This window comes from Planctellipticum variicoloris, assembly GCF_030622045.1.
GTDB lineage: Bacteria > Planctomycetota > Planctomycetia > Planctomycetales > Planctomycetaceae > Planctellipticum > Planctellipticum variicoloris.
In genome coordinates this window covers 2,249,190-2,306,860 of sequence record NZ_CP130886.1, presented here as the reverse complement: position 1 = coordinate 2,306,860, position 57,671 = coordinate 2,249,190, and the positions used below count along the sequence as shown (strand labels likewise).

Annotated in this window: 43 protein-coding genes and 1 rRNA gene (2 of these 44 cut by a window edge); 14 read left to right on the top strand and 30 right to left on the bottom strand. The window is 63.2% G+C overall.

The features are described 5' to 3' along the window. Both SH412_RS09015 and SH412_RS09010 read left to right on the top strand, forming a co-directional pair. Positions 1 to 15, top strand: partial view of a hypothetical protein gene (locus SH412_RS09015; protein ID WP_336523178.1) — the end only. 1,488 nt of this gene lie to the left of the window's left edge; the window shows 15 of its 1,503 coding nt (coding positions 1,489–1,503); its start codon lies off the left edge, out of view; the stop codon is at positions 13 to 15. 36 nt (positions 16 to 51) lie between these two features. Next, entirely contained in the window at positions 52 to 1,275 is a 1,224-nt protein-coding gene (locus tag SH412_RS09010) for a DUF1444 family protein (RefSeq protein ID WP_336523177.1), read from the top strand. Between the two features lie 85 nt (positions 1,276 to 1,360). Here the strand turns inward: SH412_RS09010 and SH412_RS09005 are convergent, their stop codons facing one another. Beyond that, complete coding sequence (locus tag SH412_RS09005; protein ID WP_336523176.1) at positions 1,361 to 2,542, bottom strand: type III PLP-dependent enzyme; 1,182 nt, start codon at positions 2,540 to 2,542, stop codon at positions 1,361 to 1,363. Positions 2,543 to 3,265: 723 nt separating this feature from the next. After that, positions 3,266 to 4,330: a DUF1570 domain-containing protein gene (locus SH412_RS09000; protein ID WP_336523175.1), complete on the bottom strand. Its 1,065-nt coding sequence runs from the start codon at positions 4,328 to 4,330 to the stop codon at positions 3,266 to 3,268. A gap of 125 nt (positions 4,331 to 4,455) precedes the next feature. Here SH412_RS09000 and SH412_RS08995 point away from each other — a divergent pair, with 125 nt between their 5' ends. Then, positions 4,456 to 5,748: a hypothetical protein gene (locus tag SH412_RS08995; RefSeq protein WP_336523174.1), complete on the top strand. Its 1,293-nt coding sequence runs from the start codon at positions 4,456 to 4,458 to the stop codon at positions 5,746 to 5,748. 195 nt (positions 5,749 to 5,943) lie between these two features. Here SH412_RS08995 and SH412_RS08990 read toward each other — a convergent pair. The 6 genes from SH412_RS08990 to SH412_RS08965 all read right to left on the bottom strand — a co-directional run bounded on the left by SH412_RS08990 (position 5,944) and on the right by SH412_RS08965 (position 13,352). Further along, a 16S ribosomal RNA gene (locus SH412_RS08990) occupies positions 5,944 to 7,480 on the bottom strand. Between the two features lie 519 nt (positions 7,481 to 7,999). Further along, positions 8,000 to 8,848, bottom strand: coding sequence for a radical SAM protein (locus SH412_RS08985; RefSeq protein WP_336523173.1), 849 nt, complete (start codon positions 8,846 to 8,848; stop codon positions 8,000 to 8,002). A gap of 83 nt (positions 8,849 to 8,931) precedes the next feature. Beyond that, the gene (ilvC, locus tag SH412_RS08980; RefSeq protein WP_336523172.1) at positions 8,932 to 9,936 is read right to left on the bottom strand and encodes a ketol-acid reductoisomerase; all 1,005 of its coding nucleotides are present in this window, start codon (positions 9,934 to 9,936) and stop codon (positions 8,932 to 8,934) included. A 113-nt stretch (positions 9,937 to 10,049) separates the two neighbouring features. Continuing rightward, positions 10,050 to 10,589, bottom strand: coding sequence for an acetolactate synthase small subunit (gene ilvN, locus SH412_RS08975; RefSeq protein ID WP_336523171.1), 540 nt, complete (start codon positions 10,587 to 10,589; stop codon positions 10,050 to 10,052). A gap of 249 nt (positions 10,590 to 10,838) precedes the next feature. Then, a complete protein-coding gene (locus SH412_RS08970; protein ID WP_336523170.1) occupies positions 10,839 to 11,183 on the bottom strand; it encodes a hypothetical protein in 345 nt (114 codons plus the stop codon). A 162-nt stretch (positions 11,184 to 11,345) separates the two neighbouring features. Beyond that, entirely contained in the window at positions 11,346 to 13,352 is a 2,007-nt protein-coding gene (locus SH412_RS08965) for a serine hydrolase (RefSeq protein WP_336523169.1), read from the bottom strand. Between the two features lie 365 nt (positions 13,353 to 13,717). Here SH412_RS08965 and SH412_RS08960 point away from each other — a divergent pair, with 365 nt between their 5' ends. Next, a complete protein-coding gene (locus tag SH412_RS08960; RefSeq protein ID WP_336523168.1) occupies positions 13,718 to 15,109 on the top strand; it encodes a DUF1501 domain-containing protein in 1,392 nt (463 codons plus the stop codon). A gap of 317 nt (positions 15,110 to 15,426) precedes the next feature. Here the strand turns inward: SH412_RS08960 and SH412_RS08955 are convergent, their stop codons facing one another. The 7 genes from SH412_RS08955 to SH412_RS08925 form a co-directional block, all read right to left on the bottom strand. Continuing rightward, on the bottom strand, positions 15,427 to 18,591 hold the full coding sequence (locus SH412_RS08955) for an efflux RND transporter permease subunit (RefSeq protein WP_336523167.1): 3,165 nt from the start codon (positions 18,589 to 18,591) through the stop codon (positions 15,427 to 15,429). Positions 18,592 to 18,890: 299 nt separating this feature from the next. Further along, positions 18,891 to 20,297 carry an efflux RND transporter periplasmic adaptor subunit gene (locus SH412_RS08950; RefSeq protein WP_336523166.1) on the bottom strand — a complete coding sequence of 469 codons (1,407 nt, stop codon included), beginning with the start codon at positions 20,295 to 20,297 and terminating at the stop codon, positions 18,891 to 18,893. A 40-nt stretch (positions 20,298 to 20,337) separates the two neighbouring features. Then, positions 20,338 to 20,817, bottom strand: a complete 480-nt coding sequence (locus SH412_RS08945) for a hypothetical protein (protein ID WP_336523165.1) — start codon at positions 20,815 to 20,817, stop codon at positions 20,338 to 20,340. 172 nt (positions 20,818 to 20,989) lie between these two features. Then, positions 20,990 to 21,403 carry a hypothetical protein gene (locus SH412_RS08940; protein ID WP_336523164.1) on the bottom strand — a complete coding sequence of 138 codons (414 nt, stop codon included), beginning with the start codon at positions 21,401 to 21,403 and terminating at the stop codon, positions 20,990 to 20,992. A 147-nt stretch (positions 21,404 to 21,550) separates the two neighbouring features. After that, positions 21,551 to 22,930 (bottom strand): hypothetical protein, encoded by a 1,380-nt coding sequence (locus SH412_RS08935; protein WP_336523163.1) that lies wholly within the window; start codon positions 22,928 to 22,930, stop codon positions 21,551 to 21,553. Positions 22,931 to 23,135: 205 nt separating this feature from the next. Next, complete coding sequence (locus SH412_RS08930; RefSeq protein ID WP_336523162.1) at positions 23,136 to 24,449, bottom strand: Gfo/Idh/MocA family oxidoreductase; 1,314 nt, start codon at positions 24,447 to 24,449, stop codon at positions 23,136 to 23,138. Positions 24,450 to 24,514: 65 nt separating this feature from the next. Beyond that, on the bottom strand, positions 24,515 to 25,573 hold the full coding sequence (locus tag SH412_RS08925) for a formylglycine-generating enzyme family protein (RefSeq protein WP_336523161.1): 1,059 nt from the start codon (positions 25,571 to 25,573) through the stop codon (positions 24,515 to 24,517). A 36-nt stretch (positions 25,574 to 25,609) separates the two neighbouring features. Here SH412_RS08925 and SH412_RS08920 point away from each other — a divergent pair, with 36 nt between their 5' ends. Further along, positions 25,610 to 26,698, top strand: coding sequence for an FAD:protein FMN transferase (locus SH412_RS08920; protein ID WP_336523160.1), 1,089 nt, complete (start codon positions 25,610 to 25,612; stop codon positions 26,696 to 26,698). On the opposite strand, the gene SH412_RS08915 is transcribed toward SH412_RS08920, so the two are convergent. The 3 genes from SH412_RS08915 to SH412_RS08905 all read right to left on the bottom strand — a co-directional run bounded on the left by SH412_RS08915 (position 26,634) and on the right by SH412_RS08905 (position 30,379). Further along, complete coding sequence (locus tag SH412_RS08915; protein ID WP_336524158.1) at positions 26,634 to 27,290, bottom strand: phosphatase PAP2 family protein; 657 nt, start codon at positions 27,288 to 27,290, stop codon at positions 26,634 to 26,636. The two genes, SH412_RS08920 and SH412_RS08915, sit on opposite strands and share 65 nt — an antisense overlap. A gap of 358 nt (positions 27,291 to 27,648) precedes the next feature. Continuing rightward, positions 27,649 to 29,235, bottom strand: a complete 1,587-nt coding sequence (locus SH412_RS08910; protein WP_336523159.1) for an ArnT family glycosyltransferase — start codon at positions 29,233 to 29,235, stop codon at positions 27,649 to 27,651. Between the two features lie 25 nt (positions 29,236 to 29,260). Further along, entirely contained in the window at positions 29,261 to 30,379 is a 1,119-nt protein-coding gene (locus tag SH412_RS08905) for an LptF/LptG family permease (protein WP_336523158.1), read from the bottom strand. Positions 30,380 to 30,734: 355 nt separating this feature from the next. Here SH412_RS08905 and SH412_RS08900 point away from each other — a divergent pair, with 355 nt between their 5' ends. Beyond that, a complete protein-coding gene (locus tag SH412_RS08900; protein WP_336523157.1) occupies positions 30,735 to 30,959 on the top strand; it encodes a winged helix-turn-helix domain-containing protein in 225 nt (74 codons plus the stop codon). A 60-nt stretch (positions 30,960 to 31,019) separates the two neighbouring features. After that, on the top strand, positions 31,020 to 31,967 hold the full coding sequence (locus tag SH412_RS08895; RefSeq protein ID WP_336523156.1) for a tetratricopeptide repeat protein: 948 nt from the start codon (positions 31,020 to 31,022) through the stop codon (positions 31,965 to 31,967). On the opposite strand, the gene SH412_RS08890 is transcribed toward SH412_RS08895, so the two are convergent. The 5 genes from SH412_RS08890 to SH412_RS08870 form a co-directional block, all read right to left on the bottom strand. Further along, positions 31,939 to 34,425, bottom strand: coding sequence for a ComEC/Rec2 family competence protein (locus SH412_RS08890; RefSeq protein WP_336523155.1), 2,487 nt, complete (start codon positions 34,423 to 34,425; stop codon positions 31,939 to 31,941). The genes SH412_RS08895 and SH412_RS08890 overlap by 29 nt on opposite strands. Positions 34,426 to 34,489: 64 nt before the next feature. Then, positions 34,490 to 35,422: an aminotransferase class IV gene (locus SH412_RS08885; RefSeq protein ID WP_336523154.1), complete on the bottom strand. Its 933-nt coding sequence runs from the start codon at positions 35,420 to 35,422 to the stop codon at positions 34,490 to 34,492. An 89-nt stretch (positions 35,423 to 35,511) separates the two neighbouring features. Further along, positions 35,512 to 36,021, bottom strand: a complete 510-nt coding sequence (locus SH412_RS08880; protein ID WP_336523153.1) for a hypothetical protein — start codon at positions 36,019 to 36,021, stop codon at positions 35,512 to 35,514. Then, positions 36,018 to 36,365, bottom strand: a complete 348-nt coding sequence (locus SH412_RS08875) for a hypothetical protein (RefSeq protein ID WP_336523152.1) — start codon at positions 36,363 to 36,365, stop codon at positions 36,018 to 36,020. Before SH412_RS08875 ends, SH412_RS08880 begins: the two co-directional genes overlap by 4 nt. A gap of 111 nt (positions 36,366 to 36,476) precedes the next feature. Beyond that, a complete protein-coding gene (locus tag SH412_RS08870; protein ID WP_419555796.1) occupies positions 36,477 to 37,685 on the bottom strand; it encodes a 2,3-bisphosphoglycerate-independent phosphoglycerate mutase in 1,209 nt (402 codons plus the stop codon). Between the two features lie 256 nt (positions 37,686 to 37,941). Here SH412_RS08870 and SH412_RS08865 point away from each other — a divergent pair, with 256 nt between their 5' ends. Beyond that, on the top strand, positions 37,942 to 39,309 hold the full coding sequence (locus SH412_RS08865; RefSeq protein WP_336523150.1) for a hypothetical protein: 1,368 nt from the start codon (positions 37,942 to 37,944) through the stop codon (positions 39,307 to 39,309). Positions 39,310 to 39,357: 48 nt separating this feature from the next. Next, on the top strand, positions 39,358 to 41,118 hold the full coding sequence (gene ggt, locus SH412_RS08860; protein ID WP_336523149.1) for a gamma-glutamyltransferase: 1,761 nt from the start codon (positions 39,358 to 39,360) through the stop codon (positions 41,116 to 41,118). Between the two features lie 183 nt (positions 41,119 to 41,301). On the opposite strand, the gene SH412_RS08855 is transcribed toward ggt, so the two are convergent. Beyond that, complete coding sequence (locus SH412_RS08855) at positions 41,302 to 42,090, bottom strand: CPBP family glutamic-type intramembrane protease (protein WP_336523148.1); 789 nt, start codon at positions 42,088 to 42,090, stop codon at positions 41,302 to 41,304. Next, complete coding sequence (locus SH412_RS08850; protein ID WP_336523147.1) at positions 42,087 to 43,478, bottom strand: HD domain-containing phosphohydrolase; 1,392 nt, start codon at positions 43,476 to 43,478, stop codon at positions 42,087 to 42,089. Before SH412_RS08850 ends, SH412_RS08855 begins: the two co-directional genes overlap by 4 nt. Positions 43,479 to 43,870: 392 nt before the next feature. On the opposite strand from SH412_RS08850, the gene SH412_RS08845 reads away from it, so the two are divergent. Both SH412_RS08845 and SH412_RS08840 read left to right on the top strand, forming a co-directional pair. Then, on the top strand, positions 43,871 to 44,806 hold the full coding sequence (locus tag SH412_RS08845) for a serine O-acetyltransferase (protein ID WP_336523146.1): 936 nt from the start codon (positions 43,871 to 43,873) through the stop codon (positions 44,804 to 44,806). Beyond that, positions 44,803 to 45,837: a bile acid:sodium symporter family protein gene (locus SH412_RS08840; protein ID WP_336523145.1), complete on the top strand. Its 1,035-nt coding sequence runs from the start codon at positions 44,803 to 44,805 to the stop codon at positions 45,835 to 45,837. Before SH412_RS08845 ends, SH412_RS08840 begins: the two co-directional genes overlap by 4 nt. Before the next feature lie 22 nt (positions 45,838 to 45,859). Here the strand turns inward: SH412_RS08840 and SH412_RS08835 are convergent, their stop codons facing one another. Together SH412_RS08835 and SH412_RS08830 are read right to left on the bottom strand one after the other, a co-directional pair. After that, positions 45,860 to 47,743: a vWA domain-containing protein gene (locus tag SH412_RS08835; protein WP_336523144.1), complete on the bottom strand. Its 1,884-nt coding sequence runs from the start codon at positions 47,741 to 47,743 to the stop codon at positions 45,860 to 45,862. A gap of 159 nt (positions 47,744 to 47,902) precedes the next feature. After that, complete coding sequence (locus SH412_RS08830) at positions 47,903 to 49,813, bottom strand: vWA domain-containing protein (protein WP_336523143.1); 1,911 nt, start codon at positions 49,811 to 49,813, stop codon at positions 47,903 to 47,905. A 414-nt stretch (positions 49,814 to 50,227) separates the two neighbouring features. Here SH412_RS08830 and SH412_RS08825 point away from each other — a divergent pair, with 414 nt between their 5' ends. After that, positions 50,228 to 51,085 (top strand): alpha/beta fold hydrolase, encoded by an 858-nt coding sequence (locus SH412_RS08825; protein ID WP_336523142.1) that lies wholly within the window; start codon positions 50,228 to 50,230, stop codon positions 51,083 to 51,085. On the opposite strand, the gene SH412_RS08820 is transcribed toward SH412_RS08825, so the two are convergent. Together SH412_RS08820 and SH412_RS08815 are read right to left on the bottom strand one after the other, a co-directional pair. Next, complete coding sequence (locus tag SH412_RS08820) at positions 51,065 to 51,808, bottom strand: class I SAM-dependent methyltransferase (protein WP_336523141.1); 744 nt, start codon at positions 51,806 to 51,808, stop codon at positions 51,065 to 51,067. The two genes, SH412_RS08825 and SH412_RS08820, sit on opposite strands and share 21 nt — an antisense overlap. Next, positions 51,796 to 52,473, bottom strand: a complete 678-nt coding sequence (locus SH412_RS08815) for a phosphoribosylanthranilate isomerase (protein ID WP_336523140.1) — start codon at positions 52,471 to 52,473, stop codon at positions 51,796 to 51,798. Before SH412_RS08815 ends, SH412_RS08820 begins: the two co-directional genes overlap by 13 nt. A 117-nt stretch (positions 52,474 to 52,590) precedes the next feature. Here SH412_RS08815 and SH412_RS08810 point away from each other — a divergent pair, with 117 nt between their 5' ends. After that, positions 52,591 to 53,202, top strand: coding sequence for an LOG family protein (locus SH412_RS08810; RefSeq protein ID WP_336523139.1), 612 nt, complete (start codon positions 52,591 to 52,593; stop codon positions 53,200 to 53,202). A 59-nt stretch (positions 53,203 to 53,261) separates the two neighbouring features. On the opposite strand, the gene SH412_RS08805 is transcribed toward SH412_RS08810, so the two are convergent. Continuing rightward, positions 53,262 to 54,545, bottom strand: a complete 1,284-nt coding sequence (locus SH412_RS08805; protein ID WP_336523138.1) for a glucose-1-phosphate adenylyltransferase — start codon at positions 54,543 to 54,545, stop codon at positions 53,262 to 53,264. Positions 54,546 to 54,926: 381 nt separating this feature from the next. Here SH412_RS08805 and SH412_RS08800 point away from each other — a divergent pair, with 381 nt between their 5' ends. Then, a protein-coding gene (locus SH412_RS08800) for a PVC-type heme-binding CxxCH protein (protein ID WP_336523137.1) crosses the window boundary here: on the top strand, positions 54,927 to 57,671 show its 5' portion. It continues 279 nt past the right edge of the window; the window shows 2,745 of its 3,024 coding nt (coding positions 1–2,745); its start codon is at positions 54,927 to 54,929; the stop codon falls past the right edge of the window.

Below are 57,671 nucleotides of genomic sequence, written 5' to 3'. Positions count from 1 at the left end.
GCTGTGGGCCGGTGACGCAGCAGACAATCGACGCAGCACGGGAATCGCCAGATGGGCTGGCTCGACTTTCTCTTCCGGTCGCCGTCTCGAGATGGTTTCGCCCGCCAGGTGTTGCGCGGGTTGCGGCGAGCCGGCGACAGGCGGCGGGCCGAGTACCAGCCCGACGAGTTTCGCATCCAGTTCTTTGACGACGACGGCAAACCCGGCGGCGCGTGCAACCTGCACAACGTCTTCGCCGAACACTGCGAGCTGCCGCGCTCCTTGCGCCGGAAGCATCTGCAGAACGTGATCCGGGGCTCGCTCTCCTACCTGAAGGAACTGCCGGAGGACTTTGACTCGGCAAGGCACGACCTGCGCCCCGTCGTGCGCCCCAGGAGTTTCTACGAACTGACGCTGCGCCAACTGCAAAGCCGGGCGGAAACGCCCACAACCGCCGCCTACCACCTGCTCGGCGACCACCTCGCCGCAGGACTGGTCTACGATCTGCCGGAGAGTATGCGGACGCTGTCCCGGGAAGACCTGGAAAGCTGGGGCGTCACGGAATTCGAAGCCTTCGAAGCCGCGGTCGATAATCTGCGCGAAGCCGGCATGACCGGTTACGCAAAGATCGGCAATGGGACTTACAGCCTGCTGGCCGGGGACTGCTACAACGCGGCCCGTCTGCTGCTCCTGGATTTCATTCGCGAGCTGGAGGTCTCGGGAAATCCCGTGGTGATTGCATCGCACCGCGACTCGCTGCACATCACGGGCTCAGACGACGCCGACGGGCTGGCGGTGATTGCGAAACTGGCTCTCAAGGACCTGGATTCCGCCCGGCCGCTGTCGGGCATTCCGCTCTGCCTGATCGGCGAGAACTGGGAGACCTGGTTGCCGCCGGACGACCACCCCGCGGCAGCCGACTTCACCCTGCTGGAAATTCGCTCGCTCGCCGAGGAGTACGGCTGCCAGAAGGAGATCCTGGAACGCGACAACGAGCAGGAGGGGAACGACATTTTCGTCGCGTCCTACGAAGGAATCCGGAAGTCCGACTCGGGAGAGGTCATCAGCTACTGTCTGTGGATCGAAGGGATCGACTCCCTGCTGCCGCGAACGCGTCAGGTCGTGCTGATGTCAAACGACGGCCAGACCGCCTTCGGGGCGACGGACTGGGATCGGCTGCAGACGCTGGCCGGCGACCTTCTGGAAGGCGTCGAGGACGCGTACCCGCCGCGCTGGCGGACTCTGGGTTTCCCCGATGCCGAAACGCGGGCTGCCCTGGAGTTGCGCCCGCTGTGACCCGGCTGATTGGATGCCCTTCCCAATGCAGACGGCCCGGCCATTCTGGCCGGACCGCACTGAATTCCGACAGGGCGCACGGCGACTATTCGACGCTGATCTGCCTGGCCAGATCGAGGCCATTGAAGGTCGACGCGCTGGCGTTGGTGTAGGCCCCCATCGTTGGCACCAGCAGCAGTTCGCCGATATCCAGGTCCGGCAGGTCCTGATCACGGCAGACGATATCCGTCGAATCGCACGTCGGGCCCGCGACTACGCAGGGATAGGTCGGACGGACCATCGCGTCCTCCGCGAGGATCGGGAAGTCGGTGTGATCGAACACCTTGCCCGAGAACGATCCGTAGAGGCCGTCGTCGATAATGTACTGCGTCGAACCGTTCGGACGGACCGACTTGCCGATCACCTGCGTCACCAGCGTGGCGGAGTTCGCCGAGATCACGCGTCCCGGCTCGGCAATGATTCGAACCGGCAGGTCGCCGAAGTGCGATTCGAGCGACTGCTGAACCACGTCGCAATAGGCTTCGAGCGTCAGGACCGACTCTCTGTACGGGGCCGGCATACCGCCGCCGATGTCGAGTACCTCCAGTTCGATGCCGCGCTCGGCCGCCTGGTCGAAAATGCTGCGGGCGATCCGCAGAGCCGTGTCGTAGTCGTCGGGTGACGTGGTCTGCGATCCGACGTGGAATGAGATGCCGTTGACCCGCATTCCCAGTCGACGAGCCTCTTCGAGCAGCCGGACCGCCTCGGCGGGAGCGCAGCCGAACTTCGCCGACAGGTTAATCAGACTCGAGGCGCTCGTCATCGCGATCCGCAGCAGCAGCGTCACGTCCGGCGTCTGTTCGTGCATCTTGCGGAGTTCGGTCGAGTTGTCGTAGACGAACCACCGGAGTCCGGCGTCGTAACAGGTCTTCAAATTCGTCAGGGTCTTGCAGGGATGCGTGTGAAGCATTTGCGAGGGAGTAAAACCGGCCGCCAGCGCGGCCTGCAATTCGCCCACCGAGCAGACGTCGATGGAGCACCCGGCCTCGCGGAGCGTCGTCAGGATCGTCGCGTTCGGATTCGACTTCGCCGCGTAGAAAAACTCGACGCCGGGCAGCCCCCGGCAGAGGAGATCGTAGTTCTGACCGACGACGGAGCGGGAGAAGCAGAGTAGCGGCGTTCCATGTTCGGCTGCGAGGTCCTTCGCCTGTGCGAAGCCCACGACCGGTCGGGCAGAACGATAAATTGAGACTTCGCGATCGACCGCAGATTCCAGAATAGTCGCCATGGAGAGACTGACTCCGTCAGAAGCCCGTGGGGGGATTCAGTGAAAGTGAAGAGATTCGGCGCGTTCATTCGCGCACAAATCGTCGCCCAGCGTGGAAAGTGATCACGTCCAGTCGGATCACCGGAGACGGCCCGCCGGTTACGGGCACTGGCATCACCGCATGAGATGAGGCGTTCTCGCTGTCGAGCGGAGCCATTCTTGGGCCAGAGCGGAATAAAAGCTCGCGGCCAGTGCGACATCGCGAGCGAGACCGGTGAAGGTGCTCAGCAGGCTGCGGCATTCGGTAAAAAGCAGCGGAAGTGATGCTGCGGGTAGACGGGAGAACGGCAGCAACACCAGGCGCGACGACGTCATTCGCAGCCAGAAACGGCGAAGCGGAACGAAAACGCCCCTCTCCCGGTCGTTCATCGCCCAGTTCCAGCACGGCGAATGTCGAGTGTCGTCAGCCATAACGGTGCATGATTCCTCCCGGACCGCCTCGCCCGCACGCCACGCCAGAGTTGGCGGGATTCTAGGATCGTGCGGAACACACGCCAAGAGCCGATCCCAAGAAAATGCGAGCTATCGAACGGATCAGGAGGCGTCGATCCACGCCCGTTTCGACTCTGTTCCTGGAAACGACTCCCGCGCAGTTCGGAAGTTCTGGCCGCCCTGCGGCATGCCCGGACAGTCGTTAAAATCGGCGCAAACTGCCGCGCAACTTGAGCCAGCTTGCCCCGTCGACTAGCGGCCGAGCTGGTCGATAAACCGGCGAAACTCGGCGTCCAGCACGCCGGTCGGCGTCGAGAAGACCGCTCGAAAGTCCTTAAGTCGGTCCTCGCCGGAGTAGTCGGCCGTCGGGTCGCGGGCCGCGATTCGCCGCAGATACTCCGAGTAGCGGGCCGCGCGCGTCTCTGCCAGAAAGAACGATAGCGCCCAGGCTTCGCTGTAGGCGTCCAGGGGCGATGCGCGGAAGGGCGCGTCCGACCGCACCAGCTCTTCCAACGCATTGTCCGGGCGTTTCGGCAGGTACGTCACGCTGAAGTGCCGCAGCCGGGAAAGATTGGCTCGATCACGGGTGCGATCGCCCTGCTGACGGCGGCGGAACGACGCATTCTCGAAAACTTCCGCCAACCCTTCGACGACCCAGCGCGGGCTGACCCCGATGCGAGAATGGACGCCCAGATTGAATGCGAGCTGATGGGTGGCTTCGTGAATCACTGTTGCATCGATGTCGGATGCGACCGGCTGCTCGTACAGCGCCACCCGGTTCGACGCGCTGAGGTAGACGCCCACGACCGGACCGGCGAGTCGTACCTGCTCCTCTCGGCAGTACTCCAGAAATTCTTCCCGAGTGGCAAAGCAGATCGCCGCCAGCGGAAACTCCGGTTCGCCCAGCTTGAATCCGCGAGTGCTGAAATACAGGCGAAAATCTCGATACAGCTCGTCAAAAATCGTGGCGTAGCGTTCGGCCATCCCGGCGCGGCCGGCAACGACGTATGGGCCGGACCAGGCGACTCGATAGCGGTCCCCGAATTCGCGGGTCAGCGCGGATTTGGTCTCCGCCGCCGATGCCGGCCGAAAACTTGCTCCCAACTCGCGGTAGTCGGAAACCCAGTCGACGGGAAATTGCTCCAGCCTCCCGTCACGGCCCTGGAACCAGACGCGTGAGGAGTTGCTGGCGACCACTCGCCCGGTGTACTCGCGGCCGCGCACGGAGATCTGAAGTGCAGGATCGTCGGCCGTTGCGGTCGACGGAACCACGCAACTCAATAGCAGACCCGGCAGGACGCGCCAAAATGTTCCCATGACACAAGCCTAGCTCGTCGCGGCCGACTGGCAGGCCGACGGCGAAAACAACCAGTCGCCGTGGAACGTTACGACCGCTACACTGAGACTGAAGGCTCGCAATTCACGCAGTGAAGGGCAAAATCATGGCTCGCCTGGTCCGGAGTTGGCTTGCGGCGATGCTGGCGGGATTGGCCGCTCCGGCGCTCGGAGGACCAACGCCAGAACTGCAGGAGCAGGTCAGGGTTGCGATCGCGGGACTGGCATCGCCCCGACTGGCCGAGCGTCAGTCCGCCGAACAGCAACTGACGGACCTCGGACCGCCGGCGCTCCCCTATCTTCCGCCGCTCGACCTGGTCGAGTCGGTCCCGGCCCGCGAAGCTCTCCGGCGGACGCGCATCCACCTGGAGAAGCAGTCCGCCAAAGACTCTCTCAGGCCGCTCCTGATTACGTTTCAGGGACATCAGACGGTTGATGGATTTACCCGGGAACTGGAACAGCAGTCCCGCGTCAAAATTCGGCTTTCTGAAAAGCTCTCAACCGCACCCGCCACGCAGCCGTTCAGCAACAAACCCCAGCCATTCTGGCGGGCGCTGGATTCGGTGGCGACTCTGGCCGAGGGACGCTGGCGGTTCGCCGACGAAGAGGAGGTTCTCCAGATCGACCCCGCAGGGAAGGATCTGGCGTCAATTCCCGCACCGGAGAGCTGGAAGACGTCTCCTGAGTCCTTCATCGTCCGCTTGGTCGAATTCGAGAGCAAGAAGCTGGAGTCCAGTCAGCTCCTGCGATTCCAATTGGGAATTGCCGCCGAGCCCCGACTGCGCCCCCTGCTCTTTACGCACGCCGCAAGCGATCTTATTGCGACCACCGCCGACAACGAGCAGCTTCACGCCTGGAACCCCGCAGCCCGCTATGAAACGGCGGCGGGGGTTGCGAGCCGGGAGTGGCCGATTACGACAGAGTTTCTGTTGCCGGAAAGCCGCCGCACGACGGCCATCAGCCTTCAGGGCGAGATCGCCGCCCTGGTGGCCACCGGCCGGGAAACAATCGTGTTCGACAATTGGTGGAACGGCCAGCGAAGCTGGTTGCGGCGAGGCGGAGCGACGGCGGCGCTGGGCCGGGTCCGGATCACCCGCACTCCCGCTGGCACCGACGATGCGGAGGTTGAAATCACACTCGTCTACGACACTGACGCCCCGCCGCTGGAGTCCCACCAGCGCTGGGTCCTGCATCAGGCGGCCAGCCTTCGCACGGATGATGGCAAGTTGATTCCGTTTGCCCGCTCCGAGGTCTCCGAGGAGCAAGGGGGCGGAATGACTGTCCGGTACACGTTCGAGGGGATCCCCGACAGCCGGACGACCTCGCTGATCTATCAACCTGCGACGGCGCTGCTGAGCGTCCCGATTCGCTTTCAAATCGCGGGCATCCCCCTGCCGTAAATACGGCCCCCTGCCTCCAGGCCTAGAAACACCAACAGCCCCGAAGAGCGAACTCTTCGGGGCTGCGGTTATTCAAGATGGCGGATGGTTCTGAGTGCTGCCGTTTTATGCGGCGAAAGTTATCTGTCAGATGGATTCTCCCATGCCTCGTGAGGGGCACAGGTCCATCCCGGCTGGTCGAGCCGAATCCTTTAGAAAGGAGGTGATCCAGCCGCAGGTTCCCCTACGGCTACCTTGTTACGACTTAGTCCCAATCACGAGTTTCGCCTTGGACGCCGTCCTCCTTGCGGTTAGACGAGCGGCTTTAGGCGCCCCCCGCTTTCGTGGCTTGACGGGCGGTGTGTACAAGGCTCAGGAACACATTCACCGCCGTATTGCTGACCGGCGATTACTAGCGATTCCGGCTTCATGCAGGCGAGTTGCAGCCTGCAATCCGAACTGGGGCACGCTTTTTGGGATTTGCTTGGCCTCGCGGCTTAGCGTCCCTCTGTACGCACCATTGTAGCACGTGTGCAGCCCTGGACATAAAGGCCATGAGGACTTGACGTCATCCCCGCCTTCCTCCGGCTTGACGCCGGCGGTCTCCTTAGAGTCCCCACCATAACGTGCTGGCAACTAAGGATAGGGGTTACGCTCGTTTAGCGACTTAACGCGACATCTCACGACACGAGCTGACGACAGCCATGCAGCACCTGTGCACGTTCCACCCGAAGGCGTGGCTCTCCTTTCAGAGAGTTAATCCGCACATGTCAAATCCAGGATAAGGTTCTTCGCGTTGCCTCGAATTAAGCCACATGCTCCACCGCTTGTGTGAGCCCCCGTCAATTTCTTTGAGTTTCAGCCTTGCGACCATACTCCCCAGGCGGAGCACTTAACGCTTTCGCTGCGAGCGGAAAGGCCGAAACCCCTCCGCTCCAGTGCTCAGTGTTTACGGCTAGGACTACCGGGGTATCTAATCCCGTTCGCTACCCTAGCTTTCGTGCCTCAGCGTCAGACAAGGCCCAGTGCACCGCTTTCGCCGCCGGCGTTCCTTCCGATATCTACACATTTCACCGCTCCACCGGAAGTTCCATGCACCCCTACCTCACTCAAGCACTGCAGTTTCAAGCGCCATTCCCCGGTTGAGCCGGGGGATTTCACACCTGACTTACAGCGCCGCCTACGCACCCTTTAAGCCCAGTGATTCCGAATAACGTTCGCACAGTTCGTATTACCGCGGCTGCTGGCACGAACTTAGCCCGTGCTTCCTCCGGAGCTCTGTCAAACACAGGGGATAGCCCCCGTGCACTTCATCCCTCCCGACAGCGGTTTACAACCCGAAGGCCTTCGTCCCGCACGCGGCGTCGCTCGGTCAGGCTTTCGCCCATTGCCGAAGATTCTCGACTGCAGCCACCCGTAGGTGTCTGGGCAGTATCTCAGTCCCAGTGGTGGGGGCCATGCTCTCACACCCCCTAGATATCGCAGCCTTGGTGAGCCGTTACCTCGCCAACAAGCTAATATCGCGTAAGCCGCTCCTCAGGTGGAATCTCACCTTTGCTGATCCGATAATTAAACCAGACCAGATCATCGGGTATTACCCACAGTTTCCCGTGGCTATCCCCGTCCTGAGGGTACGTTACCTACGTATTCCTACCCCGTTCGCCGGTGTCCCCCTTGCGGGTTCTCCCTCGACTTGCATGCCTAATCCACGCCGCCAACGTTCATTCTGAGCCAGAATCAAACTCTTTGAGAATTGTTTCCGAAACGCCTTGGCCGAAGCCGCGACGATCATGACAACCTGAGTTTGTCTGCCGGCCGTACGTTGGTCGCAACAAAAGTTGCGATTTGGTCTTTGCAGACGGTTTGTACGGCCAGCAACCGCATAATACGACAGCTGAATACTCAGAACCGATCCACCAAATTGTCAAAGAACAAGAACACCTGCCAGTGACGCGTGCGTCGCGGCGGGCGTTTCACCGTCGTGCGGTGAGAAAGAGATAATACCCGCTCAGAACGGGGCGTCAATGCACTGGCGATTCTTTTTTGAATTTGATCCGGTTCAAGCGTCCGAATCGCGGCCCGCCCGCCAGAACGCACGTGATCGCCGACGGCGGCAATGGGCGTCCGGTCAACGACTTACAACGCCGGACCGACCCCGAATCGAACAAAGCCACGGCCGATCCAAGGGCCGGACGTTCTCCCTGAGATCCAGCCTTCCAGAGACACTTGGTTTTCAGGACTTTCGACAACCCCAGTCGGATTGTTCCGACTGTTACGGAAAAACGGCGACCTTGAGCGAGGTCCGCTCTCTGACAACGGCGGCAATCTGCTCCAGCTCCGCCGCCGTCAGCGCAGTCACCGCCGCCTCCGCCGGACGCCGCGCCACCGTATAGATCTGCACCAGGGCGAGCCTCCCCCCGGCGGACAGGATCGCGTCCAGCCGGCCGGCATACGCCGCAACTTCTTCTGGAGAAGGCGGTTGGCCATTCAGCCTCAGGAACAGACTCTGAATCACCAGGGGCCATTCGCAGGCGACGTTGGTGATGTTGTCGAGGATCTGCTGAAACGGGATTACGGTCCGTTCGACCTGGCGGAAGTATCCCTCGGTTCCGGCGTCGAGCTTCGCCCAGATCTCTCCGTTGTTTTCGGCCAGGACTCGGAGCGCCCGCAAGCAGCCGGGACGGTGGAACATCGAAGCGTTCGTGATCAGGACCAGTTTGACGTCATCGAGGCGGCGGCGACGCTTGATCCCGGCGACTTCCGTCGCAATTAGATCGAAATTTCGGAACGTCGTCGGCTCCCCGTCTCCCGAGAACGCAATATCATTCAGCCGGCGCAGCTCAGCGGGCACCTGGCGGAACTTCTCGTCCGCGTATACGGCGCCCGACTCAATCAGCTCCAGCGTCGACTCCAGTTCCGCGAGAAGCTGTTCCGTGGCGACGAATTGTGTCTCAGATTCGCTGCGACGATCGACCTGGCAGTAGACGCAGCCGAAGTTACAGACTTTGTCCGGATTCAGATTGATTCCGACCGAGAGGCCGCCGCTTCGCCGCGAGAGGACGGGGTACACAAAGCGGCTTTCGCGCCAGGTCCGGGCGTGATCGGCATGCAGCGGCAGCATCGAACCTTCCCCCGTACTGACAAGCAGGCCCGGAGAGCGAACTCCCCGGGCCTGCAAATGATCCATTCTCGACTCGCCGCGGCTTAGAATTCCTTGGCGTTGATCCACTTCATCATCCGGCGGAGCTCTTTGCCCACCGTTTCAACCTGATGTTCGCGTTCGCGACGACGAATGGCCTTGAAGGAAGCCTGGTTGGCCTTGTTCTCCAGGAGCCACTCCAGCGCGAACTTGCCGGTCTGAATCTCATTCAGGATCCGCTTCATCTCCTTCTTGGTTTCGTCGGTGACGATCCGCGGGCCGCGGGTGTAGTCGCCGTACTCTGCCGTGTTGGAGACGCTGTAGCGCATGTAGTTGAGGCCGCCCTGGTAGAACAGGTCGACGATCAGTTTCAGCTCGTGCATACACTCAAAATACGCCATTTCCGGCTGGTAGCCGGCTTCGACGAGAGTCTCGAAGGCGGCCTTGATCAAGGCGCTCACGCCGCCGCAGAGGACGACCTGCTCGCCGAACAAGTCCGTTTCAGTTTCCTCGGCGAACGTGGTTTCGATGACGCCGCCCCGCGTGCCGCCGACACCTTTGGCATACGCCAGCGCCAGCTTGCGGGACGTTTCCGACGCCCCCGGCGACAGAGCGATCAGACAGGGGACGCCGCCCCCTTTTTCGTATTCGCTGCGGACGAGGTGCCCCGGTCCCTTGGGGGCGACCAGCGCTGCATCGTGCCCTTCGGGCGGCACGACCTGGCTGAAGTGGATGTTGAAGCCGTGGGAGCACATCAGCAGCGCGCCGGGTTTCAAGTTCGGCTTGATCTCGGTGCGATAAATGTCGCCCTGGACTTCGTCCGGCAGCAGGATATTGACCAGATCCGCCTGCTTCACCGCCTCGACAACCGAGAGGGGCTTGAAGTTGTGGCTGACGGCCAAGTCGTAGTTCTTGCTGCCGGGACGCTGACCGATGATGACCGTGCAACCGCTGTCCCGCAGGTTCTGGGCCTGGGCGTGGCCCTGGCTGCCGTAACCCAGGATTGCGATCGTCTTGCCCTTGAGCAGCGACAGATCGGCGTCGTCATCGTAATACACTTTCGCGGCCATCACGGTTCTTTCGTCAACAGGAACGGTTCAGACAATTGTGTCAGAGCGACAGGATCCACGACGAACCCGCGCCAGCAGCACTCGGGCATTTTCCGGCTGGAAAACCCCAAAATCTACGACGCAGCGACGGCCTCGTCATAGACGGGAGGCGGTTGCAGGGCCTGATCGACCGACAGCGACGTATGGCGGGCCAAGGCGATTCGCCCGGTGCGGACCATCTCGATAATGCCGAACGGCCGCATCATGTCGATGAAGGCGTTAATCTTCGATTCCTGGCCCGAGATTTCGATCATCAGATGCGCGAGATCCACATCGACAATCTTGCCGCGGAAGATTTCCGTCAGCTCATGCACCTCGGTCCGCGCCCCCTTGCCGGCGGAGACCTTGATCAGCATCAGATCCCGTTCGACGATGTCCTCATTCTGGAAGTCCGCCACCTTGACGACGGTCACGATCTTTTCGAGCTGCTTGCGAACCTGATCGAGCACCTTGTCGTCACCGGTCACGACGAACGTAATCCGGGAGAACTGGGCGTCTTCGGTCTCACCGACCGCAAGACTCTCGATGTTAAAGGCGCGCGAGGCCAGCATGCCGGAAATGTGCGCGAGCACCCCCGGCTGATTCATAACCATCGCGGACAGAACATGCTTCATGGCGACAATACTTCCCGGACGCCGGTCGAAGGAGCGACCCGACCCGGAACCGGGCGCTGGCAATCCGCCAGCGCCGCCCCTGGATTCCGCGGGCCGACCCGACGTTCAAACGGCGAGTCAAAGTGATGCGTGAGTCTAGTGACGGGGGCTGAGGGACACAAGCGCCCGCCGGCTGGAGACAAAGACTCGCGGAGGGTGGTTCGCGCCCGGCGAACAAACCGGGACTGATCTTGCATCACCCCAAGGCGTTCAGGCCGAATGAGTTGCAACGGGAACATCCGTCTCAACCGGCTGCGCCGCCAGCGCCTGATCCAAGTTCGGAAAACGGTCCCGATGCAGCCAGCGCTCCCACCAGCGAGCCGGGCGAAGGCGGGGATCGTCCACGGTCACCGTGTGGCGTTTTCCGCGGCGAGTGAGCAACAGCAGCTTGCCGTCGTCCAGAATCTCGCCGACCAGCCAGAATTTATCGACCTGGTAATGGTAGGTTTCCCCGTAGGGCGCGGGGTGAATATCGTGAGCGCGCGGCCCCGGTTCAGTGCTGAACTTGGTCACACTGAAAACGACCGGATCACCCAGTTTGTACGAGTTCCGCATCCCTGCCCTCCCCTTTCTTCAATACCGACCAGGAACAGGATTCGCTCACGACATCCTTAACAATACCCCACGTGGCCACGCTCGACAAGTTGTGTTTTGCATGAAGACCTGATGCCGGAAGAGGTTAGGCGACCGTCATCTGTCGCACAATTGCTGTTAACCCTATGGCGATGGAACTTGCGTCCACGCCCAGCGAAACAAGTTGCGAGTCTCAGCGTAACGGGCTTCGCTGGCGGCGGCGCCCAGAACGACAACGATCAGCTCGCGACCATTTCGCTCGCCGACCGAGACGAGACAAGCTCCAGCGGCATTGGTCGTTCCCGTCTTGACTCCCAGATAGCCATCCGTCCCCAGCAGACGGTTCGTGTTCTCCCATTTGACGTTACGGCGATACCCGCCCTTCCCCTCCACCCGGCACCCGTACTGGCGGCACTGGATAATCTGGCGAAATCGATCATCCTGCAGTGCACGACTTGTCAGCTTCAGCAAATCGGCCGCAGTCGACAAATGGGAATCTTCGGTCAGGCCGTGCGTATTGCTGTAAACCGTCGAGGTCATCCCCAGCCGGCCGGCTTCGCGGTTCATTTCTGCAATGAATCTCCCCAGAGGATCGTCCGGATCGGCGGCTCCCTCGGCCGGCGCAGAGCGCCCTCCGAGTGCTTCCCCCAGCGCCACTGAAGCGTCGTTTCCCGACGGCAGCATCAAACCGTACAGCAGATCGCGGACCGGCAGCTTCTCACCGGCCCTCACGCGCGCCGAACTGCCGATTGTCTGGTCGGCGCGGGCCGAGAAAGTCACTTCCTGATCGAGGAGAGTCGGATCTTCGGCCACCGTTTTCAGTGTCAGCCAGGCTGTCATGACTTTGGTCGTACTGGCAATGTGCAAGCGATCCGTTTCGCACTTGCCAAACAGGACGCCTCCGGTCGCAGCGTCCCCCACGCACCAGGCTTTGCAGGTCACAAAGGGAGGCCCGGCCGCCGGATCCGCCGGTTCCCTGGGCAGTTTTTCGCTGTTGATCACTTCCGGATCGGAAACCGGCGCGTCTTCCAGGAGCAACGAACCCAAGGCAGCCCACGACTCCGGGCCGACAACCCCCGTCTCCGGGAGGCCGGCCTGCTTCTGAAACGCCACAACCGCCTGCCGGGTGACGGCCCCGAAGTCGCCATCGATATTCAGATTCGGAGACGGCTGCAATCGGGCATTCAGCGTCCGCTGCAGCGCTTCGACCATCTCCCCCTGAGTGCCAAGCACCAGTTCTCCCGTGAATCCCGGGTCCGACAGGGGAGTCAGCGGCTGAAATCGCTGCCAGGCCTGTCGGGAAATCTCCGCCATCAGCACCACGGCGGCATTGTCGGCAGTCCAGCGCTTGTCCTGGTTCTCGGTCGTCAGGACGCAGATCGCAATCGCCCCGGCCGGAGAATCGATAATTCCGGCAACCGTTCGCGCATTGTTGACCGAGCCGGTTTTCATGGCGATCTTCGTCCCGGCCGGCAAATGCCGGGAGAGACGGTCTTTATCGTCGCAGGCGCGGAGATGTTCGAGCATCTCCCGACTCGCCTCCGGACTGACAACCTCCCCCTTCTGCAGTCTTTCCAGCAGGCTGATCATGTCGAGCGCCGTCGTGCTCCCCAGCCCGAACTGCTTGCTCCTTTCGGGCGCAATGGAAGTGTCGCCTCGAAAGACCTTGGCATGCAGACGGGTCTCCGGGAATCCCAGACTGGCCATCAGATTGGCCGTTGCTGGCAAGCCAATCTGATCGACGACCAGATTCGTGGCGGTGTTGTCCGAATACGCAATCATCAGCCGGATGGCGTCGCGCACGGAGAGCTTTGCTCCGGGCGAAAAATGGGGAGTCAGAACTCCGGAGCCGGGCGCCTTGTCCTCCGCCCGCAGCGTCAGTTCCTTCGCCAGATCGAGCTGGCCGTCGGCAGCGGCCTGATATGCGGCAATCATGACGGGGAGTTTGATCAAACTGGCTGTCGGCAACGGCTCCGCCGCGCGGTATTCGAAGCTGGCTCCGTTCTCGAGATGTCGCACGGCAACGGCGACCCGTCCCTGATGGGCGTCAATCAATGGGAGCAGTCGTTCCGAGAGACCGGGGTCATTGGCGGCTGAAGCGGTCGCGGCAAAAATCCACGCGATCGCGACGAACAAAGTTCCCAGTTTCACAGCGGTCGGCCCTCTATAAGCACCGGCGGCGCGAGGATTGCATTCGTTGCTGATGGAACGTATCGATCCTCGATCTCAAAACCGATCCAAGTCTAGCAGTTCCGTACGCAGAAGACACCGAATTCCAGGCCTGTGGGCTGACCCATGACTCACGCCCGAATCTCTGACGTCGCTCAAAAACCCGGCACGACTTGCCGTCGGAATGATCATTGCTCGATCTGCATCGCAGGCGTTTTCACGGTATGCAAATCTGTCGCCGACACGCAAAAGCTCCTGCGGCATTTGTGTGATTCCCCTTCCCACGCCAATCTCATGCACGTATTCTGATGCGTCGCGTACGTGCTGATTTCCCGAAGGAAGCGTCAATGACCTCGACCGCCCCGCGTCACGACCACCCGCACGCATTCATGAACTTCAACGCCCGCGAGCGCGAAGGGGTGCAGGTCTTTGGCCGACGGAGCGTTCTCAAAGCCAGTCTCGCCGGACTGGCGGGGCTCAGCCTGCCGAAGCTGCTCTCCGCCCGCGAAGCGACCCCTTCGACGTCCCGGCAGAAGAGCGTGATTTTGATCTGGATGACCGGCGGCCCCAGCCATATCGATACTTGGGACCCGAAACCGTTGGCGCCAAAGGAAATCCGCGGCCCCTTCGGAGTGATCCCCACCGCTCTGCCCGGCGTCCAGATGTGCGAATTTCTGCCGAAGCAGGCGGCCATGCTGGATCGCATGACGCTGATCCGCTCCGTCGACTGCCGGCACTCGAATCACGAACCGAACATGGTCATGCAGACCGCGAACCTTGCTGCCGAGCCGCGGGAGAACCGGGAGGCGGAAAAATTTCCGGCGCTCGCGTCACTGATCGCGAAGCAACGGGCCGCCCAGTCGCGCGAGCTGCCGCCTTACGTCGTGTTGAACATGAAATCTCGCTCCCATCTGGCGTGGGGGGGCTATCTCGGCAAGTCCTACGACCCGTTTGTGGCCAACGACGTCGGCAGCCTGTTTGCGCTCCCGTCTGGTCTGACGACCGAACGGCTGGAGACCCGGCAGTCGCTCTATTCCGACTTGGATCGGTTGCGACGGGATCTAGACCTCTCCGGTTCGATGGATGCCGTCGACCGGTTCACCCGGCAGGCCACGGACATCGTCCTCGGCCAGGCGGCGCGGAATGCGTTCGACGTTTCTCAAGAGTCGGAAGCGACTCGCCAGAAATACGGCAGCCACGAATGGTGCAAACAGGTGCTGCTGGCCCGACGGCTCGTCGAATCCGGCGTGAGCTTCGTGACCATCGATCTGAGCAACCACGGGGCCTCCGGCACGTGGGACACGCACGGCGACAATATTCCTCCCTACGGCGGCATCTGGAACGGCCTCCGTCCGCTGTTGCCGGTCTTCGACCACTTGATCACGACCCTGGTCGAGGACCTGGGCGAGCGTGGGCTGCTGGATGACGTTCTGGTCCTGGCGATGGGAGAATTCGGCCGGACGCCGCAGATCGGGACCCAGGGGAGCTCCGACGGTCGCAATCACTGGCCCGTGGTCATGTCGATGACCGTCGCCGGCGGCGGCCTGCGGCACGGTCAGGTGATCGGGGCCACCGAGCGAGACGGAGGAAACATCCTCGAACGCCCCGTCACTCCGGGCGATCTGGCCGCAACGATTTTCCGGCACATGGGCGTGCCGCAGGATCTGAGCTATCTCGACAATCGCGGCCGGCCGCGGCCCGTGATTGAGAACGGGGCGCCGATCGCCGAGCTGGGATAACGACTCACACCGGCGCTTCGCCGGACGAAGAGAAGACATCTCACCGAGACGCGGAGAAAACCGTGAGAAAGTCGAACACACTGGTTCCCAGGCTCTGCCTCGGAACCGGCTGATTGCGAGGCTCTGCCTCGCTCTTTGCCATCTTACGGGCCCGAAGGGAAAAGGACGCGGAGCGCCCGCTGAGGCTGGCGACTTGTTTGCAGTCCGATGTCAGACGAGGCGGAGCCTCGCAAGAGGGCGTTCCCAGGCGGGAGCCTGGGAACGAGGAGCATCTTCCTTGACGAAGAACACAGCCGCTCCGCGGTAAAAAGTCTTCTTCATGCCTCTTGATTCTCAAGCGTCTGGTTCGTGCGCTGCCCCATCGCAGCCGCGGACTTGCCGCTGAAGCGGTAAAACAGGCCTGGGTGGACGAGGTACTCGCAGAGGGTGGACGTGATCAGTCCGCCCAGAATCACGGTCGCCACCGGGTAAAGAATCTCCTTCCCCGGCTGATGGCCGCCGAGGACCAGCGGCAGCAGGCCGATTCCCGCGGTCAACGCGGTCATCAGCACCGGCGCGAGGCGCTCCAGGCTGCCGCGGACGACCATTTCCGCCGAAAAACCCTCTCCCTCCTCCTGCATCAGATGCCGGTAGTGCGCGACGAGCAGAATGCCGTTGCGGGCGGCGATGCCTCCCAGCGAGATGAATCCCACCAGGGCTGCAATGCTGAGCGACTGGTGCGTCAGCCACAAGGCGATGACTCCGCCCACAAACGCGGTAGGCAAGGCGAACATGATCTGCAGGACGATCCGGGTCGATGGGAAGAGCGTGTAGAGCACCAGGAACACGCCTGCCAGCGAGACCAGGCTCAGCAGCAGAATCCGGCGGGAAGCCTCCTGCTGGGCTTCGAACTGCCCGCCGTATTCCACAAAGTAACCTTCGGGCAATTCCACCTTTTCTGTGACCGCCCGGCGGATATCCGCGACGACGCTCCCCAGGTCGCGGTCGGTCGCGTTCCCGCGGACCGTGATCCGCCGACGGACGTTTTCGCGACTGATCGTATTCGGCCCCCCTCCCTGCTCAATCTTCGCCACCGTCGCCAGCGGAATCCGACCTCCCGAAGGCAGGTCGATCGACAGCCGATGGATCTGGTCGAAGTCGGTGCGGTAGGCTTCCTCCAGTCGCACTTGCAGATCGAACGTCCGCTGACCTTCGAGCACCGTCGACACGACCCGTCCGTTAAGCGCGGTCTCAATGAATTCGTTGACCTCGCCCGGCGTGAGCCCATACGCCGCCAGTTGCTCGCGATCGAGGACGATCCGCAATTGCGGGATGAGCTGCTGCGGCTCCACGACCGGCGGCGCCAGGCCGGGGATGCCAGTGATCGCCCCCTTGATATCCTGAGCTTTCCGGCGGAGGACGTCGAGATCGTCGCCGTAGAGCTTGATGGCGATCTGCGCCGAAACCCCCGAGAGCATGTGGCTGATCAGGTGCGCCAGCGGCTGCTCGGCTTCGTACTCGATGCCGGGAATCTCGGCGAGTTCACCCCGCAGAATGGCCAGCGTATCCGTCCGCGAGACGCCGCTGTCGGGATTCAGCGTCACGATATACTCCGTGACGTTGACCCCCTCGGCATGCTCATCCAGCTCCGCCCTGCCACTCCGGCGGATGAAGCTCTGGACAACGCCGTGCGGTTGTTCGGGCGAAGCCCGATGCTTCAGGAACGCCCGGTCCACCATGCCGCTGACGCGATTCGAGGTCTCCAGCGACGATCCGGGGGGCATGACGATGTTGACTTGAGCCGCCCCTTCGTCAAAGGAGGGCAGGAAGTCCGTCCCCATGCGCAGAAACATCACGGCGCTGCCGCCAATTGTCCCCAGCACGACAGTCAGGATGACCGCCAGCCCGAACGGGTGCAGACTGGTCCGAACCACGGGAGACACGGCGATCTTGAGAAGACGGAGCAGCGGGCTGTCCTTATCGCCATGTCCGCTGCGATTCCGGCCCGTCAGCAGCAGGCTGCCGAGTACCGGCGTCACGGTCAGCGAGACCAGCAGCGAGGCCAGAATGGAAACGATGTACGCAATGCCCAACGGGACAAACAGCCGCCCCTCGATTCCGGACAGGGCAAACAGCGGAATGAAGACCAGAATGACCAGCATGGTTCCAAAGACAATCGAACTGCGCACTTCCAGGCTCGCCGAGTAGACGACTTCAAGTACGGGCCTGGGCGATGGCAGACTCGCGTTCTGTCCCAGCCGACGGAACACGTTTTCGATATCGACGATCGCATCGTCGACCAGTTCCCCCATCGCCACGGCGAGACCGCCGAGGGTCATGACGTTGATGCTCAGACCGCACCAGTAGAACACGAGACCGGTCATGACGATCGAGAGCGGTATGGCCGTCAGCGTGATGAAGGTGGTCCGGAAGTTCAGCAGAAACAGAAACAGCACGATCAGGACGAGAATCGCACCGTCGCGGAGCGCCTCGACGACATTGTCGACGCCACGGTCGATGAACGACCGCTGCTGGTAGACGTCGTCGTGGATCTCCACCCCCGGCGGGAGCGCCGCTTCGAGATCCTTGAGGGCCGCGGTGATCTGGTCTGACAAGAGTCGCGTGTCACCCTGGGGCTGTTTGGCGATCGTCAGCACGACCGCCGGCAGACCGTTGACCGAACTGTCTCCGCGTTTGGTTTGCGGTCCTTCCTGAACCGTCGCCACGTCCCGCAGCAGCACCGACCGGCCCGGTCGACTTTGAACGACGGTCTGCTCCAGATCCTCGATCGACTGAATGCGGCCTAGGCTGCGCACCAGATATTCGAGGGGGCCCTGGGTCACGTAGCCGCCGGTGGCGTTCTCGTTGCTCTCCCGCAGCGATGCTTCGATCTCGCGCAGCGTCACATCGTAGGCAAGAAGCTGATCGGGATTCACGCGGACCTGATACTGCTTCCGCCCGCCCCCCATCGTGATCACCTGAGCCACGCCAGGAATCGTCAACAGACGCGGGCGGATGACCCAGTCGGCGAGCGTCCGCAGTTCCAGAGGGCTGGTCGTTTCGTCTTTGCAGGTGAGGCCGACCATCATGATCTGGCCCATGATCGAGCTGATCGGCGCCAGTTCGGGTTTGACGCCGGCGGGCATCTGCTGGGAAACGGTCGCCAGGCGCTCGTTGACGATCTGCCGGGCGATGTAGATGTCGGTTGACCAGCCGAATTCGACGTAGATCACCGACAGGCCAATACCCGACTGACTGCGGACCGCTTCGACGCCGGTCGCACCGTTAAAGGCCGTCTCCAGCGGGAACGTGACCAGCGTTTCGACCTCTTCGGGCGCCAGCCCCGGACACTCGGTCATGACCGTCACCCGCGGCCGGGTGAGATTCGGAAAGATGTCGATCGGCAACGACAGGATCGTCCGCGTCCCGAGCACGAGCGTGACCAGGGCGAGGGCGATCACTACGAGACGATGCCGAAGCGAAAAGTCGAGCAGCCAGTTCATGCGGGCCAGATCGTCAGAAGGAGAGGAGTGGAAGAGAAAGAAGTTTTACCGCGGAGACGCGGAGGACGCGGAGAAACGCCTGAGAAACGATAGAATTTCGGAAAGTGAAAAGTGAGTATTGAAGAGTCAGTAGTGCAAATTGAAGGAAGTCGATCTCGACTGTTTACAATCGATCATCCCGGCTAAGGAACACTTTGCACTCATCACTACTCAATACTCACTTCTCACTCTCCAGATTCTCTTCTCCGCGTCCTCCGCGTCTCCGCGGTGAGTACTCTTCGTATTGTATTTCTATCGCATCAATGGTTGTGCCCGGCGTGCAGATCGACGCCCGAGCCTTGCTGTTGCTTCAGGGCCAGATGAATCTGATAGGCCTGGTTCATCGCGATTTCGTCGCCGGGGAACAGGCTGCCGTCGTTCTTGAGGACGACGGCGCGGGGATCGCGCTGATCGACGACGACCGGAACTCGCTCGAAGAGCTTTCCGTTGGACCGATAGACGTAGGCATCGGGTCCTTCAAACACCACCGCGTCGAGCGGCAGGAAAATCCGTTCGGGAAGCTTCTCGACCGGCAGCAGGATGCGGACCCGCTGGCCCGGCTTGAACCGCCACGAGCGATAGACGATGCCGTCCTCCGCGGTCACATCCCGCAGAACCTCGTTCCGGATCGGAATGTAGAATCGCAGCAGTCGGGAAGCGGGATCGAGTGAATTGTCGATGTAGCGCAGTTTGAGACCTTCCCGCCGGATCCCGGCGGTTTCGTCTCCCTCAAACAGAACCGTCACCGGCCACTGCTCCTGCAAAGCCTGCGTGACGACGGAACCATCGCGCTCGAACGCCTGACCCTCGATCGTCAGCTCCAGGTGCAGCGCCAGGGAGCAGAGTTCTTCGCCCGGCTGAACCAGCTTCCCCGGAAAGACGTCGATCCGCTCGACCGAGTAGACTGTTTCATCGGGGTCCATACCGGCGGAACCGTCCGTGGTCTCTCCGCGGGCCGGCACGCGCAGCGTGAACTCTTTGAGCAGCGTCTTCCGGGCGATGATCTCCGCAATCTGTTCCTGCGAGACGCCCCGCACCAGCAATTCCTGCTGCTGAACGAGCTTCAGCGACTCCAGGCGGGTCCGGTCATATTCTTTCTCGATTGTCAGTCGGGCTGGAATCGAACCGCTCTCGACGAGCGGCGCAAGCCGTTTCAACTCGGCGTTCACCAGCGCCAGATCCTGCAGCGTTTTCAGCAGCGTGGACTGGGCATTGGTCAGGACTTCGCCCGTCGGCTGCAGATCGAGCACCGGGTCGCCAGGTCGGACGCTCTGGCCCGGATGCGTGTAGACTTTCGTCACAATCCCGCTGAGCGTGGTGGTGATTCGACGTTCGCTGTGACCGGGTTGCTCGATGATCCGCCCCGGAATGACCACCGTCCGGGTGTAGTCGGTCAGTTCCACTTCGCCGAGGCGCAGCCCGAGGTTGGCCCGGGCCTGCTCGGAAATCAGCACTTCGTTAACGCCGCTCTCTGCATGAGCGTCGTCGCCGTGATCATGGCCGGCATGGTCGTGACCGGCGTGGTCATCAACGTCGGCGGACTTCGGAACCGCCCGTGACCGCCAGGCGGCGACCTGCGCCTCAAGCGGCGTGCGCCAGTACCAGCCGGCGGCAGCCAGAGCTGCCGCCGCCAGACCGACAGTCACAATTTTCAGTCGCAACTTCATCGCAGTCTTCCCGATCACTATCAACTCGAATGCCGGCGACTTAGTGCTTGTGATCGTGATCGTGCGCCAGCGCGACCTTTGCCGTGTAGGACTTGCCGCGGACCTTGACCGCCATCCGGGCGCCGTGGTCCTTGTGGTGCAGGTTGTGAATCAGGTCCGGGCTCTTCACGACGAAGCAGGACGACTGCCCCTTGGGATCGGTCTTGAGCGGAGCGGCTGGCAGCTTGAACTGCACCGGTTTTCCCCCATGCTTGAGATTGATCACCAGCTCCTTCGCCTCGACTGGCACGGCCATCTTGGCGGCGCTATCAAGCAAATAGATCGCCAGCGTGCCCGCCTTTTCGTCGAGCAGCACTTCCGCATGGAACTCTTCGTCGCCCAGTTCCAGCAGCGGTCCGCCGTGGGGACCTTTCTCCGGGTGAGCATGGACCGGCGCCGCCGGCGGAGCGGCAACTGCCATCGGAGTCGAACCCGCGACAAACCACATGGCGGCAACTGACAGAATCGAAGTCCGAAACATGGAGAATCCTTTCAAGGCACAGAGAAAGCAGAGCACAATCGGCGCACCCGCCGGGCGCAAGACGGCACTCAACGAGTGCATACGGCGCGCGGCCATCGCACGGGAAATGACGCCAAAGAACCGGCCCGGCCGACAGAGTCCGCCACGGGCCGAAACCGGGACTCAGCGACTGCTACAGCAGATAGACGCCGAGCGCCGCGCGCGCAGTCGCCGCCGGAATCCCAGGGTGCAGCAGCTCCAGTCTGGAGGGTTCCACGAGCGGAACCGCAGACAGGCGGGGACCTGCAACCGCGGGGAGGAGGGCGAACTGAAGTTCGCCGGTCGCCGCAGCCGCTCCCCCGCGGGCGTCACGCACATAAAAGACGTGCGTCGCCAGGCAGACATGGTGCGAGTCGTCCGGGTGCGCGGGCTGCCGCGGCGCATTCGGAGCCTCGTTGGGAGACTTATCGTGGTGGTGATGGCAGCACTTCGGGGCCTCCGCCACCGGAGCTGTCGCAGCCGACGCGTCGGCGCAGCAACTCTCGCAGCAGGCAAAGAGCTGCAGAGTCTGAGCAACCAGCGTCAGGAGGACCACGAAGCGGAACATGGGGGCGCCTTGGGCGACATCGCCTCAGGCATTATCGACCGGAGCCGCGATCCGTCAACAGCAGAATCGCCGCAACTCCGGACAAAACAATCACTTGCAACTCACAAAGACCTGCACGCCGCCCGTAAACGCAACCGGGCTGCGTTGTCAACGCGGCTGCGACGGCTTGAGCGCCGGATCGTCGAGATCGAGCCGGTACAGCATCTGATTGTATTCGTACCGCGGCGTCGGTTGTTGATTGTCGGTGAAGCTGACCGTGTACGTTCCTTCAAAGTACAGAGAGGGGGAATCGGCTCCGGTGAACTCCGGATGGAGCACGGGGTTGTAGAACGTGTAGTTGGCGTGGGACAGCACTTTCACCGCCGGTCCCCAGGGGCCGGTCGGCTGGTCGGCCTCGGCGTACCAGAGCTCCCCGAAAACCGACGGCTTGCCGAAGTTCTGCAGGAAGACCGTCACCCACCGCCGGCGATGCGGATTCCAGGCGATCGAACCGGTATGCGGCTTGACCGCCGGCCCGCCGGCGTGATCCGGCACCGACTCCTGCGGTTTCAGAACAATCCACGTGCCGGCGTCCTGCCAGGCCTCAAAGGTCGCGGGAATCTTCAACGTCGGAAACGGATTGCCGAAGAGGATCCACTTTCGTCCTGCTTCGTCCTCCCAGGGAACCGCATGTCCGTCTGGTCGAGGCGGCGGCTCGCCGCCATCCTTGTCCTTCTCCCACAGAACGCGAAACGGCTCGAAGGCCTGCTTCTCTTCATTCCAGTGCGTCAGCCCCCACTGGTATGCGTCCAGCGGCGGCTTGACCTTCAGATACGTCGCCACCAGATGCGAATTTCCAGACCGATCCGGCAGACTGACCATCGCCGCCAGCCACGTCGGCCCCGGTCCCGGTAATTTCGCCACGCCCCTTGGTTGCCCCTTCTCGTCGCGGAAGTAGTCGAACTTCGGCTTGAGCGGCGGAATCAGTGCGTCAGCGGACGGGATCTCGCTGACCGCACATGAGGCGTCAAAGATGCCGAGCGGATACCGCGGCAGGTTGGTGTCGCCCCAGATCCAGAACAGCTTGCCCCGGTGAATTGCGTTCTGAGTGCTGTCGCAGCCCAGGACGCCGCTCTCCGGCAGCCCCGCATCGCCGCACTTCTGGCTTTCGGCAAACAGCCCGCCCCCCGTCAGTCGGCCGATCCGGCGGGCGATGATCGTCCGCCGGACTTCGATCCGCCGCGTCGCGCCGGGATCGATCGGAATTCGAACGCCGCGATAGCCGAAGCCGTCCGCAGGGACTTCGTAGCCGTGGCCGGCGACGGAAAACCACGTTTCGCGCCCCATCAGTTCGGGCAGATCGCAGGCGATGACGCCGGCGTTGTCGGTGACGAAGCGGACGTTGTGAATCGTCCGCAGTTCCACCAGCGGCACGGGCCAACCGGTCCCCTGTTCGACCACTTCGATCCGGCAGGGCTCGGCGGCATGGAGGGTCAGTTGGGGCAGCCCCGCCATAAGGCCGATGACGCTCATCAGGAAGTAGCGCATGATTTTAACTCCTGTTACAATCATTAACGAATCCGAGGCTCCGCGAAGACGCCCCGGAGCTTCCCCCCTGCCGCCACGACGAGCGACCGCAGTTCACCGCCCCGCAAACGCAGTTGGTCGTTTCAACTCTCGAAAATGCAAACTGCCCGCGAACGACTGATCGTTCGCGGGCAGTTTCGTTATTGGCTCCGTCAGGCGACCGGGTCTAGAGGACCTTGGTCTGACCGGGCATCGGGACCGGGTAGCGGCCTTCGGCATCGGCCTTGACCGGAGGATCGGCGTCGAAGGAGAAGACTTTGGGCATCAGGCTGATCTCGGACTTCATGGCGTCATCCCAGTTGATGACCTGGCCCGAGTAGGTTGCGTCCCGGCCCATGATGGCGGTCATCGTGCTGTAGGCGCCGTTATCCCCTTCGTTGTACTCCGCGCCGCTACGGATCGCGGCGTGCAGGTCGTCGTGCTCGACCTGATACGGATTCGGGTTCGGACCGCGATACCGCCACTTCTCGGCGCCGTCGATCTTGTAGCCGCTGATGTCGACCGTCCCTTTGCTGCCGTGGGCGTGCTCGGAGACGCTGTTCCAGCAATTGGGGATGTGGCGACACTGGCTGTACATGATCGTGCCGTCGTCGAATTCATACTCGACGTAGTGGTGATCGAAGATTTCGCCGTATTTCTTGTCGGTCCGGAACTGTCGCCCCCCCATGCCGTTGCACTTGACGGGGTACTTCCCCTTGACCCAGCAGCCGACGTCCAGGTTGTGGATGTGCTGCTCATTGATGTGGTCGCCGGAGAGCCAGTTGTAGTAGTACCAGTTCTTGATCTGGTACTCCATTTCCGACGTCTTCTTCTCCCAGCTCACTCGCGGATCCCACACGCCGCCGCCGTTCCAGTAGACGCGGAGTGCCAGAATGTCGCCGATCGCGCCGTCCTTGAGCCGCTGAATGGTTTCCAGGTAGCCGACCTGGTGGTGCCGCTGCAGACCGACGCCCACCTTCAGCTTCTTCTGCTTGGCAATCTCGTTGGCCGCCAGCACCATCCGGACACCGACGGAATCAACGGCGACCGGCTTCTCCATGAAGACGTGCTTGCCGGCGTTCACGGCGTACTCAAAGTGAATCGGGCGGAAGCCGGGGGGCGTCGCCAGGATCACCAGATCGACGCCGCTTTCGATCACCTTCTTGTAGGCGTCGAAGCCGCTGAAGGTCGTTTCCGGCGTGACAGTGACGCGGCTCGCCTTGTCGCCGATAGCGCCCTTGATGTTGCTGGCGGCAGCCTGCGCGGCGTTCTCGAAGATGTCGCCGACGGCAGTCAGCTTCGCGTTCGGCGCCACCGACAGGGCCTGACTGGCTGCTCCGGTTCCACGACCGCCGGCGCCGATCAGGCCGATTTTGACCGAGTCGTCGCCGCTGGCGTAGACGGAACTTTGCAGGCTGATCTGAGCGAGCCCGGCGCCGACGGCGGCGACCGAGGAGGTCTTCAGGAAATCCCGGCGAGACGTCGAAGGGTGTGGATCCATGGAGCTCTCCGCGAATCTGGTGAAAAAACCGGTCAGGAATGGTGCATCACAATGATTGTCGGTCGTTACTGATCGCGATTGGCCTTCTCCCGCGCGTCGCTCGGCAGAATCGCGTCAAGCTGCAGCGTTTTACGTTCCTCGACGGTCGGCGTCTTCAGCGGACGGACGACCCGGAACCCGACCTGGAGAGCGTCGGTCATGTACCAGACGCTCTTGGGAATCTGAGGATCCTGTTGCTTCCACTCGTCGGTCGAGTAGTTCCGGGCGGCGCTGCGGAGCGCCGGAGGATCGTCGTCCCACGAACCGCCGCGAGCCACACGGGGGTACTCCGTGTTGGGAATGCACAACGGGAAGACCGCGGGCTTGTCGAGCGGGAACTTGCTGTAGAAATCGGCTTCGTACTTGTCGAGACACCACTCGGCGACGTTGCCATGAATATCGTGGAGCCCCCAGGGATTCGGTTTCTTCAGGCCGACTTTCTGGTACTTCTCGTTGCTGTTGCCGTAGTGCCAGGCGTAGTCGTCGAGGTCGGCGTCGTCATCGCCGAAAGAGTACTTCGTCGTCGTTCCCGCACGGCAGGCGTACTCCCATTCGGCCTCAGTCGGCAGTCGGTAGTAGTGCCCGGTTTTGGCCGAGAGCCATTCGCAATACTTTTTGGCGGCGTGCTGAGTCATACAGATCGCCGGAAAGCCCCGCTGCCCCATGCCGAACGTCATGTCGGTGTACGGCTTGGTCGGGCGGGTCACCGCGTCAGCTCCCTTATCGAGGTCTGTCGGCTGCTTCTTCTCCAGTTCCCGTCGCTTGATATCCAGATTGAACGACCAGATGTCGTACTCGTTCCAGGTCACTTCGTGCTTGCCCATCCAGAACGGATCGACTTTCACCGGGTGCTGCGGGCCCTCGTCGTCCTTACGATCCGCCTCGGCGGGGGGGCTTCCCATCAGGAATTCGCCGCCGGGAATCGGCAGCATTTCGAATTTCACATCGGTCCCGGAAATCATTTCCACATAGGGCTGCATGTCCGCCGCCTTGCCGGGCTCGGCGGCGAACGCCGCCATCGGGGCAACCGCCGCAACACAGGCCAGGACTTGCAGGACGAACCGGGAGGTACGTAGGCTCAACATCGCGCAGAACTCTTTCTGAACGGACTGGAGACTTTCATGCCGGGCGCCCGCATTCACTCCTCCATGATTCAAACCGCGGTCGTAATGGCACTGGCGATCGGCAGCGTTGCAACCGGCTCCCGGCTGCTGGCTGGCGACGCGACGCGTTTCGAATACACAGAGCGGCGCCTCGGCGTTGACGTCAATCTGACACTATACGCTGACCAGGAGTCTGTCGCAAATGACGCCGCCGCGGCGGCCTGGCGAAGGATCGACGCCCTCAACCTCGTTCTAAGCGACTACGACGAGAACAGCGAAGCAATGCGTCTTTGCCGAACGGCGCAACCTGGAAAACCCGTCGCGGTCAGTCAAGACCTCTGGAATACGCTGCGGACGGCCCGCCGGTTCTCGGAACTGACCGACGGCGCGTTCGACGTCACCGCCGGCCCGCTCACCAAGTTGTGGCGTCGCGCCCGTCGGAAGCAGGAACTTCCCGACCCGGAACAGATCGCCGAGACGCGCCGCCACGTCGGTGACAAGTTCGTGAGGTTCCATCCCGAAACCCGATCCATCGAGCTGGCCCGGGAAGGCATGCAGCTCGATTTCGGCGGCATCGGTAAGGGACTCATCGCGCAGGAAGCATTCGAGACCCTGAAATCGCACGGTTGCCGCCGCGCCCTGGTCGCGATTGCGGGAGACATCGTGGCGGGAGATCCTCCTCCCGACGCAGCGGGCTGGAAAGTCGGCATCGCCCCCCTCGACAAGCCGGACGGACCTCCCAGCCGGCATCTGCTCCTCAAGAACTGTGCCGCCTCGACGTCCGGCGACGCATTCCAGTTCGTGGAAATTAACGGAGTTCGCTACTCGCACTTCGTCGATGTGGCGACCGGCGTGGGGCTGACGCGCCGTTGCAGCGTGACGGTCGTTGCTCCAGACGGCGCCACCGCGGACGGACTTGCGACTTCGGCTTGTCTGCTGGGGCCGGATCGCGGGCTGAAACTGATCGACGCCACTCCCGGCGCAGCCGGACTGTATGTCGTTGGGGCCGACGGCGGACTGGTTGCCACCCCCTCGGTCAGACTTAACGACTGGCTGGCGCCGGAACAGGCCTGCGGATCGGCACGAGCAGCCATCGTGCAAGAATGACCGCCGTCAGATAGACGATGACGGCGCTCCAGAGGATATCGCTCGCCCAGTGCCCCCCCTGCGCGATCCGGGCCAGGCCCATCAGCAGCCCGAACAGCCCGCCAGCCACGGCAACTCCGGCTGCCAGCCGCGGCCTTCGACTCCGGACCATAAACGCCGGAGCCATCAGATAGAACGCCGTTGCCGCATGCCCGGAGGGAAAGCTGGAGTTCCGGTGCTGACCGGCGCCGGGGGTTCCGACCGGCACGAATTCCCGATCGCCGCCAAACTGCCGCACCTGCGAAGGACGAGGACGTCCCCAGGTCTGCTTGAATCCGACATTCACCACCAGCCCCGGTCCAATCAGGAACAGGACCACCAGAAACTTGGCCGAGTTCGGCGGCGCGACCGCGCCCTGCAGTTTCCACCCCATCAACCAGGCGAGCGCTCCGCCTCCGGCCAGTAGGAATGCAGGAACAGGTCCGAGCAAATACAGCGACTGAACCGGCCACGACTGCGCCCAGGACCAGTCACCCGTTTCGGAGTCAAAAAACAGGGCGGAGATCGCAGGGTCAAGATCGGCCCAGCGGATCATCAGCGTCAACAACACCACGCTCAACAACGGCCGCCAGACTGGCCAGATCCGCGTCGCACAATGTCCGGAGAACCTCAGGAAAAGATCGCGGCCAAGGTCTACCGGGGTGATCGAAAGCGACGACGCTCCCTGCCATCGCAGCCCCGGCGCCGTGCGACTCGCCGAAGCGGCATGGCGAGGCCTTGGCCGCTGCGGCGAAATGGGGCCGGTGTCAGAAACAGGACACTGTTGACTGTCTGCCAACGAATCACCTACTTTTGACGAGAGCGAGGTCGTTGAGAATGGTGTCGCTGAATCGCGATCCGACGTAAAGATCAAGACGTATCCTCAATCATCGGTTCACAAAAAATTCAGGACTTTGTCTCCCCGGCATTCATCAATGCGGGAACTGCGATGAGCTGAACTTCGGCCACTGGCGAAACCCCGTCCCCCGCCACACGGCGTACTCGTGAAATCGGCGGTTGCCGAGCGGAATGCGGATCTCGGAGAGGGGCGTCACCGTCGCAAACGCGGCGACGAGTTCACGATCGACGGGCCAGAGCCCTTCCGTGACGATGATTGCAGAAGCGCCGGCAGCCCCGCTGGGACCGCCCCAGACGTCGTGTTGCGAATCGATTCGTCCGCCCGCATTCCAGCGGTAAACGCGCGGCTGGTCCGGCAGGTAGAACGCCAGCTCGCTGACCGGTCCGCGGGATGTCGCCGCGATGACCAGTTTCGGCAGGCCGCCAGGAGTTTTTCGACGACACTCGTCGATGGCTTCAGCCAATGCGCGCCAGCCCCGAAATCGCGTTGTCGGGTCGATCTTCGTGCCAGCCCAGCCGGTCATCGGAAGTACAACGGGCAGGACGTACAATGACGCGGAGAGGGCCGCCCCCAGTATGACACCCGAGCCCCAGAACCTTCGCCAGCGGTCAGTCTGCGGGTCGATGCTGATCTGCCCGGCCACCCAGCCGCCCAGCAGAATGAACCCGGTCACGTAGAAAGCGGCAGGCCAGTTCGGCTGCACGCGCTGCAGGAAGCTCAACACCGCCACAGGCATCAGCGGAACGGCGCTGAAGACCAGCAGAAATTTCTCGCGACGCGGAACGGGGCTCCATCGGAACGGCCCGACCAGCATGACGATCAACACGAGCGTCAAAGTCAGCGGCGAGACCACTCCGAACTGACTGGCAATGAACTCGCCGCCCCAGGCCAGATGTTGCAGCGGGGAGGTTGTCGTGGCGCGGAAATGGTCCTGCGTATGCTGCCAGGTCAGCCACTGATGTTGCAGATTCCACCAGACCACTGGAGTCAGGCTCAACAGACTCGCGAGAGTCCAGATATAAAGTCGAGGATCGCGCCACCAGCCGCGATCTTCGCGGGATAAGACCAGAAAGAACGCCAGCAGCGGAAACAACCCGAACATCGTCTGCTTGGACAGCAGCCCGGCCGCTGTCGCGACGACGGCCGGCAACACCCATTTCCAGTCATTCGGCGGAGACTTCAGCAGGTTCCAGAGGGTCCACAATGCGAAACACCAGGCACACAGGAACGGTGCGTCGATCGTCATGAACATTGACGAAGCCGTCACTCCCGGGGTCGCAGCCAGCGCAAGAACGGTGATTGCGGCGGCCTGGGTGGAGTAGAGCTGGCGCGTCAGGAGAAAGACAGGGACGAGACCAGCGGTGCTCAGCAGAACCGCCGGCAGCCGCACACTCCATTCTCGGCTGCCGAACAACGAAGTCGACGCCGCAATGATCCAGGCGACCAGCGGCGGCTTGCTGTAATAGCCGCCGTCGAGCTGCCGGGACCAGTCCCAGTAGTAAGCTTCGTCGGGAATCAGTTCGCCGGGCGTCCAGCAAAGACTTACGAGCCGCCAGGCCAGCAACAGAATGCCGAAGAGCAGCCAGACGCGTTCCGATACGGGCAGCCCGAATCGCGTCGGTAACAGGCGAGACTCCGCGGCCGCGTTGTTCGTCGACATGCGTCTTCCGGCGGAGAGGGTCGAATCACGTCCGGATTGTTCCGGAGAGCCAGGCGCTGAGCGTGCCGCCGAAGACGACCGGAGCCCAGGCCGCCAGCTCGGGCCCCACGAGCTGCAAGCTGCCGAGTTGCTGAAACGCATGCATCACGGCAAATACGAGAGTGAGGGCTCCGCCGCAGAGCGCGGAATCGACGACGAGACCGACGCTCTCTCGACGAACCATCAGCGGGATGACGATCAGCACGGCGATGACATTGATCGCGGGCTGCAGCAGACGCGTGTGCATGTGCAGAATCATCTGCTGGACGGCGCGTGTGCTGAACGCCGGGCAGCGGATGCGAGTGACGAGCTCCTGCAGCGAGAGCAACGACAGATTCGAATTTCGCTTGTAAAGCTGATCGCCGCTGATCGCCGTGGCGATGAAGACACGTCCCGGATCTTTCAGGGGTACGACCACCGTTCGTCCGAATTCGGTCAACGGAAACTGGTCGGATCTTTGCCGCAATCCTTCGAGCAGCCATCCCGCCGGGCGTCGGCCCTGGGGCTTGAGAAAGCGGGCGGAATGTGCATTGACCACAGTCAGCTCCGTCGCCACCAGCGGCGCCGGCAGGGTGAAAACGGCTCCCATGAGGCGCTGTTCGGCGAGCTGCAGCGAATCGCCCCCAATGGAAATCATTGAAGAGTGGTCGACGACGGCTTCGACCTCGTTGGTCTGCGGCCCCCCCGTTCCCCGATTCTCGAACGCCTGAGCCGAAAAGCGGGGAACGATGAATTCCTGATTGATGATCAGCAGCACGCTGACGCCGATCACGCCCGCAACCAGCGGCAACAGCAATCGATACATCGAAATCCCGGCCGCGAGCAGAGGATGCAGTTCGCCGTTGCGCTGAAACAGAATCAGCACGACCATCGCGGAGGCGACGGCCATCACGGCCCCCCCCTGATCGAAGAAGAAGATGGCCCGATACGCATAAAACTGAAAGATCGCCTGAACGACTTGCAGGCGCATCTTGCCGCCGTTCTCGTTGATGAACTCGTCGAGATTCTCGAACAGGTCAATCACGACCATCAGACCGAACGACGTAATAAAGCAGACCACGAAGACGTGGAGAAAACTCCGCAATAAGTAGCGGTCGAAGGTCATTGGTCGGCAAAATCCCGGTCCGTGGGTGATCCGGCGCCGGCGGCGGACCGCCGATCTGGCGGCAGTCGACCACCGGAGCGGGATTACAGGAGAAACAGACGAACTGGTCAAGAGGACCCGTTTCACGGAAGTCCAAGGACTGCACGGAACCACATGGAAATTCCCTGAACTCCGGTCAGTTTTTTTGACTCCGCTCGCCATGTCGTCGTATACTCGGGCGCGTTGAGTCGACATCTTCCGACGTTCATTCCGCCAGACGTGCAGATCAAGGCTCACCAGTCGGTTGAATGAGGACCGGTAAGCGGTCTCTCCGAGAAAGTGAGGGTCGAGGGTGCAGGAACGAATCGACGACGAGATGAATCGAATCGGCGCGGCCGCGGGAACCGTCTGGCAGACACTCAGCGGCACCGGCGCGCTGACGATCCCCAAGCTGATCGAAGCGAGCGGTCTTTCCCGGGATCTGGTCCTGTACGGCCTCGGCTGGCTGGCGCGGGAGGGCAAGCTTCAGTTCCTCCAGCGGGGCCGCACGCGACTCGTCGAGCTGGCCGACGGGGAAATGCAGCAGACTGAGGCCGCTTAGGTCAAGACATGGCGTCCGCGAGAGTTCGCAGGCAACCAGATTCCAACAGGGTCGATCGCGATGAGCCAGTCTGACGTCGGTTCCCTCTTCGAGCAGGGGCGCGCCGCCCTGAAATCCCGTCGGGTCGACGACGCCATCGAGCTGTTCCGCAAGGCGCTGACGCTGGAACCGCAGCATGCGGAATCGCTGGAGTCGCTGGCGTCGGCCTTGTATGTCAAAGGCGACTTTCCGGCCGCGGCGGAATACTTCGCCAGACTGGCGGACTTGCTCCCGACCCAGCCGCGATTCAACGTCAATCTCGGCGCCGTCCTCAACCGTATGGGCAATCACAAGCAGGCGGAAGCGGCCCTGCGAAAGGTGCTGCAGCGGGATCCCCGCAACTCCGACGCCTACTACAACCTCGGCATCACCTACCGGAAGTCGAATCAGACCAACCTGGCAATCTCCGCCTACCGCGAAGCGGTTCGACTGAATCCGCAGATGGCCGAAGCCTACTACAATCTCGGCAACATCTATGCCGACCTGAAAAATCACACGCTCGCAGCCATGAACTTTCGAAAGGCGCTGGAGAGCCGCCCCGATTTCGACAAGGCCAGCTTGGGTCTGGCGCAGGCCGAGAAACTGATGGAGTCGGCCCGCCAGGCGATCAGCCCCTTCGGCCGGCTGGCCCCGCCGCCGAATCAAGTGGTTGTCCCGACAACCTCCCGAGAACTGTCCGAGGACGAACGCGAGGAAGACCGTCGCAAGATCTACCGCCTGGCGGAGCAGATCGAGCAACTTGCCGAAACAGCAATCTCCTACCTCCAAGATACGCTGGAGCCGCGGCTGATGGAGATCCAGAAAACCGTCGCCGGGGGCCGCGGCCGCAATCTCGCCATCGGCCGCGCCGGCGCGGATTTCCGGGAAGCCGTCGAAGAGTGGTCCAATCTCCGCCGCCAGTTGCGGCGGAAAGTCCTCGAGCTGCGGGCCCATGAGGAGCTCATCGCGACGCCGGACGTGGCGATTTGAACGGCTCGACCGAAATCGCGCCGGCTTGCGAAACCCGCACGCCGATCGCACCGGACTGGCGGGTCGACAGGCAGTCGACGCCGTAGACTTCTTCGAGAATTGCAAGGCTCCCGGCGTCTCCGCTGCTCGCAATCACGATCTCCGGGCGAGCCCACCGGGCCAGGTCGAGGGGATTCGACGGGCGACTCCCATGATGCGGCGCCAGCAGCACATCGATACGACGCGGCGGCAGTCTCAGCAGCGCGGCCAGTCCGTCGGCCTCCAGATCCCCCGCCAGCAGAACCGTCCGGCCGGCATAAGTGATCGCCAGCACCAGGCTGTTCGCGTTGTCCTTTTCGGAATCAAATCCGGGGGCGGGATGGATCACTTCAATCTGCACGTCCGGGTCCAGCCGGATGGACTGCGGCGCGGAGAGCAGCAGCGGCACAGACCGATCCGCGGCGGAATTCAGCACATCCCGAACAATCTCCTGACGTTCGTCGACAAATGTGCGATGCATCCCGATGCCGCCGACGGCCGCCAGTTCCAGCAGACGCGGAACCGCGTTGCAGTGGTCCGCATCGGGATGCGACAGCACAAGGACATCAATGCTGGAGGCCCCATGTCGCCAGACCGCGCGCAGCGCCGTCTCCGCCACGCGCCGGTCCAGAAACATCCCCCCGGCGTCATAGACGAGCGTCCGGCCGTTCGGACATGAAACCACAACCGACAATCCGTGCCCGACCGACAGGACTGTCATCCGCAGCTCGCCGGCAGCCTGCGGCCGCAACCCCCAGGCCAGTCCGCAGACGGTCAGGACCGCCAGAACTTTCAAGGCCCGGCGGCGAGCCGACGAGCCAGGCGAACTCCAGACCAGGACGCCGGCTGCAACGTAGAACACGATCAGCCAGCCGAAGTCTGGTCCCGGCACAAACTGGTGTCCTCCGTCCCAGCGTCCGCCCCAGCGGACGCACCGCAGAAACGCGGAGAGGACGGCGTGGAGCAGGGGCGAGATCCATGACGCAACAAAAGGGGACACCATCCCCACGAGCAGCGTGGAGTACCCCAGCCACATGACGATCAGAATCAGCGGCCCCAGCACGATATTGAGCACTAGCCCCACCGGAGTAATGAGCTGAAATCGATACGCGACCAGCGGCGCGGTCAGCAGCCATGTCGCCGTGCTCACCGCGTACGCGTCGCCGACGACTCGCCAGCACCGGCGTCGCCAGGTGGGACCGTCAAGTCCCTCCTGCTCTCTCTGTCGAACCTCCCAGGCCGCCCTCCAGCGCAGGACTTCGGAAACGATGACCACCGACAGAAACGAGAGCTGCGCCCCGGCATGAAACAGATCCGTCGGATTCATCAGCAGCACGATCAGCGCAGCCAGAGCGATCATCTGCCGGGGTGGAGCCAGACGCCCCGTGAAGCCGGCTCCGATCGCCAGCACCGCGACCAGCGTTGCTCGCCAGACGGGGGGATCGGCTTCTGTCAGAAAGAGGTAGCCGAGCAGGCCGGTCAGGACGATCCAACGGCTCCAGAACAACGACAGTCGCAGCAACCGACACGCCAGCCAGAACCACAGCGCCAGCAACCCGACGTTCACGCCCGAAATCGCGAGCACGTGCAGCAGTCCGCTGCGAATGAAGTCTTCGCGTGTCTGGTCGTCAATCTGCCGACGGACGCCCAGAAAGAGGGCCTGGGCCACTGCAGTCGTATCGGGAGACGACTCCTGATTGAAGACCTGTGCCGCGTATGCCCGCGCCCGTTGTCTCCAACGTCCCCAGGCCGAGCCCCAGCCCGTGCCGATCTCGATCCGCCTGACGCACTCCACCCGCTCGGCACTGAGGACGGCATGGACCCGTTGCGAACGGAGATACTCGCGGTAGTCAAGGTCGCCGGGATTCGCCGCCGGCCGCGGCCGTTCAAGAGTGCCGAGAATTTCCAGCCGCTGGCCGACCGGGAGCTTGGAAAGTTCGGAGAGATCGTCGCGAACCGTGAACCGGCAGACGCCGCTGACAGATTCCCAGCGATCGCAACCGTCGTACAAGGCTTCTGCTCGCAATGTGGCCGTGGTCCAGACTGTCTCCTGCTTCCGGTCCCAGATCGGACCGGGACGTTTCGTCATCCAGGGGGACTCCATCAGCGTCCCCTGAAGTCTGACGACGACGCCGTCCTCGGTCGCCCAGGCGGCGACATCGTTGGTGGAGACTGTCGACCACCAAAAGTGGTGCCACGCTCCCGCCAGCCCGCACCAGATCGAGAGTACGGCCACGGTCATCACAAGTCGGCGATGACGAACCAGCACCGCGCCCGCGGCTGCCGCCACGGAAACCGCCAACCAGCCGGCCAGCGGCCAGTTCCAGACTCGGTCGACGACAATTCCGACCGCCACGGCCGCCAGCAGCGCGACCGCCGGAGCGCGGCGAACCGTGCCCCGCTCGTCGCCGACAAACAGCACTTCGCTCCAGACCGCCATCGACAGACTCCCGCCCGGACATGCTCACACATGTACCGACGGAACGTTCGATTCGCAAGATATTCTATCGAGTGCGGTCTGCAGCCCCCTGGCGCATCTGCGAAGCGATGTCCACCCCCGCCAGTTCGCCCCACGCGGTCAGCAACCGCCGCGTCAGCGGTCCGGGCCGACCGTCGCCTACCGGGATGGAATTCAGCCGCGTCACCGGCAGCAGGCAATGCGGCGTCGACGTCAGGAAAATCTCCGACGCACGCTCAAAGTCGTGCAGCGCCCAGTCTCCGCGAATCAACTGGCAGCCCAGCGCCGGCGCCAGGTCCTCGACGACCTGCAGACTGATCCCTGCCAGCGACCGGACGTGCGACGGGGTCAGCAGGCGGTCTCCGTCCAGGGCGACGACGTTCCCGGTGGCCGCTTCCGTCACGTAGCCGTCCCGGTCCAGCAGCAACGACATCGCGGCGGGATCCACCAGCCGGGCTTCGCGGTCGGCCAGTTGCCAATGTAGCCGGCTGCGGAATTTGATCTGCGGATCGATCACATCCGCCGGCAGAGCCTTCGTGGCCGGCGTTACGAGATGCACCCCGGTCTCATACCGGTCGGCCCAGAGTTCGAACGGCAACGGAAACGTATGGACGCAGACTGTGCACTTTTGAGCAAGTTCTCGCCCGGCAGCCCCTAGATACGTCAGGTTTCCGCCAGACGTCACAAACGCAATGACTCCCAGATCATGCCCGGCGGGAATCAGTGCAACATTTCGGGCGACGACAGACTGTACGACGTCCCGCAATTCGTCGTAGGTGATTTCCGGCGTGAACCCAACCGACCGGATCGAAGCGAACAGCCGGTCGAGATGCTCCTCCAGCCGGAACGGCACGTGCCGGAAAGTACGCAACATCTCCGTCACCGCCGCACCGCCGACAACCCCCATGTCCCAGACCGGAAGCGCCGCCTGCGAAAACGGGATGTAATTGCCATTCAGCCAGGCGATGGGTTCGGTCATACGTTTACAATCCCAGGAGATTTAAGGCCGTGCCCCAACCCATCTCCACTGGATTGGATACGCTGAGTGGCAGACCTGAAACCTCTCACTCACGCGTAGTTTGGAAACTCTTCGACGGCATGATCGATCACTTTCAGCAACCGACGACCGCGCCCCGAATTCGTCAACTGAAACCAGACTGAGAACTCAAACATGACAGGAGTCTCGACCGGAGCAAGCCGCGGCCACGGGTATTCCGGATTCGGCCCATCGTCGCCGGCCAATGCCGGGGCGAGACGTTCCAGGTCGTAAGCCAATGGCGCCGTGACTTGAATCCAGCGCTCGAAATCGTCCGACCGATCGAACCCCAGCAGTTGAGCGATTCGATTTCGATCGACCATCGGACGTCCAGCCAGCGCCTGCAGGAATCTTACGAAGGACGCATGACTTCTGCGCGGCGGATTTCCTGATCGCCAGAAATACGCTTTGCCGAGTTTTTCTGTCACCATCTGAAGGTAGTGCAGTTGATGGCAGGCCTCGGCACCGGCCTTTCGGAGATGCAGCAGGATGCGGTGTTCGGCATGGACCTGCTCCCACCAGAGGGTCTGCACGGGCGTCATTGCGGCTGCCGCGAAAACGTGACCTTTCCGTCGAGTGGCCAGCCGGGCGGCAGTGGAATCTGCCCGTTCTGGATCCGAACCCACTGACTTGGCGTCACATCCACCACAAGGAGTCGATGGGGTTGATCGCCGTCGGAATCGACGCCAAAGTCGATGGGATCGATTGGATCAGACTCGCGGACGGCGATCAGATCGTTGATCTCCAGCAGACGAATCTCCCGCTCTGGTGCATTCGTTGGCAGGTAGAAGACATCGATCGTACCGGGATCGGTCCGCAAATGACTCTCGGCGTATTCCCTCGCCCAGGCTTCACGACTGAATGGCTGATTTGCCGTAACCGCCATATTCCACCTCTCGCCCTCTGACGGTCGTCGATCGCAGACGAGACTCCCCGGCACTTCTGTACCGGGGAGCATCATTCTAGCACGGCCGGGAACGAGGACGAAACCCCGCAGTTACGCCCCGTACTTCTCCAGCCGACCGGCATGCGCCAGCGCCAGCAGCATCAGGTGCTTCGCCTCGAACTGCCCCAGCCCCCCCCGCAGGCACTGCGCTTCGCCGAAGGCCGTCGAACCGTCGAACCGGCACGTGTCCGCCGCCAGCAGCGTCGGCACCGGATGCCAGCTATGCGACTTCATCTTGGACGGGGTGCTGTGGTCGCCGGTGACGATCACCACATCCGGCTTCAGGGCGGTGATCCGCGGAATGCAGGAGTCCAGTTCCTCCGTCCGCTGAACCTTCGCCGCAAAGTTGCCGTCCTCGCCCGTCGAATCGGTGTACTTGAAGTGAATGAAGAAGAAGTCGAAGTCGTTCCACGACTTCTCCAATCGGTCCATCTGATCCGACAGCGTCAGGCCGGCGTCGAGCACATTCATGCTCACCAGCCGGGCCAGTCCGCGATACATCGGATAAACGGCAATCGCCCCGGCCCGCAGTCCGTAGACTTCTTCGAACGTCGGAATATGCGGCAGCCGGTCGATTCCCCGCATCGTCAGAAAGTTGGCCGGAGCGTCGTTCTTCAGGACTTCCCGCGCCTGGCGGAGGAATTCGTTGCAGATCTCGGCCGTCTTGTTCGATCCCGCGGAACGGGCGACGGCCGTCAGCGGCGGCACCCCGGTCGCCTGCGGATCGGTATCGTCGACGTCCCCTTCCAGTCCGTCCCCGCGGAAGACGATCACCAGCCGGTACTCCTTCACCGGACGGACCGAGACTTCGACGCCGGGTATCTGGATCCTATCGAGCTTCTCGCAGAGCTTCGCGCCGATCTCGCTGGCGATCCGGCCCGCCCGCCGGTCGGTGATCTTGCCGTCCGCGTCGAGCGTGCAGAAGTTGCCCCGAATGGCCACGTCCTTGGGACCGAGCTCGAAATCGATCCCCAGCGCCTCCAGCACCCCGCGGCCGATCTGGTACTTCAGCGGATCGTAGCCGAACAGCCCCAGGTGCCCCGGCCCGCTCCCTGGTGCAATCCCCGGCAGGACTGGCGTGCTCAGCCCCAGCGTGCCGCGCGCCGCAAGGGCGTCCAGGTTCGGCGTCTTCGCGGTTTCCAGTTCCGTCTTCCCGCCCGGTTCGAGCGGCAGCCCCCCCAGGCCGTCGCCGACCAGCAGAACGATCTTCGAGCCGTTGTTCTTTTGCAGTTTCCGCGTCAGTTCGTGCGTGTCGTACATACCGGGCAGGTCGCTTTCCAGCAGCAGAAGGGATACCGGATCGAGCCCGGGCTGCCGCCGCCCGCTCGACCAGCCGGCCATTGTCGGAACCACCCGCCATCGCTGCAAGGCCGCCGACAACTGACATTTGCCTGAGGAAACTGGCAACTCCATCGCGGAACGTCTGGAGATCGTCCCATCAGCCGTCTACGATGCGAAGCTGGTGCAGTTCGTCACTCGTCAAATCGACGAGCCAAGACTCTTCCTGGACAACTCAATGACCGCACTCGCCCGCTTCTGCTGCCTCAGTCTCGCCCTGACCGCGCCCGCCGCAGCCCTGGGGCAAACTCCCCTGCAGATCGCCACGTTTCAGGCGGACGTCACGCCGCCCATCGGCTCACCACTCTGCAACGGCGGCGTGGCCCCGGCGAAAACGATCGACGATCCCCTGTCGGCCCGAGGCGTGGTGCTGTTGGGGAAAGATCAGCCAATCGTCCTCTGCGCCGTCGACTGGGTCGGCATTGCCAACGGCAGTCACGACGCCTGGCGCGAGGCCCTGGCGGATGCCGCCGGAACAACGACCGACCGGGTCGCCGTCCATTGCCTGCACCAGCACGACGCCCCCGGCCTCGATTCGACCGCCGAAGAATTGCTGGCCGGGGTCGGTCTGGGTGGACGAAGTTTTGATGCCGTGTTCGCTCGGTTGGCGATGCAGCGTACTGCGACCGCCGTTCGTGAGTCTCTCCCCCGCGCTCGGAAGGTGACGCACGTCGGCTTCGGCCAGGCTGTCGTCGATCGCGTCGCTTCGAACCGCCGCGTTCTCGGTCCCGACGGCATGGTCAAATACGTCCGCTACTCTTCAACCACGAATCCCGAGGCCATCGCCGCTCCGGAAGGGACCATCGATCCGCTCCTTCGCCTCGTCAGTTTCTGGGACGGCGATCAGCCAATCGCCAGCCTGACCTGGTACGCCACGCATCCTCAAAGTCATTACGGCAAAGGAGGGGTCAGCGCCGACATCCCCGGCCTGGCCCGCAGCCGGCGCGAAGCCGCCCTTCCCGGCCCCGCGCACATCCATTTCAACGGAGCGTCGGGCAACGTCACGGCCGGCAAGTACAACGACGGCTCGCCGGGACGTCGACCGGAACTGGCCGCACGTCTGGCCAGGGGCATGGAGTCCGCCTGGAACAGCCAGCAGAAGACGGCGATCACCGCCGCAGACGTGGACTGGCGTGTCGAACCGGTCGTGCTGCCGCTGCGGGACCGCATTCGCGACGAAGCTGCCCAGCTTGGAATTCTCCAGAACTCTGCCGCTTCCTCTGCGGACCGCACACGCGCCGCACGCGATCTGTCGTTCGCGCAACGAATGAAGGCAGGACGCGCGATCGAAATCTCCTGCCTCAAACTTGGCCCAGGCTGGATTCTACACCTTCCCGGCGAACTCTTCGTCGAATACCAGCTCGCCGCCCAGGCGATGCGTCCCGACGAGTTCGTCGCGCTGGCCGCATACGGCGACTACGGCCCCGGCTACATCGGCACCGCAATCGCCTATACCCAGGGTGGTTACGAGACCGGAGTCGTTTCCCGCACAGCTCCCGAAGTGGAAGACGTTCTCCTCGGGGCCATGCGCAAGCTGTTGCGCTGACGGTTGCCCCGGCACTCTTTTCCCCCCTTCCAACCTGAGATTGTCGCCATGCCCTCGTCTCCCATTCGCAGACTCCTCGGCCGGGGACTCCTGGTGACCGTGAGCCTGCTGCCGCTCCCGCTCCCGCTCCCGCTCCCGCTCCCGCTCCCGCTCCAGGCCGGCAGCTACGACCGCCCCGGCGACAACCCGCACCAGAGCCGCTCGGTTGTCGTCGCCCGACATGGCATGGTCTGCACCAGTCACCCCCTCGCCGCCGACGTCGGCCTGGACGTCCTGAAGTCCGGCGGCAACGCAGCCGACGCGGCCATCGCCGTCAACGCCATGCTCGGCGTCGTCGAGCCAATGAGCTGCGGTATCGGCGGCGATCTCTTCGTCATTTACTGGGACAACAAGACGCAAAAACTGTATGGCCTCAACGCTTCCGGACGAAGTCCGGGAAATCTCACCCGGGAAGTCTTCCGGCAGAAGAGCCTCGCGCAGATTCCTGAATCCGGCCCCCTCTCCTGGTCAGTCCCCGGCTGCGTCGACGGCTGGGAAACCTTTCGCCAGCGCTTCGGATCTCAGCCCCTGGCCCAATTGCTTGCCCCGTCGATCAAGGCCGCGGACGAAGGGTTCCCGGTTCCGGAAGTCATCGCCGGGTACTGGAAGAGCGGCGAAAAATCGCTCGCCCCCTGGCCCGACTCCCGCCGCGTCTTTCTGCCGCACGGAACCGCCCCGAGAGAAGGCGACGTCGCCCGCCTGCCCGAACTCGCCGCAACCTACGGCCTGATCGCCAAACACGGCCCGGACGCCTTCTACAAAGGACCGATCGCCGCCGAGATCGTCCGCTTCAGCGAGGCTCACGGCGGCTACTTTTCCCTCTCGGATTTCGCCGATCACACCAGCGAGTGGGTCGAACCCGTCTCGACGAACTACCGCGGTTACGACGTCTGGGAATTGCCACCGAACGGCCAGGGCATCGCCGCCCTGCAGATGCTCAATCTCCTCCAGGGCTACGACCTGAAAGCGTGGGGACCGGGACACCCGGAATACCTGCACCGCTTCCTGGAAGCCAAGAAACTGGCCTTCGCCGATCGCGCCCGCTTCTACGCCGACCCGGCGTTCTCACCCGCGCCCGTCAAAGAACTGCTTTCGCCGGCCTATGCCGACCGCCAGCGGATGCGGATCGATCCCGCTCGCGCAGCGCTGAACGTCCCTGCCGGCGATCCCAAACTGGTTCACGGCGATACGATCTACCTGAGCGTCGTCGACAAAGATCGCAACTGCTGCTCAATGATCCAGAGCCTCTACTACGGGTTCGGTTCGCAGGTCGTCCCCGGCAACGTCGGCTTTCCCCTGCAGAATCGCGGGGCGCTCTTCTCGCTCGACGAAAACCATCCGAACCGCCTCGAACCAAAGAAACGCCCCTTTCACACCATCATTCCCGCGATGGTCACCCGCAACGGCAAACCTTGGCTCTGCTTCGGTGTCATGGGAGGCGACATGCAGCCGCAGGGACACGTCCAGATCCTCGTCAACCTGATCGACTTCGGCATGAACCTCCAGGCGGCCGGCGACGCGCCTCGCGTCCGACATTCTGGCTCCGCGACGCCGACCGGCGAGCCGATGGCCGCCGACGGCGGGACGGTCTACGTGGAATCGGGAATCACTGACGAAGCCGTTCGCGTCCTGCAGTCGCGCGGCCACCAGGTGCAGCGCGGCTCCGCGGGCTCCTACGGCGGCTATCAAGGCATTCTGATCGATTCCGCACGCGGCATGCTGCAGGGAGCCACGGAGTCGCGCAAAGATGGGGCGGCGCTCGGATACTGACAGCCCGATCGCATGGCCGGCGTCCCTCTTGACGGGTGGCTGGAGTCGGCCGCTTTGGGCCGCCCCCAGCGAGTTGGCGAAAAGCGAGGGGCTCGAATACCCGCCCCAGGATCCGTTCTCCAGATTCAGCGGCACTTCACCGGCAGAGCCTCCAGCCCCCGATCCGACCCGGCGCCGCCGGCCCTACAGTTCCGCCACCAGCACCACTCCCACGATGATGTCGTACAACGCATGCGCGCCAACCGCGATTCCGAAGCCGCGGAGGCAGAACAGCCCCCCGAAGACCAGCCCCGCGATCGTCCGGAACGCAAAGCCGAACCACAGCTCGCGATGGCTCTGCACGCGTGCGACGGCGTCCGTCAACAGCGACAGCGACTGCCCGTCGGGAACCGGACCGAGGTAGTGCGCGACGGAAAACGCGAAACTCGTCGCCACCAGCGTCACCCCCAGCGCCCAGCTCCGCGGTAGCAGAACCGCGCGGCAAATCGCATACGCCAGCGGAATCAGACAGAGTCGGAACAGAAACTCCTCATAGAGCCCGGCTCCCACAAACCCGATCGATCGCACCGCCACTCCCAGCAGCGGCTCGCCGACATCCAGCACCAGGCGTTGCCCCCGTTCGAGCGACTGCCCCAGCAGGATCAGCAGGAACGCAAACAGCACGCTCTCCGACAGCATCCCTCCCAGTGCGTTCCAATGAATCCGCCAGGAATCGCCGGCTGCCATGTGCCACACCAGCAACACGACCACCATGGCCGCCGGCAGAATCCACCACGCAGTTCCCCCCAGAGCCGCCAGTCCGATTCTCAGCCAACTGTCGGCGCCGTTACGAAGGGCGTCGCCGCCCCCCAGCCACCAGAGTCCCCCTTCATACGCCATAAGCCAAGGCAGCACGAACGCCAGGCACGTCAGCGGCCGGCGAGTCTCGTTCCAGTAGCTTCCGTCGGTGCGGGAGGAAACGCTTGAGGTCATCTCCCCTCCCTCCCGGAATTCGCTCCAGTCTCGGCGTCACCGGTTTGCCGACTGGCCGAAGTCGCCAGTCGTCGCGCGAGGCTCGGCGCCAGCGGAACATGAAATTCCTTTCCGTCTCGCTGCTTTCGCAGGAACACCGGCGGAGGCACTTCCGCACTTCCGGTCGCGGCTCCAGGAGCAGGCGCTTTCTGCAACTGCGGTTGCAAGTTGTCCTGATGAGGCCCGGGCAGCCGATGTGCGCCGTCGATTCTGGATCGCGGACTCGCTTTCACCGCCTCCTTGGCGCGCAATCCCAGCCCTGGCTCCAGAGCCTCCAGCAGCCGCTCGGCCGCCGAGGGATCCAGCCGCCCCCGAATCACTTCCTGCCAGAATTCGACTCCCGTCTGCTGCAGCGCCTCGTCCCGAGACACGTCCGCCTGCCGGAACCGCGTCGTCAGAATCTCCTGAAGACGCGTAGCCGTCAGTACCCAGCGGCTCAGCGGACAGAGCAGATGCCCCGGCGTTCCCGCCGGATACCCCGATCCGTCGAGCCGTTCGTGATGCTGACCGATAATCAACGGCAGCCGCCTGGGAATATCCGCGATGCCCGCTACGAGCGCCGCTGCCGAGCCGGGATGACGCATCGCCCTGCGCCGCAAGTCGTGTTCGATCATCGGATCGTCCAGTCGACGGCCCGTCGGAATCAGCCGCAACCAGCCCAGATCTCTCAACAGCATTCCGCCGAGCACCAGCCGCCGCTCATCCGCTCGCAATTCTCGAGCGTCCCGCATCGCCAGCGCCGCCCACCGCGCGGACTCCAGCGCTTCCGCATAGAACCAGGCCAGCGGCCACGCGGCTCGCGGCAGCACCTCCACCAGCGACACGCCCGGCAGACGTTGCCAGTCGCGCGATTCTTCCGTCCGCTGCGCCTGAGAAGCCACCCGATCCGCCAGTTCCCAGATCAGACCGGACCGCGGCGTCCGCGCTCCCCGCAATTCCTCCAGAATCCGATGCAGCAACTCCGCATCCGTCGTCAGACGCTCCACCAGCCGCCGTTGATTCGTCACAATTCGAAGCAGGTCTTCCACTTCGAGCGTCAGTTCCTGCAGCAGTTCGAACTGAACCAGAGACGGCCCGACCGCCCCGGAGTTCCGCAACTCGTCCACCGCCAGCCGCATCAGGTGCAGCGCATCGTCCAGCAGCAACCGAGCGGGACGCAGCCCCGGACTCGCCAGCCGCGCATCCATGACGAACTTCCGCGCCGCCGCCAACTGTCGCTGGAGCTGTCCGTGCAGAGCCTCCTGACAACCCGCATCGACGCGTTCAGGTCCTCGCTCAACATTCGCCGCCAACGCCAGCCGCGAGCGCCAGGTCGTCCTCCGAGCATCCGTCGGACCGGGTTCGGACATTCCAGATTTCTCCGTGAAGGCCCCCGACTTCGCGGACGCCCCCGGATGAGGAATCGGCCCCCCGTTTCACGCAGTTGAACGAACCTCGCGCCGTCCCAAGTCCCGACACAACCGGCAAGGTTGCGACCGTCGGCCAGCGGCAATCTGGCGAACCTGTTCCGCTCGTACCGGTCTTTCCCGACGGGTTGCCCTGCACTCTTCTGCGGAGAGGCTAAAATGTTCCATCCGGCCCCCTCCGCCGGCCGATTCCTCCCACGGTGTTGATCCTGCAGATTCTGCGGCCGTAGAATCTACAATCTCGGCCGCGGGAACATCCGTCACCCATTCGAGGGGCGGCGCATGGTCCGGACTGCAGGACCGCCGGGCACGCGAAGCTTCAGGGAACCACGTCGATGGCCACGGACATCCGACTCAAGGAACGTCTGCCGGAACTGACCGACCGGATTGTCGAGACCTACCAGGAGATCGAGACGATTCACCACCTCGGTCATTGCCCCCTCCCCAGCGTCGACGCCGTCGTCGAAATCGCCCAAGATCTCAAAGAGATCCTCTATCCCGGCTATCGCAAGCGCCAGAACTTGCACCTGGGGAACGTGACCTATCACGTCGGCGACCTGATCGACAGCCTGCACGACCGCCTGACCCAGCAGCTCGCCAGAACCCTCCGCCACGAATACCGCCGGCGGCACGGCACCAACTGCGGCGAAGAAGCCGCCAACGACTTCGAAGCCCAGGGCCAGGAGAAAGCCATCCAGTTCCTGCAGACGCTGCCCATGGTCCGCCGGATGCTCGCGCTGGACGTCCAGGCCGCCTACGACGGCGACCCCGCCGCCGGGGGCCTCGACGAAATCATCTTCTGCTACCCGGGACTCGAAGCCATCACGGTCTACCGACTGGCTCACGAACTGCACAAGCTCAAGGTCCCCCTGATTCCCCGCATGCTGACCGAGTGGGCCCACAGCCGCACCGGGATCGATATCCACCCCGGCGCCAAAATCGGCCCCTCCTTCTTCATCGACCACGGCACCGGCGTCGTCATCGGCGAGACCTGCGACATCGCCCGGAACGTCAAGCTCTACCAGGGCGTGACGCTCGGCGCGCTCAGCTTCGCCAAGGACGACGAAGGCAACCTGGTCCGCAACCAGAAACGCCACCCGACGCTCGAAGAGAACGTCGTGATCTACGCCAACGCGACGATCCTCGGGGGCGACACTGTCGTCGGCGCCAACTCTGTGATCGGCGCCAGCGTCTCGCTCACCAAGAGCATTCCCCCCAACACCGTCGTCACGATCGAAAAACCGTCCCTCCGGTTCCGCGAGGCTTCGTGAGCAGTTTCCGGCCCAGGCTGGCGGCCTGGTGGAGCAACCACTGGTTTCTCCCCGTGCTCGTCGCGCTGCTCGGAGCGGGACTCTCAATCGGCCTCGTCCTCGAAGCCCGTTGGCACCGTCCGCTCTTCGGGCTGGTCGACCCCGGCGTCACCACGGGCCTGATTCTCTTCCTGATGGCCTGGAGCCTCGACACTCGACGCCTCCGGGATTCGCTCCGCGCTCCGCTCCCGGTCATGCTCGGAACGACCATCAACATCGGCCTGATCCCCTGCCTCGCCTGGCCGGTCAGCCTGTTCCCCTGGCCCGAAGACTTCCGCCTCGGCCTGCTGATCACCGCCGCCGTCCCCTGCACGCTGGCCACCGCATCCGTCTGGACGCGTAAAGCGGGCGGCAACGACGCCGTCTCGCTGCTGGTGACCCTGGTCACAAATCTGGCCTGCGTCGTCGTGACCCCCTTCTGGCTGAGCTGGACCGTCTCCCGCGACGCAGCTCTCGATCCTCTGCCCATCGTTCGAAATCTGTCGCTGGCCGTGCTCCTGCCGACGCTGCTGGGACAACTCGCTCGCCGCCCCGCCTGGGGCCATCGGCTGGCGCTCGGCTACAGCCGCCAGATCAGTCTCGCCGCGCAACTGCTGGTGCTGACCATGATCACGGCCGCCGCCGTCCGCGGCGGCGAAGCACTACGGGCTCAGTCGCACTGGCCGACGGTGTTGATGGGACTTTGCCTCGCCCTCGCCTGCGCAGGGCTGCACGTGGCCGGCATGCTGGCCGCGTCGGGAGCCGGAACTCTCCTCCGACTGTCTCGCGCAGATCGCATCGCGATGCTCTTCGCCGGGAGCCAGAAAACGCTCCCGGTCGCGCTCCTGCTGGCGACCGATCCCTCGCTGGTCGGCGGAGGGATCTACCCCTTCATCACCTTCCCGATGCTGACCTTCCACGCCCTGCAGCTCGTCATCGACTCCGCCGTCGTCCAGCGCATCGCCGCCCAGCCGCTCGAGTCCGGCGCGTCTTCTTCTGGCTCTCGACTCTAGTCACTCGACTCTCGGCTCATCCTCATAGCGCCGGCAGCTTGATGTCGGTCTTGTCGTAACGCGGGTCGCGATAGACCTCGACGAACTTCATGCCGAATCCAGAGTTGATTTCATTCTGAGCCCGTCGCGCCCAGGGCGTATTGGGATGATCCTTGACGATCTGCTCGAACATCTTCTTCGCCGTTTCCAGTTGCTGATTCAGCTCGTTCATATCGATCTTGGTGATCTTCACCTGCTCCGGATCTGGCGGCAGCATCTCCTTCACGCGGACGAGGTTCCAGGCGTTGTTCGGCTGACCGTTTGAAGAGCCCTTAGGCATCGGCTTCGTCTTCTGATGCTGATCCAGCGCCAACAGGAACTGGAACAGCCGGACCCGGTACGCCAGACACTGGGCGTACGTCAGCTCGTAATTCGCCCGCCACCGCTGCGATTGTTCCTTCGCTTCCAGCGGCTTGATTTTTTCCAGGACTGCGGAGGCCTGGTTCAGCAGGCCCATCGCCCGGATCGCCATTTCGAAATTCCGCTTCCCCTCCTCCGCAAACTTGGCCGGATCCGTCGGATACCAGTGCTCCCGCATCTGCAGCTTGGAGTCCTGATGCGGATTGAGCAGCGAAATCACTTCCCACTGAGCACTGCGGAACTTGCTCGACTCCCGCTCTTTGACGTAACTCATCCGCGCAGAAAGCACCGGCAGGTATTCCCGCATATCCAGCAGCTCGTACTTGCGGTCATCGAGCTTGGTCGTCGTCACCAGATTCGTGCCATACGACGGCAACAGGTAGTAAACCCCGCCCGTCTCGCGGGCGATCCGCACCTGTTCGTACGGCCCGAAGCCGCTCGACATATAGTCCCATCGTGCTCCGATCCCGTCGAACTGCAGCAGCTCCGGCATCGGAGTTTCCGGCCCCTGATTGATCTGCAGCCAGTGCGTCAGACCGTACTGCGGATCGACCCACCTGTAGCGCGCGTAGGGATATCCAAAGCACGCGTACTGCCCCAGGAAGTAGACCGGCACGTCCCCCCGCTTGCACAGGGCAATCGTGTCCTCGACGACATTCCCATCGTCTCCGGACTCATCCGAAACGACACAGACGACCAGCTTCCGTTTCTGACTCTGCGCCATCTTGAGATACTTGCCCACCACCGCATTGATGGTCTGGCACATGTTCTCCTTGCCGGTCCGGTCGATGTCGATCTTGTCGATCGCCGCCCGGATTTCCGACACATTCGCGGTCGGCTTCGCCGTCTGTTCCTTGAGCCCCTGCCCGTAACTCGTCACAACCGTCAGGAGCACTTCTTCCGAAGCCTTGAGCTTCTGGTCCTGCTTGGCGGCAATCCCCAGCTCTTCGTAGATCTTGTTGAATTTCTCCCGGACTTCTTTCTGGGCCGGTTTCATGCTTTCCGACTCGTCGAACGCCCAGACAACCAGGACCTTCTGATCGCGCATCAGCCGGACCAGCTCCTGAGTGAACTGGCTCATCGCGGCCCCGTACCCCTCGACCACCTGGCCGATGTCCCCCGTCACCTCGCCCGCCCCCAGGTCGTTCCCCAGCGTATTCAGCCCCGGCGCGGTGATCGCCCCGACATTCACCTTGATCTCGGGTTCTTTCAGGCTCTCGGCCTGCTCGATCTTCGTTTGAGCAACCGCCGGCGCCCCCGAACCTCCAATCGCCGACGTGATCGCGCCGCCGGCGATGACATTCATCGAGTCGGCGACTTCGTTGTCCTGCTCGATCTCCTGCGAAAACTCTTCCTGAGCCCGCTCCTCGGCAAAGACCGAGTCCACGACCATCTGCAACTGTTCGCCGCCGATGTCGTAGACAATGAACGACAACGCAAAAATCACCAGCACATGGATTCCCAGCGAGACTCCGAGGCCGGAGATTGCGGACTTGTTCAGCGCCATGGAGGAGTCTCTCCAGTTCACAGGAGGTGCGGGCACGAGCCTCTGGACGACGGCGTGCCAAACAACGAATGATTCTTGAATCTTAGGCGGCGATCTGTTCGGCGGAAGCGCGAAAACGGGCTCAACATCCCGTTTCCCGCAACCGGCCGATCGACAGCATCAGATGGCGCGACGCACCGGCTCATCCGGCAACTGACGCTTCGTCTTCTTGCCGGTCTTCGCATCCACTTCTTCGATAAACCGGGGAGCCGGTTTGTTCTTTCCATTCCCCATGCCCCCGGCGGGAGCCACATACGTATTCTCCCGCCAGACCCAACCGAGCGGTTGGCTCAATTCCCGCTCGGCCATCTCGCCCCACGGCGTTCCCGCGTGCTGATCGATCACCCGCTTCAGGTACTCGGTCGCTTTATTGGAAAGCTTCTTCACCTGAGCGCCCGAGCTGATTTCCTTCGAAGGGACCAGCCGCCACTGATTGCTCCCCTTCTTCTCAAACGGTTTGGGACTCGTCCGCATTTCCGCCAGCATCGTGTTATAGCCGAAGGACCGCACGCGCAAGGCCAGCGCCCTTCCCAGCGCCAGGTCGTAACCCGCCTGCCAGCGCGGCTCGCGGACCTTCGCCCGGTCCTTCTCCCCCTCTTCGAGCCGTTTGACGATCTGATCCAGACGATAGTCCAGTTCGGCCAGCGGCTTCTGAGCCTCTGCGATGGCGTCTTTCAAGATGTTGTCGTTCTCCGCCGGAAACTCCTGCCGGGGCAGACGGATCTGAATCGTCCCCCCCTTCAGGCTGTTCGCGACGTCAATCAGCGCCCGCTTCGCCCCGTTCGAGGCGACGTCCTGCTCCAAGAGACGGATCGGGCGATAGTCTGGGGCATACCCGCGCATCACCGACAGATCGACCTTCCCGATTCCCGGATCGGTGATGAAGAACAGTCCGTTCGTCTCCGCGCAGAGCCGCGTTAAAGCGTAGGGGCCGAATCCCGAGGCAATATTCTGCAGGTCTCCGCTCGGAACGCCCCAATACGGCAACTCGACCCGCTCCTGCAGGTAGCTTTCGGGACCGCGCTGCATGACGCCAAGGATCGTCTCGCCACTCTCCAGCGTGAACGGAACCTCGACTTCCTGTCGACCGAAGGGGGCCATCTGCCCGACACAATAGACCTTCATGCCGTACCGCTTGCACTGGACGATCGCCTGCTCCAGCATCTGCGGATCCGAGCCCGCTTCGTCGGTCACGACGATGATCATCACATTTCGACGCATGGTGGTGGCCTGATTCTGCCACTTGTTCGCCACCGCAGTGACGGCACTGAAGACGTTCTCTGTGCCCGCGTCCTCCGACTTCAGCCCGCGAACCGCCTTCACGACTTCGTCCGTGTCGTCGAGCAGATCATTGGTCACGATCCGATGCTTGTCGCCAAACGCCGCGATTCCGGTCTTCAGAGCCTTGTCCGCGTTCGCGTTCAGAGTATTGAGCTGCTTGTAAATCACCTCGACCCGGTCCGCGATCGCTTCCCGCTGCTTCGACAGCGACGGCGACACATCGAACAGCCAGACCACAGTCGTCTTCTTTTCACGCAGACTGTTGGCGATTTCCCAGGCCAGGCGATCGATCGCCCCTTCCACCCCCCCGGTGACCTCATTAGTCCCTTTGGTGTCCACGGCAGACAGCAACTCCGATTCGGCCGGTTTGACAATGTCATCCGTCACCGGAACATCCGCTTTGAAATTCTCGTCCAGCTTCTCCTGGATCTGCTCCTGAGGCTCGGCCCCCACCTGCTGGGCAGCTTCCTGCGACGCGGCCATCGTGTCGATAGCGCTATCTGACCCGATCTGGTCGGTCACGGTACTGTCAAATTTGTATTCCGTCGGATCGACATCCTCGAGGATCGACGTAATGTCCGCCACGCGTCCCGTGACGACTTCGTAATGAATCGTCCCCAGCAGCAGCAGGACGACCACATGCACCGCCAGACTGAGGCCCCAGACCGAAATATCCTTACCCGCCGGCAGCCAGCCGCCGTCGGTTTCCATCTCAAACACTTCCGATTCCACACGGGCTCCGGTGCTCACGGCCGGCTCCTCCTGCTCGAATCATTCCGGATCGCGCAGCCGATCTGGCCTGCTCCCCAAAGTCTACTACGCCACATCTTGAGTCGCAACTTTTTGATTTCCCAACAGGTTGCGCGATTCGCTGCAATCGGAAGCCGCTCGCCGAATCCGGACGTCCCGGACAACCCAACACATGACGCCGTAACAATTTATCAACACGAGCGACACATCCGGAGAGAATTCCCCTCACTGAGTACACCTCGCAGACTTCCGTTCCATTCGTCGCGTTCTGGAGTTCGGGGTCAGCTTTCCGAATTTCAGCCGTCAATCCGTCGATCTTGATGGTCGACTCAAGCCACTGAAATGGAGTTCTCGGCGGCACCGGCGCGACGGTTCCCGTAAACTGCACACAGAAAACGCTCCGCGGAGACCTCAATGCGGCTCGAAATGCTTCAGCTTTCAGGATTCGACGGAGCCCCGCTGTCCGTCCGTCGAGCCCTCCCCGACCGCGGTCTCCCGCAGCGGTCGCTCCTCTGGATCCACGGCCTCAGCGAGCACGGAGGCCGGTATGACCATGTTCTGGAACGCTGGACGCGCCGCGGCTGGCAGATCATTCTCCCCGACCACCGCGGGCACGGCCTTTCAGGCGGAACCCGATCCGACGTCGCCTCGTTCGACGACTACCTCCGCGATCTCCAGATCGTCTGGCGCGCCTGCGACCTCCATGACCGGCAGGCGGCCATCTTCGGGCACAGCATGGGCGGCCTGCTGGCGATCCGCGCAGTCCAGACGGGAATGCTGCGTCCAACAGCAGTGGCCCTGTCGTCCCCGCTGCTCGGCGTACGAATTCCAGTCCCGCGCTGGAAGACGCTTCTCGGGAGCATTCTGGTCTGTTGTGCCCCGCGGACGCGATTCAAGACGCACATCAACCCGAAAAATATGACTGCTGACTCCGAGTTCCTGCAGCGCCGTCTCAGCGATCCCCTGATCCAGCGAACCGTCACCGCCCGCTGGTTCTTCGCCATGCAGCAGGCTCTCGCCGCCGCCCATCGCGACGCCGCGAAGTTTGACCGGCCAGTGCTCGCACTGCAGGGTGGAAACGATCAAACGGTCGATCCGGCCGCCGTCGAACCGTGGCTCGCAAAAACCGCCTCAACCGACCGCGAATTCGCGATCTGCCCGCACAATGTCCATGAACTGCTCAACGACGCCGGCTGGGAGGCCATCGCCGACCGCATCGCGGAATGGCTTGAGCTCCGAACACCCGAGAATTCAACCCCGAGCGGCTGCTGAAGCGGCCGAAGTCCGACGGAGCTCGACGAGCTGAAATTGCCCGAAACGGGGCTTCTCCAGCGGCCGTCGGAGTTCGTCGAACAGCCTCAGATCGAAACCATGCTGCGGCGCCAGCTCGCAGAACCGCTCGGCCCGGACTCGGCCGCCGTCGCCGAACCAGACTGTGCCGCCCGGCGCCAGCATCTTTGCCAGCACGTCCAGCAGCAGTTCGTGGTTCCTGTTCTCGTACAGCAGCTCGCAGCCAACGATCACCGAGAATTGCCGCGTCGGCGGAGTTCGCCAGTCGAGGACCATCCCTTCGGCCGCCAGACCTGCCTGCCGGGCGTTGAACAGGGTCAATTCGACCGCCTGCGGATCGTAGTCGCTGAAGACGACCCGGTCGCCGCGATGCAGCGCCGCCAGCCCCACCAGCCCGACGCCAGCCCCCAGCTCCAGCACTTCCGTTCCGACTGGCCACGGGGCGTCAAGCACTAGCCGGGCCATCGGCAGGCTCGCCGGCCACAGATAGGCCCAGTACGGCATGTATTCGTCAACGGCATGCCGCTGGTGGACCTCCTCGTCGTCGAGAAAGGCATCGGGGACCGCTGGCAGGACCATGGGAATCCGGTGCGGGCCGACGTCCCAGATCCGTCGCGTCCAGCCCCCCGGAACCTCGGGAAGGCCGATCGGCGTTTCCGTCAGGCGTTCGGGCAGGTCGCGATATTCCGTTGTCAGGGGCGGCATGCCGTTCCTTCCGCGGCCCGCGCCTGCTCCAGGAACTGCCGAACGAGTTCGAGATTCTTCGCCCCCGGCGACGATTCGACGCCGGTGGCCACATCGATTCCCCAGGGATGGACTTTGCAAACAGCTTGAGCCACATTCTCGACCGTCAGTCCGCCCGCCAGAATCAGCGGTGGCAGGGCATGCAACGACCACTCGCCGGCCAGCAGCTCCCAGGGGGCCGTGGCTCCGGTTCCGCCATAGTTCCCCTCGACGCGGGCATCAACCAGGCAGGCGTCCCAGACGCCTCCGTGCTGCCGGCAATCAACGCAGTGTTCCACGAGCGGCGCCAGCCCCTCCGACCCGACGCGCCAGGCCCGGATCAACCGTATTTCGGGGAGCAACTGTCGGACCTCGGCGACAACCTCCGCCGATTCGTCGCCATGCAACTGCACCGCAGTCAGTCCCGTTGCACGGGCGACGTCCTCAATCTCCGCAGCGGACGAATTGACGAAGACGCCGACTTTGGCGACTTCCGCGGGAAGTGCGCTGACAATGTTCCGCGCCGTCTGCCGGGTGACGAACCGGACCGACTTCGTATAGAAATTCAGCCCGACCGCGTCCGCCCCCGCCTTGGCGATCTGGATCGCTGTTTCCACATCTCGAATGCCGCAGATTTTGACCCACATGCCGCCTCTCCTTTCCGCCCCCAACCGGGAATCATGGTCGGTGGCGTCCTGCCTGGCAACGAACTACGATCCTCAAGTTCGCGGAAAATGCCCAGTCCCCCCGACCAAAGTCCTCCCATGACCGAGTCCGTTCCGACCGTAGCAGCTCGGCCAGCCGTCTGCGTTTTCTGTGGCGCCAACACGGGATTCTCCCCGGTCTATGCCGCAGCCGCCCGCGACTTCTCCGCGGAACTGCTCCGCCGGGACCTGGGCCTGGTGTATGGCGGCGGCAGCATCGGCATGATGGGAATCGTCGCCGACGCCGTTCTGGCGGGGGGCGGTTCGATCACGGGAGTCATCCCCACGTTTCTGGCCACGCGCGAGCTGCTCCACCCCGGCATCTCCGACATGCGGCTCGTCCCGACCATGCACGCCCGCAAGGCGCTGATGGCCGATCTCTGCACCGCCTTCGTCGCCCTCCCGGGCGGTCTCGGCACGTTCGAAGAACTGTTCGAAGTCCTGACCTGGACGCAACTTGGACTTTATGCCAAGCCGATCGGCCTGCTCAATGTCGCGGGCTACTTCGATCCGCTGGTGGCGATGATCCGCCGCGCCGCCGAAACGGGATTCTGCCGCACGGAGCACCTGAGCCTGTTCAGCGTTTCGGCCGACCCCGCCGAGCTCCTGAACCTCATGGAAACCTGGCGTCCCCCCACCATCAAAAAATGGCTCGCCGAAGACGAAATCTGAAGACTCCCTCCGGTCTTCTTCCTGCGATACCCGAAGCCCGATACCCGATACCCGTCCCCCTACAGCACCCACCCCGCCGGCACGACCCCATCCTTCGGCAGCACGACCACCCCGTCGGCGATCACCGCGGGCGAACCTTCCGGCTGCGTCAGATTGGGCCGGGTCACAATCTTCGCGCCGGCGCCGATCCGCACGTTTTTATCGATGATGACCCCGTCGATGACGCAGCCGTCGGCGATTCCGACGTGCGGCACGCCGGCCGCCGTGTCGGCAGCCAGGTCTTCGTCGGTCTGGTAGTAGTCCGCCCCCATGATGACGGCGTTCCGGATCACCGCGTTCCTGCCGATCTTGCATCTCAGGCCGATCACGCTGTTCTCGATCGTCGCCCCCTCGCCGATCGAGCAACCGTCGGCCAGCAGACTGTGCTTGACGGTCGCCCCGTCGCACCGGGTCGGCGGCAGGAATCGGGCGTGGGTATAGACTGGCGCGTCCTGATCCTGAAGCTGGAACGGAGCGTCCGGTTTGGTCAGGTCCAGGTTGGCCTGGAAGAACGAGGGAATCGTCCCGATGTCTTCCCAGTACCCGTCGAACAGATGCACCTGCACATTGTGCGTCCGCATCGACATCGGGAAGACTTCCTTCCCGAAGTCGTGATAGTCCGACTTGCTGAGAAGGTCGACCAGCACATCGCGATTGAACAGATAAATCCCCATGCTCGCCAGCAGATCCCGCCCCTGACTCGGTATCCCGCGAGCGTCGATCCAGGCCGGATCGGTTTTGACGATGTCCATTTCCTCGTTTGTCTTAGGTTTCTCCAGGAATCCCCGCACCTGTCCATTGTCGTCCAGACGCATGATCCCGAAGGCATGGGCGACTTCGCGAGTGACGGGTAACGTCGCAATCGTCACGTCCGCATTCGTCCGCTTGTGCGTCGCCAGCATGTCCTCGTAATCCATGCGGTAAAGCTGGTCGCCGCTGAGGATCAAAACGTAGTCGATCCCCTTCTGCTCGATGTACCGCAGGTTCTTCCGGACCGCGTCCGCCGTCCCCTGATACCAGGCCTCCCCCTCCATCGTCTGCTGGGCGGCCAGAATCTCGACGAACCCGCCATCGAACCGGTCGAACCGATACGTCTGCCGGATGTGCTGGTGCAGGCTGACCGAATTGAACTGCGTCAGCAGATAAATGCGGTTGATCCCGCTGTTCAGACAGTTCGAAATCGGAATGTCGATCAGGCGGTACTTGCCCGCCAGCGGAACCGCAGGCTTCGACCGGTACTGAGTCAGCGGAAACAGGCGGGTCCCTTTACCACCACCCAGGATGATCGACAGCACATTTCGCATGGAACAGACCCCGACGGCAGAGAGTTCAACACCCTGATGGTTTGCGAGGAGCGATCTCGAAAAGCCTTCACTCACGAAGCTCAGGTTAGCCGCTGCCCGGCCCGAAGAAAAGCCGCCTCACGGGGCATCGCAAACTCTGCCGAGATTTCTCCCCGCGCGCCGCCCAAACGAACAATTCAACCCGCAATCTGCCGCTCCAAACCCGACCGTATGGCCGCACTCTCCTTCCCGCGCGCCGCAAGCCCGCCCCCCTCCGTCTCGACCCGACTGTGACTCCCCACACAATTCCACGCATCGGCGACCGTGCATCGGTTGCCGACGCGCGATATCCTCCCCCGATTCCTCCACCCGCGACGTTCATCTCGGCAAAAGGGTCTTCGCATGCGGCTCGGCGCTCTCCGCAGTCTGTCTCTGGCAAGTCTCAGTCTCTCAACCGCAGTCCTGCTGCACGCGGCAGAGACTCCCCTTCCCGCCAATTCCCAACCCGAAACCATCCCGTTTACGACTCCCGAAGAAGCCCTCAAGCGGCTCAAGCTCCCCGAGGGCTTCCAGGCCCAGCTTTTCTCGGCCGAACCCCAGATCCGCCAGCCGATCGGACTGACCACCGACGCCCGCGGCCGCGTCTGGGTCGCCGAAAACGACACCTACGCCGAAAGTGCCAAGAATTTCGACGCCGGACAGCGCGACCGCATCGTCATCCTCGAAGACTCCGACGGCGACGGCCGCGCCGACCGCCGGACGCTGTTCCAGGATCAGCTCAACAAGCTCACCAGCGTCGAAATCGGCCTCGGCGGCGTCTGGGCCCTCTGCCCTCCCAACCTCTACTTCATTCCTGATCGCAATGCCGACGACCAGCCGGACGGGCCGCCGGAGATCGTCCTCGACGGCTTCGACGACGCCGCCGTCCGGCACAACATCGCCAACGGCCTCCGCTGGGGACCCGACGGCTGGCTCTACGGTCGCCACGGCATCCTGGCCACCTCCCTGATCGGCCCTCCCGGTTCCGGACCCGAGCAGCGGGCGAAGTTCAACTGCGCCATCTGGCGCTACCATCCGACCCGCAAGATCGCCGAACCGGTCGCCCAGGGGACCACAAACTCCTGGGGCATGGACTGGGACCAGCACGGGGAACTCTTTTTCATCAACACCGTCATCGGCCATCTCTGGCACGTCATCCCCGGCGCATACTACCAGCGGATGTACGGCGAGCACTTCAACCCCCATCTGTATCAATTGCTCAGCGCCACCTCCGACCATTTCCACTGGGATACCGCCAGCGAAGTCTGGCACGACATCCGCCAGAAAGGGGTCACCCCCGGCACCGATGCCGCCGGCGGCGGACATGCCCACTGCGGCCTGCTGATCTACCAGGAAACCAACTGGCCCGAGAAATACCGCAACAAGATGTACACCATCAACTTCCACGGTCTGCGAGTGAATTGCGACCGGATCGAACGCCACGGGGCGACCTATGTCGGTCGCCACGACGCCGACATCCTCAAAACCACCGACCCCTGGTTCCGCGGCATCGACCTGGTGCCCGGCCACGACGGCGCCGTCTACATGGCCGACTGGTCCGACATCGGCGAGTGCCACGACAACGACGGCGTCCACCGGACTTCCGGCCGGATCTTCCGCATCGGTTTCGGCCCGCCGAAATCCCAGCCCGTCGACCTCACCCGCCAGACCGATGCCCAGCTCGTCGATCAGTTGGCATCGAAAGGCGAATGGTTCGTCCGTCAGGCCCGCCAGCAGCTCCGCGACCGGTTTATCGCCGGCAAAGACCTGTCCGCCGCCCGCAAGTCTCTTTCGGAGACGCTCGCGTCGGCCGGCGATCCGCTCCATCAGCTCCGCGCCCTGTGGGCGCTGCAGGTCACGGGCGGTGTTGACGAATCCGTCCTGCGGAAACTCCTCGGCCACCCCGACGAACATCTGCGCGTCTGGGCCATTCAGCTCCTGCTCGACGAAGGTCGTCCCCGCTCGCCAACCGTCCTGCCGGCGTTTGTGGACCTGGCGGCACGCGAACAGTCCGGACTCGTTCTGACGTACCTCGCCTCGGCGCTCCAGAAGCTCCCGCTGCAGGATCGCTGGGACCTTGCCGGCAACCTCTGCTCGAAGGACGCCTTCGCCGGCGACGCCGTCTATCCGCTGATGGTCTGGTACGGCGTCGAGCCCGCCGTCACCTCCCAACCGGATCGTGCGGTCGCGCTGGCGCAATCCTCGAAACTGCCGCTCGTCCGCAACTTCATCGCCCGCCGGCTCGGAGCCGAGGTCGATCAGCAGGGGCCGGCTCTCGCGCAGCTCGGAACGGTAGCCTTGAAGTCTCCCGCCGCAGCGGGTGACATCCTCGACGGAATCACCGCTGGCCTCAAAGGCCGCCGCAAAGCTCCCGCTCCTCCCGGCTGGTTCGAACTCTCCAAGCAGGCCTCGCAGGTCGCTTCAGCCGAGAACCAGGCCAAATTCCGCGAAATCTCCGTCGTCTTCGGCGACGGCCGCGCGCTCGATGAGCTGCGCACGCTCGCGGTCGACGGCAAAGCGGATCTCGACGCACGTCGGCGGGCCATTGAAGCCCTGGCCGAAGCCCGCGCGGAAAACCTGCTGCCCCTCCTTTCCGGGCTGTTCGGCGATACCGAACTCAGCGAAGCCGCCGTCCGCGGCCTCGCCGCCGTCAACGAACCGGCAGTCGCCGAAACGATCCTCAAGAACTTCGGCCGGCTCCGTCCGCCCGGTCGCTCCGCCGCGGTCGACGTCCTCGCCGCGCGCCCGGCCTCCGCCGGCCTCCTCCTCACCGCCGTCGCGGAAAAGAAGGTCCCCGCCGACCTGGTGCAGCTCTACCACGTCCGCCAGATGTACTCTCTCGGCAGCGAAAACCTGCAGAAGCAGCTCGAACAGCTCTGGCCCGCCTGGCGACCGATCGCCGCCGACAAAGCCGCCCGGATCAAGACGCTCGGCGAACAGCTCACCGCCGACCGTCTCGCCGCCGCCGATCCCGCCCGCGGCCGGGTGCTCTTCGACAACACCTGCGCCAAGTGCCACAAACTCTTCGGAGCCGGCCAGACGACCGGTCCGGAGCTGACCGGCGCTCAGCGGTCCAATCTGACGTACCTGCTGGAGAACATCGTCGAT

Coding starts and splice junctions, on each gene's coding strand:
- SH412_RS08885 (WP_336523154.1), bottom strand. CDS start 35,422: ATGACCGAACCCATCGCCTGGCTGAATGGCAATTACATCCCGTTTTCG.
- SH412_RS08880 (WP_336523153.1), bottom strand. CDS start 36,021: ATGACGCCCGTGCAGACCCTCTGGTGGGAGCAGGTCCATGCCGAACAC.
- SH412_RS08910 (WP_336523159.1), bottom strand. CDS start 29,235: ATGTCGACGAACAACGCGGCCGCGGAGTCTCGCCTGTTACCGACGCGA.
- SH412_RS08905 (WP_336523158.1), bottom strand. CDS start 30,379: ATGACCTTCGACCGCTACTTATTGCGGAGTTTTCTCCACGTCTTCGTG.
- SH412_RS08940 (WP_336523164.1), bottom strand. CDS start 21,403: ATGTTCCGCTTCGTGGTCCTCCTGACGCTGGTTGCTCAGACTCTGCAG.
- SH412_RS09000 (WP_336523175.1), bottom strand. CDS start 4,330: ATGGGAACATTTTGGCGCGTCCTGCCGGGTCTGCTATTGAGTTGCGTG.
- SH412_RS08810 (WP_336523139.1), top strand. CDS start 52,591: ATGACCGAGTCCGTTCCGACCGTAGCAGCTCGGCCAGCCGTCTGCGTT.
- SH412_RS08900 (WP_336523157.1), top strand. CDS start 30,735: ATGAATCGAATCGGCGCGGCCGCGGGAACCGTCTGGCAGACACTCAGC.
- SH412_RS08925 (WP_336523161.1), bottom strand. CDS start 25,573: ATGTTGAGCCTACGTACCTCCCGGTTCGTCCTGCAAGTCCTGGCCTGT.
- SH412_RS08950 (WP_336523166.1), bottom strand. CDS start 20,297: ATGAAGTTGCGACTGAAAATTGTGACTGTCGGTCTGGCGGCGGCAGCT.
- SH412_RS08805 (WP_336523138.1), bottom strand. CDS start 54,545: ATGCGAAATGTGCTGTCGATCATCCTGGGTGGTGGTAAAGGGACCCGC.
- SH412_RS08865 (WP_336523150.1), top strand. CDS start 37,942: ATGACCGCACTCGCCCGCTTCTGCTGCCTCAGTCTCGCCCTGACCGCG.
- SH412_RS08995 (WP_336523174.1), top strand. CDS start 4,456: ATGGCTCGCCTGGTCCGGAGTTGGCTTGCGGCGATGCTGGCGGGATTG.
- SH412_RS08920 (WP_336523160.1), top strand. CDS start 25,610: ATGCCGGGCGCCCGCATTCACTCCTCCATGATTCAAACCGCGGTCGTA.
- SH412_RS09010 (WP_336523177.1), top strand. CDS start 52: ATGGGCTGGCTCGACTTTCTCTTCCGGTCGCCGTCTCGAGATGGTTTC.
- SH412_RS08895 (WP_336523156.1), top strand. CDS start 31,020: ATGAGCCAGTCTGACGTCGGTTCCCTCTTCGAGCAGGGGCGCGCCGCC.
- SH412_RS08845 (WP_336523146.1), top strand. CDS start 43,871: ATGGCCACGGACATCCGACTCAAGGAACGTCTGCCGGAACTGACCGAC.
- SH412_RS08820 (WP_336523141.1), bottom strand. CDS start 51,808: ATGCCGCCCCTGACAACGGAATATCGCGACCTGCCCGAACGCCTGACG.
- SH412_RS08890 (WP_336523155.1), bottom strand. CDS start 34,425: ATGGCGGTCTGGAGCGAAGTGCTGTTTGTCGGCGACGAGCGGGGCACG.
- SH412_RS08825 (WP_336523142.1), top strand. CDS start 50,228: ATGCGGCTCGAAATGCTTCAGCTTTCAGGATTCGACGGAGCCCCGCTG.
- SH412_RS08945 (WP_336523165.1), bottom strand. CDS start 20,817: ATGTTTCGGACTTCGATTCTGTCAGTTGCCGCCATGTGGTTTGTCGCG.
- SH412_RS08970 (WP_336523170.1), bottom strand. CDS start 11,183: ATGCGGAACTCGTACAAACTGGGTGATCCGGTCGTTTTCAGTGTGACC.
- ilvC (WP_336523172.1), bottom strand. CDS start 9,936: ATGGCCGCGAAAGTGTATTACGATGACGACGCCGATCTGTCGCTGCTC.
- SH412_RS08985 (WP_336523173.1), bottom strand. CDS start 8,848: ATGCTGCCGCTGCATGCCGATCACGCCCGGACCTGGCGCGAAAGCCGC.
- SH412_RS08870 (WP_419555796.1), bottom strand. CDS start 37,685: ATGTACGACACGCACGAACTGACGCGGAAACTGCAAAAGAACAACGGC.
- SH412_RS08855 (WP_336523148.1), bottom strand. CDS start 42,090: ATGACCTCAAGCGTTTCCTCCCGCACCGACGGAAGCTACTGGAACGAG.
- SH412_RS08960 (WP_336523168.1), top strand. CDS start 13,718: ATGACCTCGACCGCCCCGCGTCACGACCACCCGCACGCATTCATGAAC.
- SH412_RS08955 (WP_336523167.1), bottom strand. CDS start 18,591: ATGAACTGGCTGCTCGACTTTTCGCTTCGGCATCGTCTCGTAGTGATC.
- ggt (WP_336523149.1), top strand. CDS start 39,358: ATGCCCTCGTCTCCCATTCGCAGACTCCTCGGCCGGGGACTCCTGGTG.
- SH412_RS08875 (WP_336523152.1), bottom strand. CDS start 36,365: ATGGCGGTTACGGCAAATCAGCCATTCAGTCGTGAAGCCTGGGCGAGG.
- SH412_RS09005 (WP_336523176.1), bottom strand. CDS start 2,542: ATGGCGACTATTCTGGAATCTGCGGTCGATCGCGAAGTCTCAATTTAT.
- SH412_RS08935 (WP_336523163.1), bottom strand. CDS start 22,930: ATGCGCTACTTCCTGATGAGCGTCATCGGCCTTATGGCGGGGCTGCCC.
- ilvN (WP_336523171.1), bottom strand. CDS start 10,589: ATGAAGCATGTTCTGTCCGCGATGGTTATGAATCAGCCGGGGGTGCTC.
- SH412_RS08850 (WP_336523147.1), bottom strand. CDS start 43,478: ATGTCCGAACCCGGTCCGACGGATGCTCGGAGGACGACCTGGCGCTCG.
- SH412_RS08835 (WP_336523144.1), bottom strand. CDS start 47,743: ATGGCGCTGAACAAGTCCGCAATCTCCGGCCTCGGAGTCTCGCTGGGA.
- SH412_RS08930 (WP_336523162.1), bottom strand. CDS start 24,449: ATGGATCCACACCCTTCGACGTCTCGCCGGGATTTCCTGAAGACCTCC.
- SH412_RS08815 (WP_336523140.1), bottom strand. CDS start 52,473: ATGTGGGTCAAAATCTGCGGCATTCGAGATGTGGAAACAGCGATCCAG.